Origin of the sequence: Kluyvera genomosp. 1 (assembly GCF_001266615.1) — a bacterium.
GTDB lineage: Bacteria > Pseudomonadota > Gammaproteobacteria > Enterobacterales > Enterobacteriaceae > Kluyvera > Kluyvera cryocrescens_A.
The window spans coordinates 1-51996 of record NZ_LGHZ01000035.1 but is presented as its reverse complement, the minus strand read 5'-3'; the positions used below and the strand labels follow the sequence as shown (position 1 = coordinate 51996).

The following is a 51996-nucleotide window of genomic DNA, read 5'->3' as shown; positions in this document are numbered from 1 at the left end:
AAGCTGAGGGAACCGCGAAGCGGCGATTCTGCCGCCAGAGCCTGGGGGTGCAGGGGGCGGCGGCGATTGGCCGCCCCCTGCGCGCTCCTTGCGCCATTCAAATTAAATGACAGGAAATAAATAAGGAGCGCAATCGGCTGGAAAGCTCAACGGAGTTTGATGCTTAACCGCCCAACATCAAACGTAAACCGCCTAAATCCCGCCAGCCCTCTGCTTTAAACAACAATCTGCTCCATCGCCTGCAGGATACGCTTATCGGAGATTGGATACGGCGTACCGAGCTGCTGTGCGAAGAAGCTGACTCGCAGCTCTTCAATCATCCAACGGATCTCTTTTACGTCTTCATCCTCCCGACGTGCTGGCGGCAGCTTGTTCAGCCACTGCTGCCACGCCTGCTGAACGCTCTCCACTTTCAGCATCTGCGCACGATCGCGGTGCGGGTCAACCGCCATTTTCTCCAGACGTTTTTCAATCGCCTGCAAGTAACGCAGCGTATCGCCCAGACGACGGAAACCGTTGCCGGTGACAAAACCGCGATACACCAGGCCATTCATCTGTGCCTTGATATCCGACAGCCCCAGCGCCATGGTCATGTCCACGCGCCCTTTCAGCCGCTTGTTGACGTTAAACACTGCGGTGAGAATCTGCTCAACCTGCTTGGCTATGCCTACCACCGTTTCGTTGAGATCGGCACGCACTTTGTCATGCAGCGCAGCAAATCCTGCTTCGGTCCATACTGGGCCGCCCGCCTCGTCAATCAGCTTATCGACACCGCAGGAGATGCAGTCGTCAATCAGATCCAGCACTTTACCGTACGGGTTAAAGTAGAGACCCAGCTTGGCTTTGTTCGGCAGCTTCTCGTGCAAATATTTAATCGGCGACGGAATATTGAGCAGCAACAGGCGACGCAGGCCGCGCCACATCATCTGCTGCTGTTCCAGCTCGTTATCGAACAGTTTGATCGCCACGCTGTCACGCTCATCCACCAGCGCCGGCCAGGCTTTCACCTTATAGTTTCCGCGCTTTTGTTCATAGCGTTCTGGCAAGTCGCCAAAGCTCCAGATGTGCAGGCCGTTTTGCTCGATACCGTCATCGGCAACGGAGGAAAGTGTCTCCTGAACTTTGCCTTTCAGCGCGTCTTTCAGATCCTGTAAAACACGCCCTTCCTGCAGCTTCTTGTTTTTGTCGTCAACGACCCGGAAGGTGATTTTAAGGTGATCGGGTACCTGATCCCACTGCCAGGCATCGCGCTCAACGGTGACGCCGGTCATCCGGCGCAGTTCGCGCTCCAGCGAATCCAGCAGCGGCAATTCCAGCGGCGTCACGCGCCCTAAGAAGGCTTCTGCATAGTTTGGCGCGGGCACAAAATTACGCCGAACCGGTTTTGGCAGCGATTTAATCAGCGCGATAATCAGTTCACGACGCAGCCCAGGAATCTGCCACTCAAACCCAGCCTCTTCCACCTGGTTTAACAGCGGCAGCGGGATATGCACCGTGACGCCATCGGCATCGGCGCCCGGTTCAAACTGATAGGTCAAACGCAGCTTCAGGTTGCCCTGATGCCAGAAGTTCGGATAGTCCAGCTTGCTGACCTGCTCCGCGCCTTCTTTAATCAGCATGCTCTTTTCAAAGTTGAGCAGATCCGGCGTTTCACGGCTGGCCTGTTTCCACCACTTATCGAAGTGGCGCGCGGAAATCACGTCATGGCTGATGCGCTGGTCGTAAAATTCAAACATCGTCTCGTCATCCACCAGGATGTCGCGGCGGCGCGATTTATGCTCCAGCTCTTCAATTTCACTGCGCAACTTTAAGTTGTCGCGGAAGAAGGCGTGACGGGTTTGCCAGTCACCTTCCACCAGCGCATGACGAATAAACAGCTCGCGGCACAACGCTGGGTCAATCTGGCTATAGTTGACCTTACGCGCTGCCACAATCGGCAAGCCGTAGACCGTCACTTTTTCGGTCGCCATCACCGCACCCTGCGCGCGCTCCCAGTGCGGTTCACTGTACGAACGTTTGATCAGATGCTGAGCGACCGGCTCAACCCATTCCGGGTCGATGCGCGCGGCGATGCGGCCCCACAGACGGCTGGTTTCCACCAACTCGGCAACCATCGCCCATTTCGGCGGTTTTTTAAACAGACCGGAGCCTGGGAAAATCGAGAAACGGGCGTTACGCGCGCCGGTAAACTCCTGCTTATCCGTATCCTTCATGCCGATATGCGACAGCAGGCCGGTCAGCAGCGCGACATGGATTTCACGGTATTCCGCCGGTTCACTGTTCACCGGAATGCCCAGCTCTTTCACCACCTGGCGCAGCTGGGTGTAGATATCCTGCCATTCGCGCACGCGCAGATAGTTGAGGAAATCCAGCTTACACTGACGGCGGAACTGGTTCGACGACAACGCTTTTTGCTGTTCACCGAGATAGTTCCACAAATTCACAAAGGCCAGGAAGTCAGACTCTTTGTCGTGGAAACGCTGATGTTTCTCATCCGATGCCTGCTTTTTGTCCATCGGACGCTCACGCGGATCCTGGATGGAGAGCGCCGAAGTGATAATCATCGCTTCGCGTACGCAGCCATGTTTTTGTGCTTCCAGCACCATGCGCGCCAGGCGCGGGTCAACCGGCAACTGACTCAACTGGCGGCCTAGCGGCGTCAGTTTATAAGCCGTTTGCTGTTCGTCGGTGGTAATAGCGCTCAGTTCTTCGAGTAGGCGTACACCGTCCTGAAAATTGCGCTTATCCGGCGCTTCAACAAACGGGAACGCGGCAATATCTCCCAGCCCCAGCGCGGTCATCTGCAGGATAACGGAAGCCAGGTTGGTACGCAGAATCTCGGGATCGGTAAATTCCGGGCGCGACAGGAAATCATCTTCTGAATACAGACGAATACAAATCCCTTCCGACACACGGCCGCAGCGGCCCTTACGCTGGTTTGCCGACGCCTGTGAAACCGGCTCAATTGGCAGACGCTGCACCTTGGTGCGATAGCTGTAGCGGCTGATACGCGCGGTACCAGGGTCAATCACGTATTTGATGCCCGGTACGGTGAGCGAGGTTTCCGCGACGTTGGTGGCCAGTACGATACGACGCCCACTGTGCGACTGGAAAACGCGGTTTTGTTCACTGTTCGACAAGCGTGCGTACAGCGGCAAAATTTCGGTATGCCGCAGGTCGCGCTTGCTGAGCGCATCGGCGGTGTCGCGAATTTCGCGCTCACCGCTCATAAAGATCAGAATATCGCCTGCACTTTCACGGCCCAGCTCATCGACAGCGTCAAAAATGGCCTGCAGTTGATCGCGTTCGGTATCGTCAGCCTCTTCGACAATCGGTCGATAGCGAACTTCAACCGGGTAAGTACGACCGGAAACCTCGATAATTGGCGCATTATTAAAGTGGCGCGAGAAGCGTTCCGGATCGATGGTTGCCGAGGTGATGATGATTTTGAGGTCTGGCCGACGCGGCAGCAGCTCGCGCAGGTAACCGAGCAGGAAATCGATGTTCAGGCTGCGTTCGTGCGCTTCATCGATAATAATGGTGTCGTACTGCATCAACAGACGGTCCTGCTGGATTTCGGCCAGCAAAATCCCGTCGGTCATCAGCTTCACCATGGTGTTATCGCTGACGTGATCGCTAAAACGCACTTTATAACCGATGCAGCCGCCCGGCTCGGTTTTCAACTCTTCGGCAATACGGTTGGCAACGGTACGAGCGGCCAGACGACGCGGCTGGGTATGGCCGATAAGACCTTTAATCCCGCGCCCCAGCTCCATACAGATTTTCGGCAGCTGGGTGGTTTTCCCTGAACCGGTTTCCCCCGCCACAATAACCACCTGGTTGTCGCGCACGGCTTCAAGAATGGCCTGTTTTTTCTGGCTGACGGGTAGATTTTCCGGGTAATCAATCACCGGACGCGCGGCTTCACGCAGCACGACTTTACCGGCAGCCTGTTCAATTTCTTGCGCCATCTCCTGAATAATGGCCTGTTGAGCATCAGGATTTTTAACCTTTTTAACGCCGTGTAATCGGCGGGCAAAGCGCAGTTTATCCCGCAGCATCAGCGCATCAAGGCGCTGGTTCAGCATCGCAAAGGTGATTTTTTCTTGTTCTGTCATAGTCTTATCGGGCAGCTTACTGCCAGGAAAAAGCTCTTATAAAGTATGGTCCTAGCGTACCACATTTGTGTATTTCATGCCTTGTTCAAAAAAACTGACAATAGAATTCGATATATTGCGCTATCCCTGTGGCAGGAATGTGAATAGAGTGTCATCAAGCAACAGGGCAACGCCCGTCAATCAAATATAAGGAATTACCTATGAGCAAAGTATTGGTTCTGAAATCCAGCATCCTGGCAGGCTACTCTCAATCAGGTCAGCTGTCCGACTATTTTGTTGAACAGTGGCGCGAAAAGCACTCCGCTGACGAAATCACCGTCCGTGACCTGGCTGCGAACCCAATCCCAGTGCTGGATGGCGAACTGGTCGGCGCGCTGCGCCCAAGCGACTCCCCGCTGACGCCACGCCAGCAGGAAGCACTGACGCTCTCTGACGAGCTGATTGCCGAGCTGAAAGCACACGACGTTATTGTTATCGCAGCACCAATGTATAACTTCAACATCCCAACTCAGCTGAAAAACTACTTCGACCTGATTGCTCGTGCAGGCGTGACTTTCCGCTACACCGAGAAAGGTCCAGAAGGTCTGGTGACCGGCAAACGCGCTATCGTTCTGTCCAGCCGTGGTGGTATCCATAAAGATTCCCCAACTGACCTGATCACCCCATACCTGAACGTGTTCCTGGGCTTCATCGGGATCACCGACGTGAACGTCGTCTTCGCTGAAGGCATCGCTTACGGTCCAGAAGTCGCGACTAAAGCCACTTCCGACGCGAAAGCGGCGATCGACAGCCTGGTGGCGTAATCGTCCCCAGTTAGAAAAAACCCTGCTTAATCGCAGGGTTTTTTGTTTTATTGCTCAGCCGATTTTTTCTCGTAGCGTAGAAAACCGACCACCCCACCACCGCCATCCTTCGGATGATTGACCCCGTCGTGCACTTCCACACAGGGAAAATCAAACGGTGATACGCCCTCAATACACGCCACATTAATGCCGTACTGCTGCGGATTAGAACGCCGCTGATGGAATGGATAAATACCGCACACCGAGCAGAAGTAATGCACCGCCTCGCCGGTATTAAAGCGATATTCTGTCAGCTTGTCCTGCCCGCGTAACAAAGTCATACCCGACAGCGGCGCGGACACGGCCACCGCACCACGCATCCGGCAATAAGAGCAGTTACAGCGCCGTATCGTATTGAATCCGTCGCTAAGCTCAACGGTAAATGCCACGGCACCACAGTGACATTGGGCGGAGAGTTTTTTAGCCATGGCGTCTCCCGTTAGCCCTTAGCAGCAATACCGTCGAGCGCCGCCAGCGTTTCTGCCGACAGTGTCAGCTGCGCCGCTGCCATATTTTCCCTCAGGTGCGCGACCGAAGAGGTCCCAGGGATCAGCAGGATATTCGGCGAGCGGTGTAGCAGCCAGGCCAGAGCCACCTGCATTGGTGTCGCGCCCAACGATGCCGCGATATCATTCAGCGTTGACGATTGTAGCGGTGAGAAGCCCCCCAGCGGGAAGAAAGGTACGTAGGCGATACCGTCACGCGCCAGCGCATCAATCAGCGCATCATCACCGCGATGGGCAATGTTGTATTCGTTTTGCACACAAACAATATTCGCCACCTTGCGCGCCTCGGCCACTTGGGTTGGCGTCACGTTACTGAGTCCGATATGCTTCACCAGCCCCTGCTGCTGCAGTTCGGCCAATACGCTAACCGAGGCCTCAATTGAGCCTTCGCGCGGCGCATGACCGTCGCCAATCATTACCCGCATATTGACCACATCCAGCGCATCGAGACCAAGATTGCGCAGGTTATCATGCACCGCCTGTTTCAGCTCCGCCGGTGAGAAGGCCGGAAGCCAGGACGCATCATCACCGCGTCGTGCGCCGATTTTAGTGACGATCACCAAATCATCGGCGTATGGATGCAGCGCTTCACGAATGATTTGGTTGGTGACATGCGGGCCGTAGAAATCGCTGGTATCAATATGGTTAACGCCCAGCGCCAGTGCTTCACGCAAGACATCAATCGCTGCATGACGGTCCTTTGGTGGGCCAAAGACGCCGGGGCCAGCTAACTGCATCGCCCCGTAGCCGAGGCGATTAACAAAGTGAGAACCAAGGGAAAACGTGCCGTACTGGGTCATAACGTCCTGCCTGTTGCATCATGATGAATGTGACAGACAGTATAGGAACGCTAATGCCGGGATAACTGTGCTTTTTATGCCATAACATTAAAAAATATCATGGCAAATTAATACAAGACCGCCGATTTAAAGCTCAGTGCTTTTCACTTCACCATTTCGCTGTTCTTTTTTCATCAGCCAAAATACCGCCACGCCCGCCAGTACAATTCCCGGGGCCGATGCCGCCATCACACCCACGGTTCCGGTCCCCAGCGCCAGCATTTTCCCCGCCAGCAGCGGGCCGCTCATGGCCCCCAATCGCCCTACCGCCACGGCGGTACCCACGCCGGTAGCGCGGATTTCCGTGCGATAAAACAGCGGTGCCAACGCATAAAGCACGCTCTGTCCGCCGGTCGCGAACATTCCCGCGACAAAGCCGGAAATCAGCATCAGGCTAAATGAGTTTGCCGCCCCCAGCGCGATCAGCGAGGCCAGCATGCCGCTATAAATCAGCAGCGACATTTTCAGCGGGCTGAGTTTGTCCATTAATGCACCCAGCATCAACGTACCCAGTGCCGCACCTATTTGCAGAGCGAACATCACGCCGGAAGCCTGTGAAGCGCTAAAGCCCTGGTCCACCAACAGCATCGGCAGCCAGTTGATCAGCATGTACACCACCAGCAGAGTGAAGAAGTAACACAGCCACAGCAGCAGCGTGGCGGAAGCGGTCTCAGGGGCAAAAATCGCCCGTAGCGGCATTGGTGTGTCCTGCAGCTGGGCGCTGAATGCCTGTGACTCCGGCAGGCGGAACATCAGCAGTGGGACCAATAATAGCGGGACGATACCACCAACCCAGAATATGGTTTGCCACGCCTGCGCCAGGCCACTTGCACCCATCGCCGCCGCCAGCGCGGCGCCAATCGGCACACCGCAGTACATCAGGCTGACCGCCGTACCGCGAAAACGTGGACCGGCGGCTTCGGAGGTCAGCGCAATCAGGTTGGGCAGCGCCGCCCCCAAGCCAACGCCGGTCATCAGGCGAGCAAACACCAGCGTTGGGTAATCCCACGCCAGCGCAGTGGCAATCGAGAACAGGCCGAACAGCGCCACCGAGCCCAGCAGCACCTTCTTGCGGCCATAACGATCCGCCAGCATGCCGCCAAACAGCGCACCGGGTAGCAGTCCAAGGATACCGGCGCTAAAAATCCAGCCCATCTGCATTTTATCCAGCGTAAATGCCTGAGCAATACCGACGGCAGCGATACCGGCGGCCTGTAAATCCAGCCCTTCCATCAGCGCGACTAAAAAGCAAAGCCCGACGGTTTGCATCAGGCGTGAGGTATTAGGAGGAGAGGAAACATGAGAGATATTCGACATAGTGCTACCTTTCGTTGAGTGCAGATGATAAAAGGTGGCCGATACGTTGCCGGCCACATTGTTTTTTCATTTTCGTTCGCCCGGTCAGTACATTGCCGACCGGTTCATTATCAGGCTTGTGCTTTGGCTTTCAGATCTAACGCCACGTCAACGATCATATCTTCCTGGCCGCCCACCATCCGACGTTTCCCCAGTTCCACCAGAATATCCACGGCGCTCAGACCGTAGCGGGCGGCAGCGACTTCACTGTGACGCAGGAAGCTGGAGTAGACACCGGCGTAGCCGAGAGCCAATGTTTCACGGTCGACGCGGACCGGGCGATCCTGCAATGGACGAACCAGATCGTCGGCCGCCGCCATCAGTGCATAGAGATCGGTGCCGTGCTGCCAGCCCTGTTTATCCGCGGCGGCGATAAACACCTCCAGCGGTGCGTTTCCGGCCCCAGCCCCCATACCCGCAAGGCTGGCATCGATACGATCGCAGCCCTCTTCCACCGCCACCAGCGAGTTGGCGACGCCCAGACTCAGGTTGTGGTGGGCGTGCATCCCGGTTTGGGTTTCTGGATTGAGCACATCTTTGAGCGCGCGGAAGCGATCGCGGATGTCGTTCATGTTCATCGCACCGCCGGAGTCCACCACGTAGATACAGGTTGCGCCGTAGCCTTCCATCAATTTGGCCTGCTTCGCCAGATTTTCAGGGGTGGTCATATGGCTCATCATCAGGAAACCGACGGTGTCCATCCCCAGTTCACGGGCATAGGCGATATGCTGGGCGGATACATCCGCTTCGGTACAGTGTGTCGCCACGCGTACCACGCGTGCCCCAGCCTGATAAGCATTCTTCAGGTCATGAAGCGTACCGATACCGGGGATCAACAGCGTGGCGATTTTACTGTGGGTCACGACCTCTGCCGCCGCCGCAATCCACTCAACGTCGCTGTGGGCACCAAAACCGTAGTTAAAGCTGGAACCCTGCAGGCCGTCGCCGTGCGCCACTTCAATTGAATCAACGCGTGCATCGTCCAGCGCTTTGGCTATCTGGCGGACGTTATCTAACGAATATTGATGGCGGATGGCGTGCATACCGTCACGCAAGGTCACATCAGAGATATAGAGTTTTTTACCGTTCATGCGACTTCTCCTGCCACTTTCACCAGCGTTTGCGCCATTTTTTCTGCGGTTGACATCGCCGCTGAGGTCATAATGTCGAGGTTACCGGCGTAGGCAGGCAGATAGTGTGCCGCCCCTTCGACTTCCAGATAGACCGCCGTTTTCAGCCCGGAGAACCGCCCCACGCCAGGAATATTGACCGGCTTATCTTCAGGTATCACTTCAAACTGCACTTTCTGCTTCAGACGATAGCCCGGCACATAGGCCTGAACCGCAGCCGCCATTTCCGCGATGGAGGCTTCGATTTCGGCCTGAGACGCCGCTTCACTCAGCACGTAAACCGTGTCGCGCATCATCACCGGCGGCTCCGCCGGGTTGAGAATAATAATGGCTTTGCCTTTCGCCGCACCGCCCACCACTTCAATCGCCTGCGAGGTGGTTTCTGTAAATTCATCGATGTTGGCACGGGTGCCCGGGCCCGCGGATTTACTCGATATAGAAGCGATAATTTCGGCGTAGTGAACTTTGGCGACACGAGAAACGGCAGCCACCATCGGGATGGTCGCCTGTCCGCCGCAGGTCACCATGTTGACGTTGCCCTGCGAGAGGTTTTTATCCAGGTTCACCACCGGTACGCAGTACGGGCCGATGGCTGCTGGCGTCAGGTCAATCAGGCGGATATTGGGTTTAGCTTTACGCAGCGCCGCGTCATTTTTGATATGCGCTCCGGCGCTGGTGGCATCAAACACGATGTCGATATCGGCGAATTCTTTCATCGCCATCAGCCCGTTAACGCCTTCGTGTGTGGTCGCTACGCCCATACGGCTGGCGCGAGCCAGGCCGTCGGAATTCGGGTCAATCCCCACCATTACCGACATCTCCAGATGCTGACCGTGGCGGAGAATTTTAATCATCAGGTCGGTACCGATATTCCCGGAGCCGATGATGGCGACTTTACATTTACTCATGACTGACTTCCTTCTTGCTCTTTGGCAGAAAACGTTGCGGATACCGAACCAATACCTTCGATCACCGCATCAAAACGATCGCCCGGGTTGACTGCCACCATTGGGCCCAGCGCACCGGTCAGGACAATATCGCCTGCCCGCAGCGGCTCACCGAGGCTGGCCATTTTGCGCGCCAACCAGACAGCGGCGTTGAGCGGATGACCTAAACATTCACTGCCACGTCCGCTAGAGACGTCTTCGTGATTACGCGTCATGGTCATGGCGCAGTTTTTCAGATCCAGCGCTGCTGGGCGCTGTGCCGGGCCGCCAACCACATACACACCACAGGAGGCGTTATCCGCTACCGTATCAACGAATTTAATCGACCAGTCGCGCACACGGCTGCCCACCACTTCCAGCGCCGGAACCACCCATTCGATGGCGTTATACAGCTCGTCAAACGTGGAGTCGGCGTGCGGCAGATCGCGGTTTAGCACCAGCGCAATTTCCGCTTCAATTTTGGGCTGTAGGACGCGGCTAAACGGGATAGTTTCGTTATCGCCGTAGCACATGTCGGCAAACAGCGTGCCAAAGTCCGGCTGATCCACCCCCAGCTGTTGCTGCACTTTCGGATGGGTTAAGCCCACTTTGCGCCCCACGATGCGCCGACCCTGCGCCACGCCGTGCTGAACGTTGATACGCTGGATGGCGTAGGCCGCTTCAGCGTTTTGCAGGCCGATAACATCGCGCAATGGTTCAATCGTTTGGCCGCTCTCTTCGGCGGTGCGTAGCGCCTGGGCCAAAGATTCCAGAGAATAATTCGACATATCGACTCCTTACACGCGGTCGAGGAAGTTAAGTACCAGCTGGTTGAACGCTTCCGCGTGCTCCCACTGCGCCCAGTGCCCGCAATCGCGGTAAATGTGCAGCTCCGAACCGTTGATCCCCGACAGCAGGCGCAGCCCGGCATCCATCGGTACGAAACGGTCGTTACGTCCCCAAACCACCAGGGTTTGCGCTTTGATTTCCGCCAAACGCGGGCCGAAGTCCGGGAACTGTTTCGGGTTGGCCTCCAGGCTTTTGATAAAGTTTTCCAGATGATCGCGACGCGACAGCATGTTGTTAAGACGTGCTTCAAACAGCGCCTCGGTCAAATCGCTGGTGTCATAGACAAAAATGCTCATCATCTTCTTGAGGTTTTCGATGGTCGGTTCGCGATACAGGCCATTGAGCAACTTGATGCCTTCGGTCGGCATTGGCGTAAACAGGCTCATACCGCCGGTGCCGCCGCCCATCAGAACCAGTTTGCCCACGCGTTCAGGCCATGTCAGCGTGAAAGCGACCGCACTATGCCCACCCATCGAGTTACCCAGCAGGTGAACTTTCTCGATATCTAGCTGATCGACCACGCTTTTCAGAATGCGGGCGTTGAGATCAGAGCGGGAACCGGTGTTGACGATCGAGTCGCTTTTGCCCCAGCCCGGGCAGTCCAACAGCAGCACGCGGTAGCCGGCTTCAACTAATGAGTCGATATTGCGGCTGAAGTTTGCCCAGCCCGTTGCTCCTGGGCCGGAACCGTGCAGCAGAACCACGGTTTCGGTACCCTGACCGCAGTCGTTAAAATGGATACGCAGCGTCTGACCGCCTTCTTCGACGTTGAGAAAACGGCTGGTTGCGGCTTCGGTTTGTGGTTGGTAGCTCATCATATTCTCCTGCTTAATCAATTCGTTGTTTTAGCGCTCAGGGAGCCGAACCCGGCAATCCACTCAGGGATCGGGCGGTAATAACGGTTTTCCGTGCGGTAGTGACCCATCGCGTTAATCGTGGCGAAGGCAGCGGCCCAGGTTTTCACTTCATGCGTCGATTTACCGGCAATGGCAGAAAGCTCTTCGTTGCTGATGGCATCCAACTCCGCGAGGCGACCCTGCTCGAGCAGCGTCATAAACTGGTTGTCCCAGATAGGGTTCAGGGGATGCAGGGTTTTCTGGTCTTCGACAAAGCGCTCGGCGGCTTCAATCACCCGACGCTGGCGCAGTTCACGCTCATCGGCCGGAAGCTGCTTACCGCTGCCCAGCAGACGATCGCGCATGTGCGCATCGACCTTAGCCAGCTCCGGTACCGGCGGCTGATGCGATAGCCCACCAGAGCCTAAAATCAGTACCCGCTTGTTCAGCGTTGACAGGAAACGGCCCATCGCTTCCCCCAGCATGCGAGTACGCTGGAAGCCCGGCAGCGGCGTGGCCACACCGTTGATAAACACCGGCAGTACCGGCACGTTGTCCAGCCCGCCAAGCAGCAGTTCCAGCGGCTGTGCAAAGCCGTGATCCACCTGCATGCAGTAAGAAACCGCCAGATCGATGCCGCTTTTCATCACCGAATGAGCGCAGGCTTCTGCCAGCTCGGTCGGTACCGGCAGCTCACCGGCCGCACTGGAAAAATCGCCAATCGAGGTGGCGCCAACACCCAGGCAGAACGGTGGCATCACATCGTAGAAAAAGCCGTTGTAGTGATCCGGGGCGTACAGCACCACCAGTTCTGGCGCAAACGCGGTAATACGGTCGCGAGCGGCGGCAATAACGCCGTTAACTTCGTCCAGCACCGCTTGCTCTGGGTCGACATAGCCCACCAGCGGCGTATGGGAGAGACAGTGAAGATAGGCATTCATCTCAGGCCACCTTTTCAACGTGAAGGTCAGAACCAACGCGGGTTAACGCCATGACGCCAGCCAGCTGGTTAAGTTTATTGCTGAGCGTCTGCGGGATAGCCAGCGCCGCCACAAAGCGGTCCGGGCGCACAACGGCAATCGAGGCATCCTGCGCAGCAAACCAGGTTTTCAGACGGTTTTGGCTATCGCCAATACGGATTACGCCGTCGAAATTGTCCTGCGGCGTGCGGATCTGTACATCCGGTACCACCTGAATAAAGCAGGTGCCCAACTCACGCCATTGCGCAATCTGGCTTTCACTCATGCCCCACAGCGGGTTACAGCCCCAGGCGATCACCGCGAACTTCGCGCCAATCACCTCATCAAGCAGAACAATATCGCCATTTTCCCGCGTCACTTTCGGCTGGATAAACATCTTGCCGACCGGTGATGACCTGGTATTGTTTTCCAGCAACAGCGCGCCTTCCCGGTACTGAGGCATCGGTTTAAAGCGCATTTCGAGGAAATAACGTTTCACCGACGGGAGGTAATTCAACAGCCAGGAAATTCCGTCGCGAACGGTGCCGTGCCAGCGTTTCGGCGGCGCCAGGACGTTGCCAGCAGTAACAGAGAGATCAATCATCGCTTTGGCGTGGTCGCGGCGTTCCTGTTGATAGGTATCCAACAGCGCATCGCCCGCTTTGCCGTTCACCACCAACGCCAGCTTCCACGCCAGGTTGAAGGCATCGCGCATCCCGCTGTTGTAGCCCTGACCTTGCCAGACCGGCATGATATGGGCGGCATCCCCCGCCAGCAGAACACGGTCAATACGGAAGCGTTCTGCCAGACGCGCGTTGTGGGTGTAGACGCGCTGGCGAATTAATTCGACGTCATCGGGATCGGGAAGAACCTGGCTTAACAAGCGGCGCATGTTGTCCGGTTCACTCAACTGAGCTTCGGTTTCGCCCGGCATCACCATAAATTCGAAACGACGAACGCCGTGCGGCAGTGCCGCAGAGACATACGGACGCACCGGATCGCAGCACAGATAGATGTGCGGTGTCGCCAGCGGATCGTTGGCAATATCAATCACGATCCACTGGTTTGGCGCGGTTTTGCCTTCAAACGGTACGTTCAGCGTACGGCGAATGACGCTCGCCCCACCGTCGCAGGCCACTAGCCAGTCGGCTTTGATGGTTTCACGTGCGCCGTCGGCACCTTTAAGATTAATAGTGACACTGTCACCATTTTGGCTAAAGGCCTCCAGCTCGCGGGAGAACAGACAACGAACATTTGGGAAGCGCTTAAGCCCCTGATACATCACCTCATCGACCTGCGGCTGGATAAACGCGTTGCGGCGCGACCAGCCAAACTCATCGGTCATCGGCTGGATATCGGCAAAGCATCGGCCTTTCGGGGTCAGGAATCGCATGGCGTGCCACGGTGTGGTATGCGGCAGCACTTTATCGACGAGATTAACGGATTGCATCGTACGCAGCGCTTCATCATCGATACCAATGGCGCGGGGGTAGTCGATAAGCTTGTCCAGTTTCTCGACTACTAATACTTCAATACCCATCTGCCCCAGGTAGTTAGCCATCATGAGCCCAACCGGGCCGGCGCCTGCGATGGCGACCTGAACATGGTGTTGTACTGCAGGTTGGATATCCGGATTTGATGTTGTCATCTTCAATACCTCACTTCTCGGACCAAGCGATCGTGTGCCGTGAACGGCATCGCCTCACTTGTTAATTTGATGTAAAAATATTTTTATAATGGACGCAGTATATGTCCGGTGATTTGCGCTACAATCAAAACAAGCCAGGTTGTGCACTAGGTGCACAACGTTGTTTTAGATAAATAAATGGCGGGATAAATGAAGAATAACGACGCAACAGACTACAAAACCGTTCGCGGGTTAACGCGTGGATTATTGTTGCTTAATTTGTTAAATAAATTCGACGGAGGCGCATCAACAGCGACCCTGGCGGAGTTTAGCGGCCTGCACCGTACCACCGTGCGACGCCTGCTGGAGACGCTGCAAGAAGAGGGATACGTCCGACGTAGTTTGTCAGACGATAGTTTCCGCTTAACCCTGAAAGTCCGGCAGTTAAGCGAGGGATTTCGTGACGAACATTGGATTTCTGCACTCGCAACACCACTACTTGGCGAATTGTTGCGCGAGGTCATATGGCCAACCGATTTAACGACTTTGGATGTTGATGCGATGGTGGTACGTGAAACCACTCACCGTTTTAGCCGTCTCTCTTTTCACCGCTCAATGGTCGGCCGCCGCCTGCCGCTGCTGCTGACGGCATCAGGGCTGACGTGGCTTGCCTTCTCACCGGACAGCGAGCGTCAACCGATTATCGATATGCTGGCCGGACGACCAGAGGAAGAATATCAACTGGCCCGCGAGCCGGAAAAACTGCATGCCATTCTCGAACGCACGCGTCAAAATGGCTATGGCGCCAACTTCCAGGGCTGGCAACTGGAACAAAAAATTGCTTCCATCGCCGTCCCAGTCCGCAGCCAGGAACGCGTCATTGGCTGCCTTAACCTCGTGTACATCGCCAAAGCGATGACCATTGAACAAGCCGCGGAAAAGCATCTCGCCGCCCTACAGCGAGTGACTCGACACATCGAAGAGAGGATGGAAGAGGAAGAGATTTTTTACGAACGTCTCTGATTTTCTCGATTTGCGTATAACACTTATCGTTAACGGGCTATTTTTCCCCTTGCCGCTTGCTCCTAACATCCGGGTATTGCACAACGCTACCCGGAGAGACCATGAAAGCATTTGCCATTACCCGCGCCGCCACTGAAGGCAGTAACATTCCGTTCATTGACGAAATCGACCTGCCCATTCCAAAGGCAACTGGACACGATATTCTGGTCGAAGTGAAAGCCATTTCCGTCAATCCCGTTGACACCAAAGTCCGTGCCGGATTCGCCTCCGATACCCCACGAGTGCTGGGCTGGGACGCCGTCGGCGTGGTGAAAGCCATTGGCGATGCGGTTACCCTATTTGCCCCAGGTGATGAAGTCTGGTATGCCGGCGCATTGGGCCGCCCGGGCAGTAACAGCGAATTTCAGCGAGTGGATGAGCGCATCGTCGCGTTGAAACCCAAAACGCTGGATAACGCCTCGGCGGCTGCATTGCCGCTCACCGCCATTACCGCCTGGGAATTACTGTTTGACCGCCTTGGCGTCCAGCGTGATGGCAACGCGGGTGATACGCTGCTGATCGTCGGTGCAGCCGGTGGCGTTGGCTCCATTCTGACGCAGCTGGCCACTAAACTAACGAAAATGACGGTAATCGGCACCGCGTCGCGCCCGGAAAGCCAGCAATGGGTCCGCGAAGCGGGCGCACATCATGTTATCGACCACAGCAGGCCTCTGAGCGAAGAACTGGCACGTATCGGCATGAAAGAAGTGACGCACGTTGCCAGCCTCAACAATACAGAGGGGCATTACGCGCAGCTGATTGAAGCTCTGGCTCCGCAGGGAAAACTGGCGCTCATTGACGATCCACAAAGCCTGGACGTGGTGCCGCTGAAGCTCAAAAGTATTTCGCTGCACTGGGAGTTTATGTTTACCCGCTCCATGTTTACGACCCGCGATATTGCCGCTCAGCATCAGCTGTTGACCGAAGTGGCCACACTTATCGATACCCAGGTAATCAAAACCACGCTGGGTGAGCATTACGGCAAAATCAACGCCGAGAATTTGCAAAAAGCCCACACTCAGCTTGAAACCGGCCGAGCGGTGGGAAAAATCGTGCTGGAGGGATTTTGAGATGATTTCGATAATTGCCGTATTGAAGGCGAAAGCGGGTAAAACGGATGAATTGCGCCAGGCGCTAAAGGCTTTGCTACTGCCGACGCGACAGGAACCGGGTAATCTGGATTACGCCTTGTTCCAGCTGCGTGACGAGCCGGATACGTTTTACATGCGAGAATCCTGGGCTGATGAAGCCGCGCTGGAAGAACATATCTCCCTGCCTCATTTTCAGGCGTTTATCGGGCAGATGGAAAGTCTACTGGCGGAACCTTTACGTCTGGATTATTTGACGCCGGTTGAAGCAGAGTCATCCACAGGTAGACGTTAGGTCTGGCGTAACCACTTTTCATAATGAGCCGGCCAGTCAACGGTCGGCGTACCGGGTCGGCCCATCGCGAAACCGTGTCCACCGGTGGGATAACGATACATCGTGACAGCTACCTGTTCACGAATACAGACCGATTGCAGGATTAACGTGTTTTGTGGACTGGAGACCAGATCGTCTTCCGCCTGCACCAGAAACATGGGTGGCGTTTGGTGCGTAACGTAGTTTTGCGCGGACCATGCAGCCTCTTGCGCGTCAGTGGCGTGATTTCCCACCAGCATTTTGTGCGTTGAGGTGTGGGTATACGGTTTCTCCAGCGTGATGATTGGGTAAATCAGCGCCGCACGGTCTGTTTTTGCCGGCAAGTTGTCCAGGGCATCCACACTCGGATAGCTGTGGTAATCACACCGTGTTGCCGCCATTGCCAGCAGATGCCCGCCCGCAGAAAACCCCAACGCGCTCACCTGTTTTTCGCGGCTTCGCAGGATCCGTAACGCTCTCTGCGCATCCTGCAGGGCCACGCAACTCCCATCATTCCAGCCTTCACCGGGTAAACGGTAGCTTAGGATATACGCCGTATATCCTCGCTCAACCAGCCAATATGCCGCAGGCCAGGCTTCCATCGTCATCTCAATGCGTTTGTAACCACCGCCTGCGGCAATCAACACTCCATGCCCGTTGGGCACAGCAGGCTCAATGACCGTCAACGAAGGCGTAGCAATATGGCTTCGCGCACCTTTTAAGCCGATCTGTAACTTTCCCGCAGGCCCACCGCCGCCGGGCGGAATACCGGGCCACAGCGGCAACGAATAGTCCGTATTACCGGTGGCGGCGGCAAAAAGTGTAGTACTCCTCGCCACTAATGCCGTGGCCGCTAACCCCAACAAAAACTGACGACGGTACATAGTGATGCTCATTAAAGGTGGAAGACTTTCAGTTAAGCAGAAAAGATGACGAGAAATATGAAAGTTGTATGGCGAATTGTGACCAAATGGGCGCTGTTTGTTGGCGGCAAAGAGAGAAAAGCGAGTGCAGGCGGCACGAACGAGATCTGGCGCTATTCTGAAAAACGAGATACTGGACGTATAAACAGTATTCAGCAATTGCCGATATTGTCCAGGTTACTATAGGATCGCCCTAATCCCGCTTGTCGGGAGAGGCGCAATGTTGCGGGGGCTTGATCCCTGGCGGCAGCTGTTGCTGGAAAGAGAAAACCCCCGCACGTTGCTTGGTAAACCTGGCAACATTACGGGGGCTAACTTGACCTTCGACAAGTTGAGAATAGCCGCGAACTGTTGCCATTGCAATCAGGATGGCGCTATGACGTTAATGCAATGGGCGTTTATGTTCTGGCACGATTTGGCCGCTCCGGTCATGGTCGGTGTTCTTACCTGTCTGATTCTGGGCTGGTGGCGTAGCCGGAAGTAACTGCCCGGGTGTCATAGCCGCCGCAGTGGCAGCATGCGCCCGAACCGGGCCGCAGGGGCAACTCTGCGGCCTTTTTCGTTTTGGTGCGATTCACGCAGGAAATTTGGGGGTAAATCAGTGAGACGGTTTGCAATTATCTCCGTTATATAATCAAATACACACCGTTTATTCACTCCTTGACTGAGCGACTCATGTCCACACTACACCGTTTCCTCCTGGGCTTCATGCTTGCCTGCGCCAGCCTGATGGCTGTCACCCCTGCTCTCGCCAACCGCACCGTAACCGACCAACTTGGCCGTCAGGTAACCCTCCCTGATACCGTTAACCGCGTCGTCGTTCTACAGCACCAGACGCTAAACCTTCTGGTTCAGCTCAATGCTGCCGATGACATTGTGGGGGTGCTGAACAGCTGGAAAAAACAGTTGGGCCCAGAGTTTGCCCGCTTTATGCCATCGATTGAAAAAATGCCGATGCCGGGTGACCTGACTCAGGTCAATATTGAAAGCCTGTTGGCACTTCATCCGCAGGTAGTATTTGTCGCCAACTACGCGCCTGAGCAGATGATTCAGCAGATTCAAAATGCGGGCATCCCGGTGGTCGCCATTTCGCTGCGTGAAGACGCCGCAGGCGAAAAAAATAAGATGAACCCATCGATGGCCGATGAAGAACATGCCTATAACGAAGGGCTGAAACAAGGTATTCGCCTGATTGGTAAAGTCGTAAACCGTGACGCTGAAGCCAAAAAGCTGATTGATTACACCTTCGCTGCTCGCACAAAATTTAACGCTCCTGTAGCCGATATTCCGCAGGCTGAAAAAGTGCGCGTTTACATGGCAAACCCGGATCTAAATACCTACGGTTCCGGGAAATATACCGGCCTGATGATGCAACATGCGGGTGCAATGAACGTGGCTGCCGCCACCGTGAAAGGTGCGCGCCAGGTTTCGCTTGAGCAAGTATTGCAGTGGAACCCGCAGGTGATCTTCGTTCAGGATCGCTATCCGGATGTGGTGAAACAGATAACCACTGATCCGCAGTGGCAAGCCATTGATGCGGTTAAAAATCATCGAGTATGGTTGATGCCAGAATATGCAAAAGCCTGGGGCTATCCGATGCCGGAAGCGTTAGCCATTGGTGAACTGTGGATGGCGAAAAAACTCTATCCTGAGCGCTATAAAAACGTCGACGTTGATGCCCAGGCGCAGGATTATTATCACCGTTTCTATCGTACTGACTGGCAGGCGAATGCACATCAGTAGCCATCCTAAAACGGTCCAGGGTGGGCTGATGTTGCTCACCTTAGCCGTTGCCGTTGTTTCACTGTGCTTTGGCCAATATGGGTTATCGATTCACGATGTCCTGTTTCAGCTTACACATCCTCACAATACGACGGATATTGCCCACCAGATTGTCTGGTCAGTTCGTCTGCCACGGATCCTGATGGCGCTTCTGGCCGGTGGCGCACTGGGTCTGTGCGGCGCGACGTTACAGGGGGTATTCCAAAACCCGCTTGTTGACCCGCATATTATCGGCGTGACCTCGGGTTCCGCCTTCGGCGGTACGCTGGCCATCCTGCTGGGTCTCAGTATGCCAATGATGATGGGCACGACCTTCTTCTTTGGCCTGCTGGCATTGACGCTGGTCTATCTACTGGCAGCGCTGCAAAAGCGTGAAAGCACGCTGGTATTGATTCTCGCCGGTATTATCCTCAGCGGCTTTTTTGCCGCGCTCGTCAGCCTGATGCAGTACATGGCCGACACCGAAGAAGTGTTGCCGAATATCGTGTTCTGGCTGTTGGGCAGCTTTGCGACCGCGAACTGGACAAAGGTCCTGCTGCTGGCGATCCCCATGACTGTTGCGGCGCTGGTGTTATTTAAACTTCGCTGGCGTATCAATCTGCTGTCGTTGGATGACAAAGACGCCCGCGCGCTGGGTGTACGGGTTACCGCGCTGCGTCGCGGCGTGCTGTTGTGCTGCGCGCTGTTGGTCGCCGCCCAGGTAGCTGTAAGCGGCAGTATTGCCTGGGTCGGACTGGTGATTCCCCATCTGGCGCGTATGCTTGCCGGAGCTGACCACCGCCGTCTTCTGCCCTGCGCATTTTGGTTGGGAGCTAGCTTTATGGTGTTGGTCGACGATCTCGCCCGCACGTTAACCGCCGCTGAAATCCCGATTGGTATTCTCACCGCGCTGGTCGGCGCTCCGTTGTTTACCGTAATGCTGGTTCGCGCAAGCCGCAAAGGAATGCTGAAATGACCCCGTCGCTCACGCTGTCGCAGTTAGAATATGGCCACAAAGCGCCGCTGTTTGCTCCCCTCAATCTGCACTGCCAGCCCGGTGAGGTTTGGGCAGTACTGGGGGCTAACGGCCGCGGGAAGAGTACGCTGCTGGATACGTTGACCGGCGTTCTGCCCGCCCTTGCCGGGGAAGTTACCGTGACGGGCGGCGTCGGCATCGTACCACAGTCGTTTCGCGCCGCCTTTGCCTGGCGGGTGAAAGAGGTCGTGTTGATGGGCCGCGCCCGCCATATTGCCCTTTTCTCCCAGCCGCAGGAAGAAGATGAGCGACAGGTGCTGGAAGCGCTGGCGCTATTGAACATCACTGAACTGGCCGATGCGTTGTTCAGCAACCTGTCCGGTGGTCAGCAGCAACTGGTGATGATCGCCCGCGCGCTGGTTAGCGCCAGTCAGAATATCTTGCTGGATGAACCCTGCTCAGCACTGGATTTAGGTAATCAGCATACGGTGTTGCAGCTAATCTGCGATCTTGCACGAGCGCAGGCGCGTACGGTGATGTTCACCACCCATGACCCCACCCACGCACTGCAGGTTGCCAGCCATACGCTTTTGCTGTTACCCAACGGCCAGTGGCTGGCAGGCACGACTGAAGAAATTGTTCGGGAAGAGACGCTGCAGCAAGCTTACGGCGTTGCGGTGAGGAAAATCCAGCTCGAGGATTATCCCACCGCCGTCGTCACGCCGCTGTTTGCGCTCAAACGCTAGCGGTTAAAAAACCGGCGTCATGCAGGCAGCGCTGTCCATCTTGCGCAAGAATAAACTGGCAGAACTGCCGCGCCGCCGTACTCTCTTCCAGCTGCGCCATGTAATAGTCGCAGCGAATATTATAGGGTGCTGGAATGGTGACACTGCGGATATCCTTATTCCCGGCAAGCGTCGTGGCGTAATGCGCATAGCCGATAAACATATCCGCCAGCCCCTGTTGAATCAACCAACTGCTCGCTATCGCTCCTGCTGGCAAGGTCATTGTGTCTCTCCCGCCAACCAGCTTCATGGCTCGTTGTTTGAGCGATTCGCCGAATCCAGGATGGCTGGTGTCGATCCTGTCAAATAACTGCCAGGTATAGTCACCGGACGGATCGCACAGCGGTGTTGATGTCCCTAACCGTAGCGCGCCGTCGCTGAGCAACTCATGCCAATTCTTCCCTGCGGTTTGCGGGCTATTTTTCACCGTCAGAATAAGCTCATTACGCGCAAAAATGCGTAGACCGTGTGCACGTCCAGCCTCACAAAGTGCCTGCGGATGCTCGCGGTTGGCCGAGGCAAAAACCGAGCACGGCTCGCCCTTTTCAATCCGCTCACGCAGCAGCCCTGCGGGGCCAAAGACGATATCAACCGTGATGCCGGTTTGCGCGGTAAACGCTGCCTGTAGGGGTATAAATGCGCGGCGCAGGCTGCCCGCCGCGAAGAGTGTTAATTGGGGATGCATAAGGAGTTCGTCATAGCCCGAAAATAAGCGTTATGTTACTCGGGCTATTACGCTTCTGACCAGCGCTTTAGTAATGGATTTCTGCCAGCGCTTTTAACTGTTCCGGCGTCGCCACCGGTAAGTGGAAGAAATCCAGGTAGGCGGGGATCATCTCAAACAACATATCGGTCCCGCGCTGAACCGGGCAGCCACGCGCTATTGCCGCCTGCAATAGCGGCGTAAATTCCTGCTTCATCACCACTTCGCCGACAAACGCGCCGGGCTCAAGGCGTTCAACGTCAAATGGCAGCGGATCGCCCGGCGTCATGCCCATCGGCGTGGCGTTAACCACCAGCGAATGCCCTGCCGGATCGTTCGACATCACCGTCAATTTAAGCTGCGGATAATAGGTTTGTAGACGGTCAGCCAACGCGCGTGCCGTGGCCTCTCGCGCGTCGTACAACGTCAGTGCACTAACGCCCGCGGCGGCGAGCGACGCAGCGATGGCCGACCCAACGCCCCCGCTTCCAACCACCAGCGCGCGTGCATCGGCGGTTTGAAATCCCTTGCGCTCAATGCCGCGCACAAAGCCGTCACCATCGAACATATCTCCGGTGAGCGAGCCGTCGGCTTCCCGACGAATGGCGTTGCAGGCTCCGGCAATTTGCGCGGTGGGGCTAAGTCTATCGACCAGCGCACACGTCGCCACTTTATGCGGCATAGTCACCAGCGCACCGGCAATGTTAGTCAACGAAAATAGCGCTGGGATAAACGCCGCGTAATCCTCCGGTTTCACCCCCATTGGCACCACTTTGGCGTCCACCGCCTGGTTTTCAAACCACGGGTTATAGATCATCGGCGCTTTAAAACTGGCCGTTGGATAGCCCAAATGCGCAATTAACCGCGTATGACCACTAATTTGCATGAGTAGCCTCCTGCTCGGGCAGGTCCAGTTCAATGCGCTTAACGTCGCCCAGAATAAACAGATACGCCACCACGCCCAGTAATGCCGCACCGCCGATATAAACCAGCGCGTAGAAGAAGCTCCCGAAGGCCGCAACAATAAAACCGATGATCAGCGGCGTCAGGATCCCCGCGAGATTGGCACAAAAGTTAAACAGCCCGCCGGTCAACCCACCCAGCCCTTTTGGCGCCATATCTGAAATCAAGGTCCAGCCCAGCCCCACCATGCCCTGGCCGAAGAAGGCAAATGACATCACCAGAATCACCGCCATGTCACTATGCAACCAGTTGGCGCTGATGATGCAGCTTGCCATCAGTAATCCCGCAATAATCGGCAGCTTGCGCCCGAGATTGGCATTGCCGGTGGCTTTCAGCAGCTTATCGGAAACCCAGCCGCCAAACATTACGCCGCCCGCCGCCGCAAGGAATGGCAGAATGGCAAAGAAACCGACCTTCAACCACGGCATATGGCGTTCAGTTGCCAGATAAGTTGGGAACCAGGTCAGGAAGAAAACCAGTACAGTATTGCCGGCAAACTGGCCGATGCTGGCACCAATAATCTGTCGTTTGCTGAGCAGTTGACGCACCAGCGGCCAGCTAAACGCTTTACGCTGCTCTGCACCGGTTGTCATGCCATCGCCTGCCGTAATGTATTCGCGTTCCTGATCACTGAGGTATTTATCTTCGTGAGGTTCGCGATAGTGGCGCCACCAGACCAGCGCAAACAGAATGCCCACGACGCCAACGGTGATGAACAACATGCGCCAGCCGAAGCCATCCATAATCCAAAACAGCAGCGGCGCAAAACAGGCCAGACCGAGATACTCACCTACGGTGTAAACCGCCGTGGCTTTCGCACGCTCATGCTGAGGAAACCAGGCGCTTACCACCCGACTGTTGACCGGGAAACACGGTGCTTCGCTCACCCCCAGACCAAAACGGCACAACAACAAGGTTTTCAATCCCACGGCAAAACCATGAAGTAGTGTAAATAGCGACCAGAAGCTCAGCGCCAAAAAGTAGGTCACCTTGTTGCCGAATCGGTCGAGGAACATGCCGCCGGGAATTTGGGCCAGCGCATAGGTCCAGGCAAAGGCTGAAAAGACAATCCCCATCACCGCCGCGCCAATTCCCAATTCCTGAGTGAGCTGAGGTGCTGCAATGCCCAATACGGTGCGGTCGAGATAGTTAATCATGGTGCCAACGGCAAGCAGTGCAAGAATACCGATGCGCCGCCGGGAGCGAGGAACTGCGTTAACCGCCTCAGCGGTAGCCACGCGATTATGGCCGAGTGAGTTCATAGTGTTTACCTGTCGTTGTCGGGTGCAGATGAATGTTTCTAGTTATGGTCTGCCCATCGGCACTTGCGTACCGGCTGGTACATTTTATCTTTTATCGGTACTGCAGTGCCGAAAGTCTTACCGCCGCGTTGACCGCGCCATACTGCGCGTAGCCGTGACGTCTTTCGGTTAATTCAAAGAAGAAGCGCCCTTCGCTAAATGGCCAGGTATAGCGGTGCAGGAACTCGCCGCCGGTGCTGTCCCGGTCATGGAGGATCTGATGACGCTGGAGGCATTCAACCTGCGCCGCAGTGCCAAAGCGCGCCAGTAAATCTTCGTAGTAGTTGGCGGGAACCGGCAACGAGAGCGATGGTGCCAACGGCTGGTTGTCCAAAAGAGCAGGAAGGTCGTGACAGGCAAAGGCCGCGTGCTGCAGGCCCGCGCCCTGATAGCACGCCACCGAACGGGCAATCTGCGTAGCCCTGCTTTGCGAAATATTCAGCGCCAGGCGAATATTTCCCTGCGGGCTTTGTACCGCCAGGCTGCGCACCAGACCGTAGGGATCGGGCATGGTCTGTTCATGTTCCAGAGTAAAGCCCAATACCGCACGGAAAAACATCACCCAGTTGTCGCGGCTGTCCGCCTCCATGCCAAGCGCCAAATGGTCGATACCCAGCAGCGCGCCCTCATTTGCAGAAGGGATCAGATTGAAATCCTGGGCGTAGATGTCCTGGTTTTCATCCACCAGATAAATCAGGCTGCCGTCCGGGGCACACACCGCGGGAATAGCGCTTTCATTTGGCCCAACGTCACCCTGCCAGGTGGCGTAACCGTAGGCCTTGGCGCGGGCAATAATCGGTGCACTGGCGCTGACCCGCAGCGCCATCGCACAAAGTGAAACTCCGTGACGCTGGTAGAAGTGATCGGCCCAGCTGTGCGGCTGATAGTTGATAATCACCCGTGCGCCGCCGTTGCTCCATAGCGCCACCTGTTTTGAACGATGCATCCCCGCGAGCCTGAATCCCATGCCTTCAAGCATGGCACTCAGTTTTTTCGCTTCTGCCGGGCTTGCGGCAAATTCAATAAATTCCGTACCGTTGAAAGTCGGTAACGGCGCGGGATCAAACAACGCAGCGTCCGTTTTTCCGAGCGCTCGTCGAGTTTGCTCCTCCAGCCATAGCAGTGAGCGGTAGCCATCTTTAGCCGTCGCGCCGTTAGGCGAGGCGCGGAAACCGTCGTTGAAAATCTCCAGCGACCACGGTCCGCGGTAGCCCAACCGCGTCAGTTCGCAGGCAAATTCCACCAGCGGCAGCTCACCCTGGCCGGGGAAACTACGGAAATGGCGGCTCCATTCAAGAACATCCATTTTCATCAGCGGGGCATCCGCCAGCTGGAGGAAAGTGATTTTATCCATCGGCACTTCATGCAGACGACGTAAATCGTCGCCCAACGCCAGAATATGGAAGCTGTCGAGCACAATGCCCATTGCCGGACTATCGACTGCTTTCACCCGCTCCCACGCCTGATACCAATGGTTGACGTGCGTTCCCCACGCCAGCGCCTCATAGCCAATCTTGATATTTTCCTGCTCAGCCAGCGTCGCTAGCGCGCGCAGGTCCGCCACCTGCAGGTCAAAGTCGGCGGAACAGTCTGCCTGCACGTTGCTGCACAACAGCATGGTGTCGCAACCCAACTCATGCATCAGGGAAAATTTACGCCCGGCACGAGCCAGGTTGGCGGTAAACTGCGTGCGGCTAGCCCCTTCAAAATCACGAAATGGCTGAAATAACGTAATTTTCAGCCCCAGATCGTCGGCCAGCTTACGGACATCTGCCGGGGTACCGGTATAATAGAGCAAATCATTTTCGAAGATTTCTACCCCCTGATAACCCGCGGCGGCAATCGCGCTTAGTTTTTCAGGCAGGGTTCCGGATATAGACACGGTAGCAATTGAACGCAACATAGTTTCACCTGGCTTATGGGTAGCAGTTGCATCGAATATGAATCATTTGGTTCAACAGCGCCAGATTTGGTTGCTAAATTGTGATCATTGTGTGTATTTTTTGTTCCCTTGGAAAAGTTAACAGGAGTTGTTATGTCGGCCATTGATCACGATGAAGCGCAATCGCTCAAAACCCGTATTTTCGCCGCGGCGATCGCCATTTTTGCTGAACACGGGCTGGCAGGCGCCAGAATGGAGCAGATAGCCGGAGAGGCCCAAACCACTAAGCGTATGGTGGTTTACTACTTCAAAACCAAGGAGCAGTTGTACCAGGCGGTACTGCAATACGTCTACTCTCGGATCCGCGAAACGGAACAGCAGCTGGGGCTTGAGAATCTGCCGCCGGTCGAGGCGCTGGTTCAGCTCGTAAAATGGAGCGTGCGTTATCATGCCGAACACGCGGATTTTATGCGTATCATCTGTATGGAGAACATGCAGCGCGGGAAATGGCTGCTGGCTTCCGGGGATTTGAAACGGTTAAACAAGAGTGCCCTGTCTTTATTAGAGCAGATATTGCATCGTGGGCAGGGGCAAGGGATTTTTCAGCCCGCGCTGGAAGCGCGTGACGTCCACCGCTTAATCAGCAGCTTCAGCTTTTATCAGGTTTCCAACTTTTATAGCTTTAATAGCCTCTATCTGGATGGTCCGCTTCCGGATATCGATGATGAAGCGCTCATCACCCACCATAGCGAACTGGCTGTAAAAGCAATTCTGCGCTTCGTCATCGCCTGATTTCTTCTTCTTCAGCCGGTTATTACTGCCCTGACAGCGCAGTGACCACCTTTTGCATCGCTTCACGCGTGAGTTCTGTGCGCTGGACTTTATTATTTGCCAGCGCGGTACGGAGCACACCGGCAATAACAATGTGCTTGGGTTCCTGGCCTAAATCGCGCATCTCCAGCACCACTTTTCCCACCACGCGGCACATTTCCTGGTACAAAACGTCGTCTTTCGTCAGATTTCCCATCATTTACGCTCGCTAATTTCCATTAATAATCAATTTATTATTGGTTTGTTTCGTTGATAAAGCAAATCAACATCTTATCCGCAAGATGGGCACAAACAGGCTGTTGCGCAACTAACTGTTACATTTTCGCCAATAAATCGTTTTTATTATGTTAACCACTTTGTTTATTTTTTTGAAACGCTGTTTTTATTTTCTTTTTGTCGCATAACATCGTATAATCCGCCGCGTTTCTTTCTTGAATGGTTTCAGCTCATTGGACTGCATTAATAAACGATTAAAACATCGCCTATTTCATTATGCTGAACCTCTAGCACACTTTCCTCTGCACGCTTTTTTTATGTCACCTATCCTTAGTGCGTGGCATAGCAATTTTCGTAACACCGGTTTGACTCCGTGGCAGTGCGCGCATGGAGCGAGAATTCAAAATCCCAATCCTTCTCAATCTCAACTTAAAGACTAAGACTGTCATGAAAAAGACCAAAATTGTTTGCACCATCGGACCAAAAACTGAATCCGAAGAAATGTTAGGCAAAATGCTTGATGCTGGCATGAACGTTATGCGTCTGAACTTCTCCCACGGTGACTATGCTGAACACGGCCAGCGCATCAAAAACCTGCGTAACGTGATGAGCAAAACCGGTAAGAAAGCCGCTATCCTGCTGGATACCAAAGGCCCAGAAATTCGTACCATTAAGCTGGAAGGCGGTAACGACGTTTCCCTGAAAGCTGGCCAGACCTTCACTTTCACCACCGACAAATCTGTCGTAGGTAACAGCGAAATCGTTGCTGTCACCTATGAAGGCTTCACCACTGACCTGACCGTAGGCAATACCGTTCTGGTTGATGATGGTCTGATCGGTATGGAAGTTACCGCTATCGAAGGTAACAAAGTCATCTGTAAAGTACTGAACAACGGTGACCTGGGCGAAAACAAAGGCGTTAACCTGCCAGGCGTTTCCATCGCTCTGCCAGCACTGGCTGAGAAAGACAAACAGGATCTGATCTTCGGTTGCGAGCAAGGCGTTGACTTCGTAGCAGCGTCCTTCATCCGTAAGCGTTCTGACGTGGTTGAGATCCGTGAGCACCTGAAAGCTCACGGCGGCGAAAACATCCAGATCATCTCCAAGATCGAAAACCAGGAAGGCCTGAACAACTTCGACGAAATCCTCGAAGCGTCTGACGGCATCATGGTTGCTCGTGGCGACATGGGTGTTGAAATCCCGGTTGAAGAAGTTATCTTCGCCCAGAAAATGATCATCGAAAAATGTATCCGTGCACGTAAAGTCGTTATCACTGCGACCCAGATGCTGGATTCCATGATCAAAAACCCACGCCCTACCCGCGCTGAAGCAGGCGACGTGGCTAACGCCATCCTCGACGGCACCGATGCAGTGATGCTGTCCGGCGAATCCGCTAAAGGTAAATACCCGCTGGAAGCTGTGACTATCATGGCGACCATCTGTGAGCGTACTGACCGCGTGATGACCAGCCGTCTGGACTTCAACAACGACAGCCGTAAACTGCGCATCACTGAAGCCGTTTGCCGTGGCGCGGTTGAAACTGCAGAAAAACTGGATGCTCCGCTGATTGTTGTTGCAACTCAGGGCGGTAAATCTGCTCGTGCAATCCGTAAATACTTCCCAGACGCAACCATCCTGGCGCTGACCACCAACGAAACCACCGCGCGTCAGCTGGTGCTGAGCAAAGGTGTTGTTGCACAGGTTGTTAAAGAAATCAGCTCTACCGATGATTTCTACCGCATGGGTAAAGAAGTGGCTGTAGAAAGCGGCCTGGCACAGAAAGGCGACGTGGTCGTGATGGTTTCTGGTGCTCTGGTACCAAGCGGCACCACCAACACGGCTTCCGTGCACGTACTGTAATAATCTACATACTTATTATAGTTTGCTTAAAAAAGCGCCCGACGGGCGCTTTTTTTATACATTCAGAAAATGCGCCTCAATAAAAATCAAATAGGAATTCACTATTTAAATTGAGATTATCTAAGATGAATCCGATGGAAGTTACCTGTTTTCACAGACTTTTTCTCTGCAAACCCCTAAAGTCGGTGCTTCTTTGAGCGAACGATCAAAAATAAGGGAAAACGGATAAAAAAATATTCTCAATATAAAAAAGTTTGTGTAATACTTGTAACGCTACATGGAGATTAACTCAATCTAGAGGGTATTTATAATGAATCGTACTAAACTGGTACTGGGCGCGGTAATCCTGGGTTCTACTCTGCTGGCAGGTTGCTCCAGCAATGCTAAAATCGATCAGCTGTCTTCTGACGTTCAGACTCTGAACGCTAAAGTTGACCAGCTGAGCAACGACGTGAACGCAGTGCGTTCCGACGTTCAGGCTGCTAAAGACGACGCAGCACGCGCTAACCAGCGTCTGGACAACCAGGCTCACTCTTACCGTAAGTAAGAGTTCTGGTAATAAAAATGGCGCACATTGTGCGCCATTTTTTTTGCCTTCGATTTATCCCCTTCCTACTGCGTGACCTTCTCTGAAGACAGCTCGCCATTTTGTGCCGAGAGCACGGATGCAGTGGTCGCTCCCTTTTCACCAGACATCATTATCGGATAACCTGCCCGGCGCGACAGGATTTGCTTCACCTGGGTTTCGCTAACGCTTGCCTGTTCGACAAATTGCTTAAAGGCGGGTGACAACGTCATCTTCATGGTTTGCGTATCCTGAGCAGCATCCTGCGACAGCGGACGATGCACTTCCAGGTAGCGAGTTCCGTTAGGCTCCACCGAGTATTTTACCGGCTCGTTAATGACTCTGACCGTTGTGCCGCTGCGCACCTGACCAAACAGCGCTTTGATATCCGGCGCATTCATTCGGATACAGCCAGAGCTCACGCGCAGGCCGACGCTATCGGGGGCGTTGGTTCCGTGGATAAGGTACTCACCATTACCGTACGCCAGACGCAGTGCAAAGAGCCCCAGCGGGTTATTTGGCCCAGCGGGGACAACCGCCGGTAACGTCACGCCGCGCTCCTGAGAGCGCTTACGGATGCCCACCGTTGGCGTCCACGTTGGGTTAGGGATTTTCTGGCCAACACGGGTGGTCATTTCCGGCGTTTCCAGCCCTTGCAGACCTATGCCAATGGGATAGACCTGCACCTGTTGTTCTCCCGGCGGGAAGTAGTACAGACGCAGCTCCGCCAGGTTGACCACAATGCCTTCACGCGGTACATCCGGCAGCAGCATCTGCGATGGGATGGTCACTACGGTGCCCGCTCTAGGGACCGGTGCGATGGTATTATTGGCTTCGAGGATAAGCATCGCCGCCGTATCAAAGCGTCGGGCGATAGCCTGGAGGTTCTTATCCCCTTCCTGAACGGTGTAGGTTTGGTTCTGACCGATTAAACGGCTGTTGGCAGGGGGTAACGGGTAGTCGACGGCCCAAGCGCTAGAAATCGCGCTGAGGGCGCTTAAAATGCTGAGTGTTAAAAGGGACGCGCGCTTCATATCTGGATTCCTTATTCATATTCACTGACAACGTGCCAGAAAGCTGAACGACCAGTAGGGCGGGCAACCCGCCCGCCTTTCTTCATAACAGAATCGAAGCTGTCTTTTCTATATTAGCTAAAACTCGCCGCACGCGTGCGGATTGCGCGGATCATCGCCTCCAGTCCCTGAGAACGTGATGGCGTTAAATGCTGAGCCAGCGCCATCTGCTCAAACCAGGGACGAACATCAAAGGCTTGTACATCAGCGGCGGTCATTCCATCGTAGAGGATAAACACAACCGCAATCAAGCCCTTAACAATGGCCGCGTCGCTATCGCCGACTAATGTGATACATCCCTGCTCATCGCGGTCCATCACGATCCACACCTGGCTTTGACAACCCTGGATGATGTTTTTTGCCGTGTGCTGCTCCGGGCTGAGCGGCGGCAGTCGCTGTCCTAATTCAATGATATAAAGATATTTTTCTTCCCAGTTAGCGCAACGATTAAAATTGCGTAACAGTTTCTCTTTATCCGGTAAAACCGCCATCGTGGGCTCCCTGTTATCCCAGTAAACGTTGAATGCGCTGTAGCCCCGCCACCAGCCGGTCTACCTCTTCAACGGTGTTGTACATGGCCAGCGATGCCCGACACATGGCAGGAACCTGATAGAATTCCATCAACGGCATCGCGCAGTGGTGCCCGGTTCGAACGGCAATACCGTAGTTATCAAGGAAACTCCCCACATCATAGGCGTGGTGTTTTCCAAGATTAAACGCAATCACCCCCAGCCGGTTAGCCGGACCATACAGATGAAGCTCAGGAATGGTGGCGAGCGCATCAAGCGCATAGCGCATCAGCGTTTGCTCATATTCACCGATAGCCGTCAGCCCCAAGCCATTCACGTAATCCAGCGCGGCGCCCAGGCCAATGATGCCCCCCGTATTGGGGGTACCGGCTTCAAACCGCCACGGCGCTTTCGCCCAGGTAGTGCCTTCCGTCAAGCTTACCGTGGCGATCATCGAGCCGCCGCCTTCCCACGGTGGCATTGCCTGAAGAATATCCTCTTTGACGTACAGAGCGCCGATGCCCGTTGGCCCGTACAGCTTATGGCCAGAGAAGGCGTAAAAGTCACAGTCGAGAGCCTGCACATCAACCGGGTGATGCATCACCGCCTGAGCCCCATCCACCAACACTTTCGCACCGTGTTGGTGAGCCAGCGTAATCAGTTCCGCCAGCGGGTTCTCGGTACCCAACACGTTGGATACCTGCGTGACGGCCAGCAGGCGCGTGCGCTCATCAAACAGCTTTGTGGCAGCCTCCAGCTGTAGCGTACCGTCGGCGTTTAACGGAATGACGCGCAGCTCGGCCCCGCTACGCGTGCAAAGCATTTGCCACGGCACAATATTAGCGTGATGTTCCATGGCGGTAATGACGATGTTGTCACCCGCCTTGACGTTGCTGGTGCCCCAGCTATTAGCCACCAGATTAATGGCTTCGGTCGTGCCGCGGACGAAGACAATTTCTTCTGCACTTGCGGCGTTGAGGAATCGCGCCACCTTCTGGCGCACCTCCTCCATCCGCTGCGTCGCCTCAGCGCTTAAAGTATGGATCCCGCGATGAACAGCTGCGTAGCCATGACGATAAAAAGTGGCTTCCGCGTGGATCACCTGTTCAGGTTTCTGCGCGCTGGCGGCGGAATCAAGGTAGGCCAGCGGTTGCCCGTTGACCTCACGCGCCAGAACGGGAAAATCGCTACGCACCTGTTGTACGGAAAAGGTCATCGTTCACCTCCAGACAGACGTTGCCCAATCCGCGCCAGTACGTACTGTTTGAGCGGTTCGAGGGTAATGGCGTCCGTTAAGCCCGCAGCAAACGCATAGAGGATGATTTTTTTTGCCTCCTCCAGCGCGACGCCGCGCGAGCGTAGATAAAAGAGTTGTTCATCATCGATGCGGCCCACGGTGGCGCCGTGGCTGCACTTCACGTCATCAGCGTAGATTTCCAGCTGCGGTTTGGTATCCACCTCGGCCAGACGCCCCAGCAACAGATTGTTATTGGTCATCTGTCCGTCGGTTTTAATCGCATGCGGAGCAACGGTTATCACGCCGTTAAACACGGCGCGCCCCTTGTCACTGACGATGGTCTTATGCAACTGGCGACTGTTGCAGTAGCCCTTATTGTGCTCAAGCCAGGTGCGGGTGTCGCACACTTCAGTGTTCACCGGCATCGACAGGCTGTTGACCCTCAGCGTGCTGTTTTCACCGTTTAGCTGCGTGCTGGTGTGATGGCGAGTGACCGCTGCGCCCAGCAGAAAACTGTGGCTGAAGGCCGAAGCGTCGCGTCCTAAGCGCAGATCGTTATGGGCAAAGTGGTAGCTGCTCGCATTTTCAAACCCCAGCTTGAGGTGTTGAAGCTGAGCGTTATCTGCCACGTCGGCAGTCAACCGGGAGCCGGTAAAGTGCCGCGTTTCATTCAGGCTCACGTACTGCTCAATCACCGTGGCTTGCGCCCCGCTCTCTATCTGCAGATGATGGCGATAATGCGCCGTGTTCATCTCGTCGCTCGCCAGGCCGCGAGTGATGTGCAATAACAGTAGCGGCTTCGCCGGGTGCTGATGACGGCGCACCTGAATATGCGTTACGCTGGTGGCCAAACTTTCGGTCAGATGCAAGAAGATTTCGCCATGCACGGCTTCCGGCAGCGATTGACGCTGGTTATTCACCACCACCTCAAAACCGCTGTCGGTGAGATCGTCGCTCAACCGGGCATCGAACTGCCCGTCGACAAACACCAACCGCCAGGCATCTAATGCCAGCGCATGCGTATCGCGCTCTGCCACCGTCAATGCCGGTAATGCCGGTGCGACAAACGTGCTGGTCAGCAGTTTATCCAGCGAAGTGTATTTCCAGTCCTCGTCTTTACGCGATGGCAGCCCAAGCTGTTTAACCTGCTTAAGATGCGCCTGCGCCTGTGGTGAGGCCTGCCCGCCGCGCGCCTGAAACAGCGCATGCCACTGCTGCAGCGCGCTACTGTTGTTCGCTAAGCCAGCCATAGCCCTGCTCCTCCAGTTGTTTCACCAGCGTGAAGTCCCCGGATTTCACGATGCGTCCCTGATACAGCACGTGCACTACATCCGGCTTGATGTAATCGAGGATCCGCTGATAGTGGGTAACGATGATAAAAGCACGCTTACCATCGCGCAGGGAATTGACCCCCTCGGAGACGATTTTTAAGGCATCGATGTCTAACCCGGAATCCGTCTCATCCAGAATACACAATGACGGCTCCAGCACCGCCATCTGTAGGATGTCATTACGTTTTTTTTCACCGCCGGAGAAACCAACGTTCACTGAACGGGTTAACAGATCGGCCGGCATTTTCAGCAGATCGATTTTCTCTTCCATCAGATCCTGAAAATCAAAACGATCCAGCGGTTCCTGTCCGCGATGCGCACGCACCGCGTTCAGCGCGGTTTGCAGGAAGAACTGGTTGCTAACGCCGGGGATTTCGACCGGATACTGAAAGGCCATAAAGATACCTTCGCCGGCACGTTCCTCCGGCGACATCTCCAGCAGATCGTGGCCTTTGAACGTCACTTCACCGCCGGTCACGGTATAATCTTCACGCCCCGCCAGGGTAGCAGAGAGCGTACTTTTCCCTGAGCCATTTGGCCCCATAATGGCGTGGACTTCGCCTGGACGCACGTTCAGGCTTACGCCGCGCAGGATCGCTTTATCGTCAACGGATACCTGTAAATCTTTGATACTCAACATATCGCTTCCCTTAATACTTAACCGACGCTGTGTTCGAGGCTGATAGCCAGCAGTTTTTGTGCTTCCACGGCAAACTCCAGCGGCAGTTCCGAGAAAACATCCTTACAAAAACCGTTCACGATCATCGAGATCGCATCATCTTCACTAATTCCGCGCTGCAGACAGTAAAACAGCTGATCCTCACCAATGCGCGAGGTCGTCGCCTCGTGTTCCAGCTGCGCGCTGTTATTGCGACATTCCACATAAGGGAACGTATGCGCGCCGCAGTCCGGGCCGATAAGCATGGAGTCGCATTGGGTATAGTTACGCGCGTTGGTGGCGGTAGGCATGATTTTCACTAAGCCACGGTAGCTGTTCTGGCTATGTCCGGCGGAGATCCCCTTCGAGATAATGGTCGATTTGGTATTCTTGCCGATGTGGATCATCTTGGTGCCGGTGTCGGCCTGCTGGTGGCCGCTGGTTAATGCCACTGAGAAGAATTCACCAACGGAATTATCGCCGCGCAGAATGCAGCTCGGGTATTTCCAGGTAATTGCCGAGCCGGTTTCCGACTGCGTCCAGGACATTTTGCTGTTTTCACCTTCGCACAATGCGCGCTTGGTGACGAAGTTAAGGATCCCGCCGCTGTTGTTATCGCCGGGGAACCAGTTCTGCACGGTGGAGTATTTGACCTCTGCATCTTTATGGATGATCACCTCAACCACCGCCGCATGCAGCTGGTAGCTTTCGCGAACCGGTGCGGAGCAGCCTTCAATGTAGCTGACGTAGCTTCCTTCATCGGCAATCAAAATCGTTCGTTCAAACTGACCGGTTTTTTCGGCGTTAATGCGAAAATAGGTAGACAGCTCCATCGGGCAACGTACGCCTTTCGGGATATAGATAAAAGTGCCGTCAGACGCTACCGCGGCGTTGAGCGCGGCAAAAAAGTTATCGTTTGCCGGGACGACCGTACCAAGGTAGCTTTTCACTAAATCGGCGTGATCGTGTATCGCCTCACCGAAGGAGCAAAAAATGATCCCCTGCTCCGCCAGTTTTTCACGATACGTGGTCGCCACCGATACGGAGTCAAAAATAGCGTCAACCGCCACTTCTTTGCCTTCACGTACCGGCACGCCCAGTTGATTAAAGGCCGCTTCTACTTCGTCCGTCAAAAAGCTGCTGGTCCCCGGCTGCTGCTGAGCACCCGGTTCAGAAGCGCAGGTATCGTCGCAGTTGCCGCACGACGGTGCCGAGTAGTAGCTGTAATCCTGATAGTTTAAGCCGTCATATTTTGCTTTGAGCCAGTGTGGTTCTTCCATCTCCAGCCACGCATGGTAGGCCTTGAGACGAAACTCCAGCATCCACTCCGGTTCATTGCGGCGCGCGGAAATCGCCCGCACGACCTCTTCGTTGATGCCCTTTGCCAGCTCATCGGTTTGCAGCTGAGTAAAGAAGCCTTCTTTATAATTTAGCGGGCCACCGGCCCAGGTCTGGACATCGTCAGTTGCGTCAGTATTACGCGTCATTATATACCGCCTATACCCCGAAGCTTTCGCCGCAGCCGCACTCGTTCTGCGCCTTCGGGTTATGGAATTTGAATATCTGGTTTAAGCCTTCGCGGACGTAGTCCACCTCGGTACCATCGATAAACGGCATCGCCTGCAGCGGCACCCACAGCTTGGCGCCGTCGGACTCAAACAGCAGGTCGTCTTTTTTAGGTTCAGTCACGGTATCCAGCACATAAGCAAAACCGGCACAGCCGGACGTTTTCACGCCCAGACGTATCCCCTGCACGTGCTGTTTTTCCGCCAGTTCGCAGACATGAGCCGCCGCAGCCGGCGTCATACTGACGCCTCGCCAGGTAAAATCGGCTGGATTGAAGGTTTCTGATTGCAAATCCATAGGTCCACCTTATGAGTTAAAGCCCCCAGGGCATCCCCCTATGGTAGTGATAATGATAATCACTTCAACCCCTTGGCAGCAGGGGCTTTCAGAGATACGGGGGCATTTTGGCTGCTTTTACTAAGCATAGACCCTAAGTGCAGGGTTAACAGGTGGGTGAGAAAATGTTCAATGCATTGAAAAATAATGACTATATGATTTATAACCAGCAAACAAGGTCATAAATAAAAGATGTATAGTTAATACCTATTTATAGGATAGGCAATCAACCGCGGATACGGCCAACGTCACCTACTGATAGACAAATGTCGCCGTCACCACCGCCTCAATGGTGCCAGAACTCGCATTACCCTGTGGCGTATAAACCCTGGCATGCAAATTATAGGTATAGGCATTGTTGACGATATTCCCGGTAATCGATTTCCCATCGCCCAATTTGTCACCCTCCAGACTTTGCACCTGGACTGCCACATTCTTTGCACTGCCGCTGTTTCGATACATATCGTCTGGATTAGACTCATCCTCATCGCCATGAAAAGTCATCACCGCCTTGGTGGTCGCCGACGGACAATCGACAAGTTTGATATGGAAATCGACCCAGTCAGTCGCGGTGCCTGCGGTTTTTAATTTTAGGTTTGAGATCTCATCGCCCAAATTAACCTGCTGGTAAACACTTTCATCACTAATATTGCAGGCGGACGCAATCACATTGCCATAAACATTAACCGGTACCGGATCGTCAGCCAGCGCTGGGGTCGCCGCCAATAGCAGCACGCTTAAAATACAACTCGTTTTCATCCCTGTCTGCCCTATTGGTAGGTGATACTTAAGGTCGCTGATGTATTGGCCGAACCTTCAACAACCGTTGTCCGGGTTTGGTAATAACGGGCAACGAACGGGAATGTTTCCTGGCCCCCCGCCGACTGTTTGAGCAAAAGTTTACTGCCCAGCACCAGCGGCGTTCCGTTATACAGAATCTGTACCCCAACGCCCTGAGCCACACCAGCCCCTCCTTGCCCGGTCAACTCAAGAACGGTATTGGTGCCAACATCAGGATTTTGCGATCCCTGCAGGGTGACATTGACATTCGCCCCAGCATCGCAATCCAGCGCCAGGCTTTGCGTATCCTGATTTGAGCTTGGGGAATACCCGACCGCGTCACTGAAATTGCTCAACGGTATATCGCCCAAATTAAACGTTAGCGCCTTGGTGGCCCCCAGTGAACAAGCCACCTTGGTAATCGTACCCGACGTTAATTTCACATCACCGGTATCTTCAAAACCGCTAATTGATGCAACCGCAAGCTTGCCTAACGTAAGATTTCCACCGGATACGGCACCGTCTATTTTGACCAGCTCTGTCTGGATACCAGAACCTATTCTTGCATATTGGTTAGCCGCCATACTCATGGTGTAGGGCAAGGTTTTACCGGCAGAAACATCCGTCAGCCGGATCCCAACGCCGGTAATATTGGTTTTATAAACATCGGCTAATTCAGAACGTACACTGAAAAGGCGCATCGACCAGATATAGGTCCAGCTCGTTGTGCACCCCCAAAGATCTTGCCCCATTTCCCAGGGTGCACCAGCAACAGTGGTTAATACCGTGCCACTTGTTGCATCCCGAGGGACCGTAACGGAACCAATATTCACGTTTCGTGTTTCATATCCGTAAGGCGATAGCGAACAGCTAGCCCAAACCTGACCGGTGCCGATAAGTGCTACCAGCAGACAAAACCCATATCGTAAAACGTTACGCATGATTCATTTAGCCTTATTGGATTTCTCAGTTAGTGGGTACAGCGAGCCGAAAGCATCACGATCCCGGCCGTCACTTCGGCCCCAGTGGTATCGTAATTAACACGGCATCGGCGTTTCGCATCATTGCCCCAATCCACGCTCAAACTCCCGGTTGGCTCCATACCGGTTAAATACACTTGCCCCTGCTCGCCCACGATAAAGCTTTTATCCTGGTGCTCTGCGTTAACCACCGTGGCCCCAAAGGGAACGGCATTTCCATCGGCATTCACGAGCGTGAGCAGTATTTTGAGCCCTCTGTTGGTGTTATATCGCGCTCTGACGATGGCGCCACGCGTAGGGACAACGGTTTGGCTGGTCAGCTCCAGGTCAACATCATCCGGCATTGACAGCGGGTTCAGGGTCAATGTGTTCTCTCGATACGGCGTTACATTCCCTGCGACGGTATAGCCACGAAAATCAGTCTTCACTCCGGTCTGATTCTGCACGCTGACGCCATGAGCGCCGGGAGCCTGAATCAGCACGTTGGTTTCATTCAGCGGTTGTGACAATGTAATTCCATTCGCGTGAGCAATAATTCCGCCCTGCAGGCCGTAATTAAGTCTTTCGGTATTATCGTCATAAGAATAACCACCGCTCACTTCCCCATAAGTTCCCTTATAGTCAGCGTTGGTGCTGCCCGAATAGCCCATATTATTGGTGCCGTAACCCTGCTGAACGCCCCAGCTCAGAGCATTATTTTCCAGGGCAACGCCGTTGAGGCTGACATTGTGCGTAGTACCGTTATTCTTGCTGCTATTCATGCTATAGCCCGCCCATGTACCGGGTAAAAACCGTTCCAGCGGGATCCCTATATTGAGAGCTAGCTGCTGATCGTGGTCATAGGTCGCTGTGTTGCCATAATATTCGCCGCCACCATTCTTACTGTAGGTGTAGGTAACGCCGTAAGTTATCCCTTTCCAGTTGTTGTTGTACCCCACGCTGAGCGACTCCATGCTTTGATCGGAATTCCAGTAATCCTCCCGCACGCCGCTTATCGACAGCGACCCCAGGTCATCACCCAGCGTCTGGCTCAACGTCAATTCCATTCTGTTGCGGCGACGATCTTGTAATGCACTGCTGTCGCCATAAGAATCAAGCACCTCCTGCATACCGTAGTAACCGCTGGTCGAATAGCGGTAGCCGGCAATCGCAAAATTGGTCCCTGTCTCCACAAAGTTTTTGCTGTAACGAATACGCCACGACTGGCCGCTTGAGGAGTCCTGCTGATATGGCGAGGATTTCGCCATGGTAACGTCAGTAGAAAACGCCCCCAGCGCGCCCATGTTGATACCGCTACCCAGTGCCGCCGATTGATATTTATCCGACTGCTGGACGCCGCCATAAATCGTAAATCCTCGAGGCAAACCATAAATTGCCGTGATTTGTCCGTAGGATGTTTTATCGACGCTACTGTTGTAGGAACGGTACTGGCCGCCGGTAATGGCATACTTAAATCGCCCTTCACGCTGTAAAACGGGCAACGATGCAAATGGCACCGTGAATTTTTGTTCGCTGCCGTCGGCTTCTTTCACCGTGACGTTTAAATCGCCAGCGCTCCCCGTCGGATACATATCGGTGATTTCAAAAGCCCCCGGGGCAACGTAGCTTTGGTAGATGACGTAGCCGTTCTGGCGAATAACCACCTGCGCGTTTGTACGCGCAATACCGCGAATCACGGGCGCATAACCTTTTTGAGAGTCGGGGATCATGTCATCATCCGAGGCAATCTGTGCGCCGCGAAAGGGTAAACTATCGAAAATATCCCCCGGCGATGAGCTATCACCGACCGTAAGCTGCGCTTTGAGCGGAATGATGGCGCGCTGCAAATAGGTATATACGGTATCCCAGTTATCCTGCCCGTTGCTGTCGCGATTCCAGGTCGTGTAATTCCGTAGGCGCCATGGTCCGATATTCACTCCGGGGCGAAGGTTCATGTACTGGCTGTTACTGCCCCCGTCAGAACCATTACGTGCCCAGTTATTATCGCCGCTCAGCGAATAATTCAGCATCGCCGCCGTGATCCCTTCATCCCACTGCGCTGGCGGTACATAGCCGCGGGCCTGCTGCGAAAGCGCGGCTTGCGGAATGCTAATAAGCAGCCGCTGTGCACTAAACTGGAACTCTGTTGTTGCCTGGGGTATCGCGCTCAAATCGGCACAATCACCCGTTTTTGACAGCCCTGGAAACAGTTCCGTTTTAACACCCCAGCTCTTAAGCAAATCAACACTGATGCAGGGTTGCAGGCTACCTTCCCCATCAGGATCGTTGTTTGCCGTAAAGGTAATGTCTCGGGTATCGATATCTTGCTGATCGAGGAGAACGTCAACCCGGTAGGTCCCAGGAATTTGTGAACCATTCTCAAAAGCGGAAAGATCGACGTCTCTCTTTCCTGTGCTATCACGTTCAAGTAATTCAGGGTTAAAATAATCGCGGGCAGAGGCCGTTTGCGTGAATCCTGAAATAGCAAAGGCAATCAAATATGCCAGTCGTGCATATTTGAAAGCAGTAGACTCTGATATTCGGCACATAAACGAACACTCCATTCAAGCAATCCTTGCTTATTTACTTTGGTGTTTAAAAATGAGCGCTATGCGCCGCACTCACGCCGCCAAAATCACCGATCGTCTTAAATGAAATATTGCCACCGGACGCCCCAGCAGGAAGGTCAAAACGCTCGCTGGACTCTGGCATGACAAAAGTAACGTTCTCGATTTTTTTGCCGCCGACACTAATTTCATTGAAATTAAAAATATACTTACTGGAGTTATTAACCTGTAACTGGTTACCAACGCGCTGCCATGTTAATTTATTGGCTAACTCATAGAGTTCATCCTGACTGATATCAGCCAATGTCGCAGGGCGATAAATAAGTTTCATTCTTGATTTAATAGCAATCTGCAAGGTATTTGATTTGCGTTCTGACGCAGGTATAGACTTAATATTCAACCAGTACAGAGATTCCTTATCCTGAGGCAAACCACCGGCCATCACGATACGCTCAACGTTCTGCTGGCCTTTATCAAGGCGATATAACGGTGGTGTCACAATAAAAGGGGCTTTCTTAGTGCCTCCTGGCATATCAACCCATGACTGAATCAAATAGGGTGTTGAGTCTGGGTTCGTTACGCTAATAGAGGTTTCTTTCTTGCTTCCGTCATAGATAACCCGCGTGCCGCCAATAACAATACCAGCCTGCGCGGTCATAAGCCCTGATAAAACGGTGACACCAGCAATAAGGGATTTACTCAGAAAGTTCATTTTATTTCTCTTAAAACGGGGCCGTGTCCAGCCCCGGATAATTTCAGCGAGGGAAATTAGTTGTAGTTGACGATGAAGTCAGCCGTACCGTTAGCATCACCCGCACCGACGCTAGCAGCCGTTGATTGGTACTGAGCAGAGAACGCCAGGCTATTTTCAGCCGGTGTCGCCGCTAAGGTATAGCGATAGTCGTTGGTGCCGTTAATAGGTAACTGAGTGTCATCAGCGGTCATGATGTTGATACCAACGCCAGTCGCACCACCCGTGACGGCTAAGAGCGCTGGGTTTGTTGCATCTTCATTACCTGAAAATTGAACATGCGCAGAGGTCACTTCTTCTGGGCAAGCGGTGAGCTTAATCGTAAACGCGGTAGCGGCTGTGGTCTGATCTGCTGCGGTAAACTGATCTTTTGGCCACTCCCCAAGTTTTACCGTTTGGTTGCTGGTGGTCACATCCACTTTGCAACCAGCATCAAGAATTTTCCCTTCGAATTTCACCGTGCCGCTTGCCAGTGGTGCAGAGTTCGCAGCCACAGAGGCGAAGATACCGGTTGCGGCAAAAACGATGGCGAGTGCTTTCAATTTCATTTCTATTTCCTTAAGAGCAGAATTTTTATATCTGGAGAGTGACAAAAACCACGTCAGATTCCATATATTGACAGGATGAATTATCACATTGAAATATATTAAAAACGAATGAAGCGATTAACATTCATCATCGATATAGAACTCCATCCTTCACCTGATAAATATTACCGCGCCACTCGAACAGGAATATATAAGAACGCTTTCTCACTAACAATTTCAATTGAGACCAATTGTAGACTCATTTCTTAACATAAAACCAACATCACCAGGTTTGTGTGCCGTCGTGTGAATGCACAAAATACAAACTAAAAAGTCTAAAATGAGAGTGATTTTTTATTTAAAGCCCGTATTCTTCTGGCTATGATAGCCATCGACTTCATCGTATAAAAATAACCATACACAACACCATATTCCTTCAGAGGAAATAGATAAAAATGAAACCCACGCCGGAAATAAATCATCTTATCGGCTGGTTCTCACCTTACGGTGAAAGCATTGAGATTTCTCGCGGAAGTATACTTCGTTACCATTACAATGGTGTCCGGTACTGCTATTTATTGCAGGAGGGTGAGCTTACGCTTAATCGCCATGGCGATGGCATGGTATTAAGTACCGAGCACGCGCCTTTTATTCTTGGCGTGTGTAATCAATTTTACCATGGCGATGGGTTATATATTCGGGCCATGACGCCGTCTACAGTATGCCGCTTACCCCTTGAACGATTTAATCTTTTGGTTGAGAAATATGCTCTATGGCAAGACATGTGCCGTCTGCTGGTTTACACCGCGTCCAGCGTCTATGAGCAATATAGTATTACGTCACACATGTCTTCGTATGAAATAATTAAATACCAACTGTATCAATTGGACCAGGAACCGTCTCAGGTAAAGCGTCGCTTTACCGCAGCAAACTACATTCTGGACAGAACATGTCTTTCACGCAGCGGAATTATGCGTATTCTTGGGCAATTACGTGATGCGGGTTACATCAGACTGGAGCGCGGTATACTCATTGAGCTAACACCATTACCGGATAAACATTCAGAAGTGGCTAAGCCCTAACTTATTCACATAAAGTACATAAAACATGCTGGTAGATAACTATACTAAGAAAAATCCATAGTTGATGCAGAGTTATCTATGCCCAGGGTGCCCCAATCCACGATCACCCCACCTTCACCTTACTCTAGAGAGTTGGTTGAGAAACTCCTCCCTTACGCCGAATTAAAACGCGTGGTGGCACGCAAACGCCTCTTTTTACGAAGCGGGCAGAATCACTACTGTTATCTTATTGTCAATGGCCATGTCATTGTGCACCGCGACGATGACGACCTTGCGATGGCATCGATCAGCTCACCGTCGCTAATCGGTATTGGCAACCTGGCAACCCATTCGATGAACGGCTACATCAAAATGCTGAGCGCATCCGATATTGGCATTATGTCACTCGACAAGGCACAGGAGATTATCCGCGAGCAAAACCTCTGGGAGCTTCTGGCGATGCATATGATGATTATCACCAGCAAGTTATACGCTTCTAATAAAATTCTCACTGCCCCCACATCTTACGACATGATCAAGGCCCAGCTCTTTGAGCTCATGAGTGAAGATCCTGGATTTCGCTTGAGGATCACTGCAGAAAGCTACATTCGAGACAAAACCAACCTGTCGCGCAGCGGGATTATGCGCATATTGTCGCAACTCAAGGAAGGGGGTTACATTGAGATCCAGCGTGGGATTCTGATGCAGGTCAACCCCCTACCCGATAAGTTTTAATGCAAACGACGAGATCGTAGAGATAAAAAAACAATGCTGGGCAGACGCGAGTGTAAAGGGTTATGCCACACAAATGCCCTGTCTGATTAATGGCGAATACGTTCCTCGCATATAATGATAAATGACATTCACGCAGATTTTATATGAGATATATAATTTTGGATGATAGAATACACTCTGTCATTGTAAACGGATTTGCGTTAAGGTCTTACTGTTGTGTTACAAAAAAAATACCTCTTTGCAATAATCATTATCATTACGCTCACAACTTCTATATTTGTTTCCATCTTTGCTAAAGAAACGGAACGACTGCATAACTACCTGGGTTATGTTGTAGAAAATGGAAAGTCGGCATTATTTTTTGAAGAGTTTATTAACCAAAAAATCGCATTCCAGCTATCAAAAGATTTCGCCGCTCCGCGAGCGCAGCACAGTAGCATCACCGCGAAAAATATTTGTGATAAAATTGAAAGAATTGGTGACATTACAGGCCTTAATTTAACAAAAAAGACCACCACGGAAATCGACGGTACACTGCAGACGCGGAACACGGATTGTAAGACCTGGAGTCAAGACCTGCCAGCACTTGCCGACATAAACAAAACTATTTTCAGAAATGAAGGAAAGTATAGTTTCTCAAACTATAACGGCTACCTTTTCGATGACATTCGGTATTATATAGATCTGTCTAATAATTATATTTACATCAATAAACTTGTTGATACCAATAACTATACCTTTAACAACTGGTTAGTTGCCGATGGCAATTCAATCAACATTTCAAAAAGTGCACAAACAATAGAAATAGATGATGCCGCACTTGCCGATCTGTATAGCGGAGAGAGCATTACTTCTCGCGTTTACGAGGATGGGTACACCCAACAAAACATTATCAGCATGCTGACCCCTGTTTTTGATAGAGAAAAGATGAAAGGCATCTTCATCACCGATATTAGCATTGAGAGTTTGGCCACCTCATTCTTCACTATCGACAGACCATTTCTGTGGAATTTCCTGAATCTCTACGTAACAGATGACATAACCGGTTCAGAAATTTTATTCCATAAACCTAAATACCCGACGCTGTCTACTCTCGATTATGAAGAGGAAATCACCAAAAATTATACCCTACATGTAAAACTGGGTTATATCTATATCCTGCTCAACAATGCCTGGCTAATTGTTTTATATATTACCAGCACAATAATAATCTGTAAGTATACCAAAACGCAGTTTGCCAAAAATGAATTTTTATCCAGAGACAACGTTACCGACTCAATGACGGGACTGTACAATAGAAAAATATTAACACCATCCCTGCACGAAAAAATACAAATGCTCATTGAGCGAAATATCGCCATAACGGTTATTGCCATCGATAGTGACGGGCTAAAAAGCATTAATGATACGCTGGGTCATCATATTGGCGATAAGGTGATTCAAAATCTCGGCATGGCGCTGTCATTATCTATCCGTAAAAGTGATTACGGGATCCGTCTTGGCGGGGATGAGTTCAACCTGATTCTTATTGATAACACATTGCAGAGTTCTCACGTGATTATCTCGCGAATTCACGAAAAACTAGCCATTATTGATAGAGATAATTTGGTTAATTTCTCATATGGCTGTTACCAGTTAGATAAAGATGACACGCTGGAATCGGCGTTTCTTAGAGCAGATAGCCTCTTATATCAGCACAAGCGCGATAAATACGATTATCGCAACGCAAAAAAATAGTATCCCATCGCTTGAGTGAAAACCCAGGGAGCTTTCCCTGGGTGGCTCAATGAGCAACGGCGAGCAGATATCACGGACATCCGTGACGGACAGCCCTGCAGCGGCTTCTTAATGCTTATCTGAAATTTCAATCACCACATGGCGATCCGGTGCGAGACAGTGAATCAGCTGCTGGCCAGACTGCCCATCACAACTTGTCCCCGTCACGGAATCATTTGCGCCATGCCCTTCAGCCGTAATATTGGCGGCTGGCATACCTAATGCGACCAGTTCATCTGCCACGGCTTGCGCACGTTGCGCCGACAGCTGTTGGTTGTAGTTGGCAGCGCCAGTTCGGTCACTGTAGCCAATCACTACCGTGGCTTTGTCTTTTGCCGGCTGCATGCCAGGACTCTGATACAACTGTGAAACGGCTGCTTTACCTTCCGGTGTGAGTGTCGCGGAGTCATAACCAAACATCACATCCGATTTTAAATTAAAGCGCTGAGGTTCGGCGACGGGAGCAGTGACAACCGCTGGCGCGGCAACGACAGGTGCATCATCATGCTGGCCAAATCGGTATGACAGACCTGCGGTCACCGAACTCACATCGCTCGATACGCCAATCTGGTTTTCATTACCCACATTGCTCACCCACTGATATTCCAGTCGCCCTGCCCAGTTCTTATTAAAGGCATATTCAGTCCCCACCGCAACCACCGGACGTACGCCGGTTTCAAAGCGGTTATGGCCTTTAATATCAGATTCCGCACGGTATCCCATCGCACCGGCACGGCCATAAAGGTCCCAGTTATCCGTCAGCCCATAGCTTGCTTTCAACGAGAGTTGTAAGCCCTGGCTTTTCATCTGGGATCCCGATGCGCCATTTTTGCCATTAAACTGCATATTGCCTAAGTAATCATAACCACCTTCCACGGCCAGCCATGGCGTGATTTGGTAGCCTGTAAATACACCACCGCCGACATTATCGCTGTCAAAACTGACATCGCCATATTGATGTCCATCCGCGCCCGTTTGCTGACTGGCACTGGTGTCAAAATAGTGTGACCAACCAAATTTGCCACCTGCATACCAGGTTCCAGCATCCGCGGCCGCAAATGCCGTTGTTGCCGTCAATGCGTTCGCAATGATGAGAGTAATAAGCGCCTTCTTCATAATTTTCCTATTATCGATTTGCCATTAGTCAGGGAGTTACCTGTAAAGTGGCGCTACAATAAAATGTTTATTCGACGCTGATAATCGCTTTTTAATTTATTTCTGGACTTCCCTGTAGAGTATTTTCATGGCGGTACAGGCTAGTAACCTCAAGTACTGAATCATTTATATATAAATATTCCTAATAAAAAAGCTGCCCGTAGGCAGCTTGTTCAACGTGGCCAGTATTACGGCGTGACAATATTGAACCAGAATTCAAATTTGTCCATATAACCCAGCATCTCTTCAAGCTTCGCACCATTCCCTGCGACCTTCACTTCCCCTTTATCTTCAGCCTGTTTGAGCGTTTCCTCTTTCAGGATGATTTTATTCAAGGTTGCACGGTCCAGCGTAATGGTTGCGTCAGCATCTTTCGCTTCTGCATCGGCGGTATGGTTCAGCACACCGTTTTCCAGCTCCAGTTTGTATTTACCACCGTCGTTACCGAGGTCAATGTTAAATACGGCTTTCGCATTGCCGGCTTTCTGTCCGTTGATATGTACCGCCAGATAATCAAAGAACATTTCTGGTGTCATTGCCCGTACGGTATCCGGGCTCGCAGTATTCGGCGTTGGCCCTTTCAGCACGCCATTACGCAGCTCCTGCGCACCGGTCAGGTAGAAGTTACGCCATGGGCCCGATTCAGCCTGATAGCCCAACTGCTCCAGCGCGTCTGCTTCCAGATTTCGAGCTTCCTGGTTTTTCGGATCGGCAAAGACAATTTTGCTGACCACCTGCGCAACCCAGCGATAGTTACCCTGAGCAAAGTCTTCTTTGGCTTTGGTCATAATGGCATCTGCGCCACCCATATAATCAACGAATTTCTTCGCAGCTTCCTCTGGTGGCAACTCATCCAGCGTTGCCGGGTTGCCATCAAACCAGCCGAGGTACAGCACATAGGTGGCCTTCACGTCATGACTGACCGAACCATAGTAGCCACGGTTAGCCCAGGTATGGGCCAGACTGTCCGGCAGCTTGAAGTCGGCGGCGATTTCATCGCGTGTCAGGCCCTGGTTCGCCATACGTAGCGTCTGGTCGTTAATGTAACGATAGAGGTCACGCTGACTTTTCAGCAGATTAACGACGTTTTCATTGCCCCAGGTTGGCCAGTGGTGCTGAGCCATAATGATCTCAGCTTTATCACCCCAGCGGACAATCGCTTCGTTGATATATTTAGACCACGGCAGTGGCTCACGGATCTTCGCACCACGCAGTGAGTAAGTATTATGCAGGGTATGGGTCACATCTTCTGCCGATTCGATGAGTTTTTTCTCTTCGATATACCACAGCATTTCAGACGGTGCCTCAGAACCCGGCGCTAACATGAAGTCGTATGTCAGGCCATCAATCACCTCTTTCTGACCATCTTTTTCAATGATGTTCGTTGGGGCGATAAGCGTGACGGTACCGGCGGAGGTTGTTGTCCCAAGCCCGGCGCCGACCTGACCTTTCGCATCAGGCTTCAACAAGTTACCGTACATATAGCTCGCACGGCGGCTCATCACGTTACCGGCCATGATGTTTTCCGCAACGGCGGCTTCCATAAATCCAGAGGGGGCGTAAACCTTCACTTTGCCAGATTTCACATCGGCTTCATCAACGACGCCGCGAACGCCGCCGTAGTGGTCAACGTGGCTGTGGGTATAAATAATGGCAACAACTGGTTTTTTACCGCGATTTTTATAATAGAGTTCCATCCCCACTTTCGCGGTTTCAGCAGAAACCAGTGGGTCCACCACCGTGATCCCCTCTTTCCCCTCAATGATGGTCATGTTGGAAAGATCAAGGTTACGGATTTGATATACACCGTCAGTGACTTCAAACAGGCCGCTGATGTTAATCAGCTGCGATTGACGCCACAGGCTTGGGTTAACGGTATCCGGTGACTTTTCACCTTCTTTAATAAACGCGTACTGCTGCGGATCCCAAATGACATTACCCTGCTCGCCTTTGATAACATCAGTCGGCAGCGCGGCGATAAAACCTTTATGGGCATTGGTAAAATCAGTGTTGTCAGAAAAAGGTAATTGGTTGTAAAGCGCATCGTTGGCTTTTTTAGTGGCGTCAGTTGCGTCTTTCGCCGATACATCGGCATAAGCTGGCAGAATTGCCGTTGACATCAGCCCAGCGAGAGCCAGACTTTTGACAATAAGCTTCAGTTTCATTGTGCCTCTCTTTTACTTGCATTGGCCTGGTAAAAAGTTAACTTCAGTAAGTCCTTAATAACGTCTGCAAATTCACCACACACATTGATTAATAAACAATAACCGCTTTGTTACATTCCGCCACACCAAAACAACAAATACCCACCTTAAATTGACATTAATTTTATTTTTATGAATTTAATTTAAGACATAAAAATATAACGCAATGAAAAATAAAGACTTTTTCACATTGATGTTTTATTTAACATTTGACGAAATGACATTGATAAACTAGCGAGACGTATTGAAGTTAAACTGTAATGTGTGAAACGATTCACCTAGCCGTATACCGAAAGATAATAACAGCCGAACACTTAAACACTCCTAATGCATTTCATCTGCAAACAAAAAAGTGGCCAATTCCCTATAATACTTTCAGCAAGGTCGTACTATGAACCTCACGAATATGAGTGAATCGTTAGATAAAATACGGGCTATTAAGATAATTATCTGAAATGAATTTTGGATTGGACAATGAATATTAAGCAGCGTTTGAACGCTACAAATATCATCAATGGTTGAAGGGAAACGCTCGCGTTACTGATTATTTCCGTTTCTTACATCAGGTTTATGTTAGATTTGTCGTTATGAACGATGTGCTGCTAGCAAAAACGAAAAGCGGCGTAGAGGCAGACAAAAGCCCAGACAACGATTTCGGTCGCAGCTCGGCCACGCTGGCCCCCTTATATCGTCATATCACAATCTTAAAACTGGCCCGTAGATTACTTTCTGAACAGAACATCTGACATATGGAGTTCACTTGAAAAACCAGCATATTGGCGACATCATCCTCGACGAAGAGGCGATTGCAGCAGGCGTCCGGCACGTCGCAGCGCGATTAAATCAGGATTTTACGGATGCGGTGGTCATCACTGTCGTTCCAGGCGGGATCCTGTACACCGCAGACTTGACCCGGCAACTGACTTTTGACGTTAACATGGACTATATCTCGTGCCCTCATACTCCGGGCGACCGTAACAACAGCTCCACGATTGTTTATCATCATAATATTGAGATACAAGGCCGCCACGTCATCATCATCGATGATGCCATTGAGTCTGGCGGCACCATGAAACGCCTTGTAGAATTTGTTGCGGAGAACTACCAGCCGGCTTCGATATCCATTGCCGTCTTGTTTGTCAAACCCGGTCGCGTCGACATCCCTGTTAAACAATATTATGCCTATGAAATGGAGAATGATGATCTCCTGATTGGTTACGGGATGCCATGGGATAATAAATATCGCAACCGGCCGAATGTGGCGAAGCTTATCAAGTAGCCGCATACTTCCCTGGTCCGCACGGCTTAATACGCGCTATTGCCGTATTAAGCCCGTCATCTCAAGTCCTACTCCCGGCGGTAGAAATATGGCCGCACAGGTCAATGGCTATTATTTAACCCACTCGATACCGCCTCGAAATTATCACCTTGAAATTTTCTCGATAATCCTCATTTAAAAAACACCAATTTGACGAAGCTCAAAACATCACGTTTTCGACAGCGCTATTAATTCACACCGCAAATATTGCCCGTCTAACAAGTGAAAGGAGGAGACGATGAAAACCTACGATCGTAACCGTAACGCTATCACTATCGGTAGCCTTGTCATGATTGCCAATAATGGCGCAACCGGCGTGATCCGCACAATTCACGGTGAAGGTAAAACGGCTGAGCAGTTACGCCGTGCTGACTGTGTCGAGATTGAGGGGTGTGAAGGTATGTATTGCCCGCTTGAACTGGTTCGCCTGGGCTTCCACTAATCGCGTCGTATCGTTTAGAGCAGGCCAATGATAGGCCTGCTCTTATCAAAACTATCTTACCTGCAGCAGATCGCTATATCGCGTTGTATAACGTGGCGAGAGCATGCCACGTTTCATTTGCCATGATGGTTCAATACCCTGCCCGGCAAAATAGAGTGTTCCACGCCCTTCTTTTTTATTCAGGCGATCCAGCGTCTCCATCAACTGAGCACTATTATGATGCGGGACATAATGATCAAAGAGATCAAACTGAGCAACGCCCCGGCTATAGAAATCCCCTAGCATTACGCCTGCTTTCTGATAGCGATGGCCTTCTCGCCAAATAATGTCCAGGCTACGGGTAGCCGCGTTGATAATGTCGCGAGAATCCTGAGTCGGCGTCAATAATCGAATCGCCGCATTATTGCCGTAATACACTTCATTCGCTGAAAAGGGTGAAGTCTTAATAAAGGTAGCGATAAAACGGCAAAACTGACGCTCATGACGCAGTTTTTCCGCCGCACGCGCCGCATAGCTGCAAATAGCCTGACGCATAGATTCATAGTCACGAATACGATCGCCAAACGATCGCGAGCAAATAATCTCCTGTTTAGCCGGCGAAAACTCCTCAAATGCCAGACAGGATTCACCGCACAGCTCGCGGATCGTCCGTTCCAGCACCACGCTAAAGTGCCGACGGATAACCCATGTTGATTGTTGCGCTAAGTCGAGCGCCGTCATAATGCCCATGGCGTTGAGTTTTTTACTGATACGGCGCCCAACCCCCCATACCTCTTCCACGGGTACCAACGCCAGGAGCCGACGCTGGCGCTCAGGACTGGATAAATCCACCACGCCATCCGTCTGAGGCCATTTTTTTGCCGCGTAGTTAGCCAGCTTGGCAAGCGTCTTGGTGGGCGCGATCCCGACACCAACGGTAAGACGCGTTCTCTGTCGAATGGTTTCCTGAATATCCTGGCCAAACTCGGTCAGCTTTCGGCAGGCGCTGACGCCCGTCACATCACAGAACGCCTCATCGATGCTGTAAATCTCAACTTTCGGCGTCATCTCTTCAAGAATCGCCATCACGCGCTCGGAGAGATCGGCATAAAGCTCGTAATTACTGCTAAAGCAGACGACCCCATGATGCCGCAGTTTTTCCTTTTGTTTAAAATAGGGCACGCCCATTTCGACAAACGGCTTTGCGGCCGCATTTCGCGCAATCACACAGCCATCGTTGTTGCTCAGCACAATCACCGGACGCTCTTTCAAATCAGGACGAAAGGCTATCTCACAGGAAGCATAGAAACTATTGACGTCCACTAAGGCAAACATATTTAGCGTCTGATTTTCACAATACCGGTGACGACGCCAAAGATATCGAGGATACCTTCACTCCCAATCACAATCGGGCTATAGGCTTCATTCATCGGATTCAGTTGAACGACCGGGTGCAGCTGTAGCTGTTTGACGGTGAACTCCCCGTCCACCGCGGCAATCACAATATCACCCTGTTTTGCCTTCAGCGAACTATCAACAACCAGCAGATCCCCCGAGCTGATCCCACCGTTAATCATGCTGTCCCCCGCGGCTTTCACGAAATAGGTCGCCGACGGATGCTGCACAAGCAGCTCGTTGAGATCAATGCGTTGCTCAACGTAGTCCTGTGCCGGGCTGGGGAAACCGCACGATACGGTCGTGCTAAATAACGGCAACGCGATAACGTCGCGTTGTTCAGACAATGTGAAAAACCGCATAATGATCACCTAATGCATATACTGCTGTCTCTTATACACATCTCCGAGCCCACGAGAC

At 52.6% G+C, this 51996-nt stretch carries 49 protein-coding genes; 17 read left to right on the top strand and 32 right to left on the bottom strand.

Annotated features, from left to right (window positions below; translation table 11 throughout):
* Positions 1-215 precede the first annotated feature (215 nt).
* Complete coding sequence (hrpA, locus tag KP80_RS17865) at positions 216-4118, bottom strand: ATP-dependent RNA helicase HrpA (protein ID WP_052284974.1); 3903 nt, start codon at positions 4116-4118, stop codon at positions 216-218.
* A gap of 200 nt (positions 4119-4318) precedes the next feature.
* On the opposite strand from hrpA, the gene azoR reads away from it, so the two are divergent.
* On the top strand, positions 4319-4921 hold the full coding sequence (gene azoR / locus KP80_RS17860) for an FMN-dependent NADH-azoreductase (RefSeq protein WP_052284973.1): 603 nt from the start codon (positions 4319-4321) through the stop codon (positions 4919-4921).
* A 47-nt stretch (positions 4922-4968) separates the two neighbouring features.
* On the opposite strand, the gene KP80_RS17855 is transcribed toward azoR, so the two are convergent.
* From KP80_RS17855 to KP80_RS17815, 9 genes are all read right to left on the bottom strand, one after another.
* Complete coding sequence (locus KP80_RS17855) at positions 4969-5388, bottom strand: GFA family protein (RefSeq protein ID WP_052284972.1); 420 nt, start codon at positions 5386-5388, stop codon at positions 4969-4971.
* An 11-nt stretch (positions 5389-5399) separates the two neighbouring features.
* On the bottom strand, positions 5400-6266 hold the full coding sequence (locus KP80_RS17850) for an aldo/keto reductase family oxidoreductase (protein WP_052284971.1): 867 nt from the start codon (positions 6264-6266) through the stop codon (positions 5400-5402).
* 126 nt (positions 6267-6392) lie between these two features.
* Positions 6393-7622 carry a 3-(3-hydroxy-phenyl)propionate transporter MhpT gene (gene mhpT / locus KP80_RS17845; RefSeq protein WP_052284970.1) on the bottom strand — a complete coding sequence of 410 codons (1230 nt, stop codon included), beginning with the start codon at positions 7620-7622 and terminating at the stop codon, positions 6393-6395.
* Between the two features lie 110 nt (positions 7623-7732).
* The gene (gene mhpE / locus KP80_RS17840) at positions 7733-8752 is read right to left on the bottom strand and encodes a 4-hydroxy-2-oxovalerate aldolase (protein ID WP_052284969.1); all 1020 of its coding nucleotides are present in this window, start codon (positions 8750-8752) and stop codon (positions 7733-7735) included.
* Positions 8749-9699: an acetaldehyde dehydrogenase gene (mhpF, locus tag KP80_RS17835; protein ID WP_052284968.1), complete on the bottom strand. Its 951-nt coding sequence runs from the start codon at positions 9697-9699 to the stop codon at positions 8749-8751. The genes mhpE and mhpF overlap by 4 nt, the downstream gene beginning before the upstream one ends.
* Positions 9696-10505 (bottom strand): 2-keto-4-pentenoate hydratase, encoded by an 810-nt coding sequence (gene mhpD, locus KP80_RS17830; RefSeq protein ID WP_052284967.1) that lies wholly within the window; start codon positions 10503-10505, stop codon positions 9696-9698. Before mhpD ends, mhpF begins: the two co-directional genes overlap by 4 nt.
* 9 nt (positions 10506-10514) lie before the next feature.
* Positions 10515-11381, bottom strand: coding sequence for a 2-hydroxy-6-oxonona-2,4-dienedioate hydrolase (mhpC, locus tag KP80_RS17825; protein ID WP_052284966.1), 867 nt, complete (start codon positions 11379-11381; stop codon positions 10515-10517).
* A 17-nt stretch (positions 11382-11398) separates the two neighbouring features.
* A complete protein-coding gene (gene mhpB, locus KP80_RS17820; RefSeq protein ID WP_052284965.1) occupies positions 11399-12343 on the bottom strand; it encodes a 2,3-dihydroxyphenylpropionate/2,3-dihydroxicinnamic acid 1,2-dioxygenase in 945 nt (314 codons plus the stop codon).
* A 1-nt stretch (position 12344) separates the two neighbouring features.
* Positions 12345-14009 (bottom strand): bifunctional 3-(3-hydroxy-phenyl)propionate/3-hydroxycinnamic acid hydroxylase, encoded by a 1665-nt coding sequence (locus KP80_RS17815; protein ID WP_052284964.1) that lies wholly within the window; start codon positions 14007-14009, stop codon positions 12345-12347.
* A gap of 189 nt (positions 14010-14198) precedes the next feature.
* Here KP80_RS17815 and KP80_RS17810 point away from each other — a divergent pair, with 189 nt between their 5' ends.
* The 3 genes from KP80_RS17810 (at position 14199) to KP80_RS17800 (ending at position 16433) form a co-directional block, all read left to right on the top strand.
* Positions 14199-15011 carry a DNA-binding transcriptional regulator gene (locus KP80_RS17810; protein ID WP_052284963.1) on the top strand — a complete coding sequence of 271 codons (813 nt, stop codon included), beginning with the start codon at positions 14199-14201 and terminating at the stop codon, positions 15009-15011.
* 101 nt (positions 15012-15112) lie between these two features.
* A complete protein-coding gene (locus KP80_RS17805; protein ID WP_052284962.1) occupies positions 15113-16120 on the top strand; it encodes a zinc-binding alcohol dehydrogenase family protein in 1008 nt (335 codons plus the stop codon).
* Between the two features lies 1 nt (position 16121).
* On the top strand, positions 16122-16433 hold the full coding sequence (locus KP80_RS17800; RefSeq protein ID WP_052284961.1) for a putative quinol monooxygenase: 312 nt from the start codon (positions 16122-16124) through the stop codon (positions 16431-16433).
* Here KP80_RS17800 and KP80_RS17795 read toward each other — a convergent pair.
* Positions 16430-17335, bottom strand: coding sequence for an alpha/beta hydrolase (locus tag KP80_RS17795; protein ID WP_052284960.1), 906 nt, complete (start codon positions 17333-17335; stop codon positions 16430-16432). The genes KP80_RS17800 and KP80_RS17795 overlap by 4 nt on opposite strands.
* Before the next feature lie 415 nt (positions 17336-17750).
* On the opposite strand from KP80_RS17795, the gene KP80_RS22670 reads away from it, so the two are divergent.
* The 4 genes from KP80_RS22670 to KP80_RS17775 all read left to right on the top strand — a co-directional run bounded on the left by KP80_RS22670 (position 17751) and on the right by KP80_RS17775 (position 20857).
* Entirely contained in the window at positions 17751-17858 is a 108-nt protein-coding gene (locus tag KP80_RS22670) for a type I toxin-antitoxin system toxin Ldr family protein (protein ID WP_052284977.1), read from the top strand.
* 191 nt (positions 17859-18049) lie between these two features.
* Positions 18050-19117, top strand: coding sequence for an ABC transporter substrate-binding protein (locus KP80_RS17785; protein WP_052284959.1), 1068 nt, complete (start codon positions 18050-18052; stop codon positions 19115-19117).
* Positions 19104-20111: a FecCD family ABC transporter permease gene (locus tag KP80_RS17780; protein ID WP_052284958.1), complete on the top strand. Its 1008-nt coding sequence runs from the start codon at positions 19104-19106 to the stop codon at positions 20109-20111. The genes KP80_RS17785 and KP80_RS17780 overlap by 14 nt, the downstream gene beginning before the upstream one ends.
* On the top strand, positions 20108-20857 hold the full coding sequence (locus KP80_RS17775; RefSeq protein WP_052284957.1) for an ABC transporter ATP-binding protein: 750 nt from the start codon (positions 20108-20110) through the stop codon (positions 20855-20857). Before KP80_RS17780 ends, KP80_RS17775 begins: the two co-directional genes overlap by 4 nt.
* Here KP80_RS17775 and KP80_RS17770 read toward each other — a convergent pair.
* From KP80_RS17770 to KP80_RS17755, 4 genes are all read right to left on the bottom strand, one after another.
* Positions 20847-21581: a substrate-binding domain-containing protein gene (locus KP80_RS17770; protein WP_052284956.1), complete on the bottom strand. Its 735-nt coding sequence runs from the start codon at positions 21579-21581 to the stop codon at positions 20847-20849. The two genes, KP80_RS17775 and KP80_RS17770, sit on opposite strands and share 11 nt — an antisense overlap.
* 67 nt (positions 21582-21648) lie before the next feature.
* The gene (locus tag KP80_RS17765; protein WP_052284955.1) at positions 21649-22485 is read right to left on the bottom strand and encodes a shikimate dehydrogenase family protein; all 837 of its coding nucleotides are present in this window, start codon (positions 22483-22485) and stop codon (positions 21649-21651) included.
* On the bottom strand, positions 22475-23824 hold the full coding sequence (locus KP80_RS17760) for an MFS transporter (protein ID WP_052284954.1): 1350 nt from the start codon (positions 23822-23824) through the stop codon (positions 22475-22477). The genes KP80_RS17765 and KP80_RS17760 overlap by 11 nt, the downstream gene beginning before the upstream one ends.
* Before the next feature lie 91 nt (positions 23825-23915).
* Positions 23916-25766 (bottom strand): bifunctional sugar phosphate isomerase/epimerase/4-hydroxyphenylpyruvate dioxygenase family protein, encoded by a 1851-nt coding sequence (locus KP80_RS17755; protein WP_052284953.1) that lies wholly within the window; start codon positions 25764-25766, stop codon positions 23916-23918.
* 132 nt (positions 25767-25898) lie between these two features.
* On the opposite strand from KP80_RS17755, the gene KP80_RS17750 reads away from it, so the two are divergent.
* Entirely contained in the window at positions 25899-26537 is a 639-nt protein-coding gene (locus tag KP80_RS17750) for a TetR family transcriptional regulator (protein WP_052284952.1), read from the top strand.
* A gap of 22 nt (positions 26538-26559) precedes the next feature.
* Here the strand turns inward: KP80_RS17750 and fumD are convergent, their stop codons facing one another.
* The gene (fumD, locus tag KP80_RS17745; RefSeq protein ID WP_052284976.1) at positions 26560-26772 is read right to left on the bottom strand and encodes a fumarate hydratase FumD; all 213 of its coding nucleotides are present in this window, start codon (positions 26770-26772) and stop codon (positions 26560-26562) included.
* A 235-nt stretch (positions 26773-27007) separates the two neighbouring features.
* Between fumD and KP80_RS23460 the strand changes: the two genes are divergently transcribed.
* From KP80_RS23460 to KP80_RS17735, 3 genes are all read left to right on the top strand, one after another.
* Positions 27008-27232, top strand: coding sequence for a hypothetical protein (locus KP80_RS23460; protein ID WP_419772962.1), 225 nt, complete (start codon positions 27008-27010; stop codon positions 27230-27232).
* Positions 27233-27239: 7 nt separating this feature from the next.
* Positions 27240-28652 (top strand): pyruvate kinase PykF, encoded by a 1413-nt coding sequence (pykF, locus tag KP80_RS17740; RefSeq protein WP_052284951.1) that lies wholly within the window; start codon positions 27240-27242, stop codon positions 28650-28652.
* 310 nt (positions 28653-28962) lie between these two features.
* On the top strand, positions 28963-29199 hold the full coding sequence (locus KP80_RS17735; protein WP_006118977.1) for a major outer membrane lipoprotein: 237 nt from the start codon (positions 28963-28965) through the stop codon (positions 29197-29199).
* A gap of 65 nt (positions 29200-29264) precedes the next feature.
* Here KP80_RS17735 and ldtE read toward each other — a convergent pair whose 3' ends face one another.
* The 12 genes from ldtE to KP80_RS17675 all read right to left on the bottom strand — a co-directional run bounded on the left by ldtE (position 29265) and on the right by KP80_RS17675 (position 41532).
* Positions 29265-30251 (bottom strand): L,D-transpeptidase LdtE, encoded by a 987-nt coding sequence (gene ldtE, locus KP80_RS17730; RefSeq protein ID WP_052284950.1) that lies wholly within the window; start codon positions 30249-30251, stop codon positions 29265-29267.
* Between the two features lie 113 nt (positions 30252-30364).
* On the bottom strand, positions 30365-30781 hold the full coding sequence (sufE, locus tag KP80_RS17725) for a cysteine desulfuration protein SufE (RefSeq protein WP_052284949.1): 417 nt from the start codon (positions 30779-30781) through the stop codon (positions 30365-30367).
* A 13-nt stretch (positions 30782-30794) separates the two neighbouring features.
* A complete protein-coding gene (gene sufS, locus KP80_RS17720) occupies positions 30795-32015 on the bottom strand; it encodes a cysteine desulfurase SufS (RefSeq protein WP_052284948.1) in 1221 nt (406 codons plus the stop codon).
* The gene (gene sufD / locus KP80_RS17715) at positions 32012-33286 is read right to left on the bottom strand and encodes a Fe-S cluster assembly protein SufD (RefSeq protein ID WP_052284947.1); all 1275 of its coding nucleotides are present in this window, start codon (positions 33284-33286) and stop codon (positions 32012-32014) included. The genes sufS and sufD overlap by 4 nt, the downstream gene beginning before the upstream one ends.
* Positions 33261-34007, bottom strand: coding sequence for a Fe-S cluster assembly ATPase SufC (sufC, locus tag KP80_RS17710; RefSeq protein ID WP_052284946.1), 747 nt, complete (start codon positions 34005-34007; stop codon positions 33261-33263). The genes sufD and sufC overlap by 26 nt, the downstream gene beginning before the upstream one ends.
* A gap of 17 nt (positions 34008-34024) precedes the next feature.
* A complete protein-coding gene (gene sufB / locus KP80_RS17705; protein WP_052284945.1) occupies positions 34025-35512 on the bottom strand; it encodes a Fe-S cluster assembly protein SufB in 1488 nt (495 codons plus the stop codon).
* Between the two features lie 10 nt (positions 35513-35522).
* The gene (gene sufA / locus KP80_RS17700) at positions 35523-35888 is read right to left on the bottom strand and encodes a Fe-S cluster assembly scaffold SufA (RefSeq protein ID WP_052284944.1); all 366 of its coding nucleotides are present in this window, start codon (positions 35886-35888) and stop codon (positions 35523-35525) included.
* A gap of 291 nt (positions 35889-36179) precedes the next feature.
* Positions 36180-36686 carry a fimbrial protein gene (locus KP80_RS17695; RefSeq protein ID WP_052284943.1) on the bottom strand — a complete coding sequence of 169 codons (507 nt, stop codon included), beginning with the start codon at positions 36684-36686 and terminating at the stop codon, positions 36180-36182.
* A gap of 11 nt (positions 36687-36697) precedes the next feature.
* Positions 36698-37648: a fimbrial protein gene (locus tag KP80_RS17690; protein WP_072129159.1), complete on the bottom strand. Its 951-nt coding sequence runs from the start codon at positions 37646-37648 to the stop codon at positions 36698-36700.
* A 29-nt stretch (positions 37649-37677) separates the two neighbouring features.
* Complete coding sequence (locus KP80_RS17685) at positions 37678-40215, bottom strand: fimbria/pilus outer membrane usher protein (RefSeq protein WP_052284975.1); 2538 nt, start codon at positions 40213-40215, stop codon at positions 37678-37680.
* 46 nt (positions 40216-40261) lie between these two features.
* Entirely contained in the window at positions 40262-40945 is a 684-nt protein-coding gene (locus tag KP80_RS17680) for a molecular chaperone (protein WP_052284941.1), read from the bottom strand.
* A gap of 56 nt (positions 40946-41001) precedes the next feature.
* Positions 41002-41532 (bottom strand): fimbrial protein, encoded by a 531-nt coding sequence (locus KP80_RS17675; protein WP_052284940.1) that lies wholly within the window; start codon positions 41530-41532, stop codon positions 41002-41004.
* A 434-nt stretch (positions 41533-41966) separates the two neighbouring features.
* Between KP80_RS17675 and KP80_RS17670 the strand changes: the two genes are divergently transcribed.
* From KP80_RS17670 to dgcJ, 3 genes are all read left to right on the top strand, one after another.
* Positions 41967-42593 (top strand): helix-turn-helix domain-containing protein, encoded by a 627-nt coding sequence (locus KP80_RS17670; protein ID WP_052284939.1) that lies wholly within the window; start codon positions 41967-41969, stop codon positions 42591-42593.
* A gap of 132 nt (positions 42594-42725) precedes the next feature.
* Positions 42726-43307, top strand: coding sequence for a helix-turn-helix domain-containing protein (locus KP80_RS17665; protein WP_197276170.1), 582 nt, complete (start codon positions 42726-42728; stop codon positions 43305-43307).
* Between the two features lie 216 nt (positions 43308-43523).
* Positions 43524-45044 (top strand): diguanylate cyclase DgcJ, encoded by a 1521-nt coding sequence (gene dgcJ, locus KP80_RS17660; RefSeq protein WP_052284937.1) that lies wholly within the window; start codon positions 43524-43526, stop codon positions 45042-45044.
* 108 nt (positions 45045-45152) lie between these two features.
* Here dgcJ and ompA read toward each other — a convergent pair whose 3' ends face one another.
* Together ompA and KP80_RS17650 are read right to left on the bottom strand one after the other, a co-directional pair.
* Positions 45153-46199 carry a porin OmpA gene (gene ompA, locus KP80_RS17655; RefSeq protein WP_052284936.1) on the bottom strand — a complete coding sequence of 349 codons (1047 nt, stop codon included), beginning with the start codon at positions 46197-46199 and terminating at the stop codon, positions 45153-45155.
* Positions 46200-46426: 227 nt separating this feature from the next.
* Positions 46427-48403, bottom strand: coding sequence for an alkyl/aryl-sulfatase (locus KP80_RS17650; RefSeq protein WP_052284935.1), 1977 nt, complete (start codon positions 48401-48403; stop codon positions 46427-46429).
* A gap of 799 nt (positions 48404-49202) precedes the next feature.
* Here KP80_RS17650 and KP80_RS17645 point away from each other — a divergent pair.
* Together KP80_RS17645 and ydfZ are read left to right on the top strand one after the other, a co-directional pair.
* The gene (locus KP80_RS17645; RefSeq protein WP_052284934.1) at positions 49203-49721 is read left to right on the top strand and encodes a phosphoribosyltransferase; all 519 of its coding nucleotides are present in this window, start codon (positions 49203-49205) and stop codon (positions 49719-49721) included.
* A 277-nt stretch (positions 49722-49998) separates the two neighbouring features.
* On the top strand, positions 49999-50202 hold the full coding sequence (ydfZ, locus tag KP80_RS17640; protein WP_052284933.1) for a putative selenium delivery protein YdfZ: 204 nt from the start codon (positions 49999-50001) through the stop codon (positions 50200-50202).
* Positions 50203-50253: 51 nt separating this feature from the next.
* On the opposite strand, the gene umuC is transcribed toward ydfZ, so the two are convergent.
* Positions 50254-51516 carry a translesion error-prone DNA polymerase V subunit UmuC gene (gene umuC / locus KP80_RS17635; protein ID WP_052284932.1) on the bottom strand — a complete coding sequence of 421 codons (1263 nt, stop codon included), beginning with the start codon at positions 51514-51516 and terminating at the stop codon, positions 50254-50256.
* Positions 51517-51518: 2 nt separating this feature from the next.
* Positions 51519-51938 (bottom strand): translesion error-prone DNA polymerase V autoproteolytic subunit, encoded by a 420-nt coding sequence (locus KP80_RS17630; protein ID WP_052284931.1) that lies wholly within the window; start codon positions 51936-51938, stop codon positions 51519-51521.
* Positions 51939-51996: the final 58 nt, after the last annotated feature.

Bases quoted from the DNA above. Each gene is read 5' to 3' on its own strand.
- ompA (WP_052284936.1), bottom strand. From the start codon at position 46,199: ATGAAGAAGGCGCTTATTACTCTCATCATTGCGAACGCATTGACGGCA.
- KP80_RS17670 (WP_052284939.1), top strand. From the start codon at position 41,967: ATGAAACCCACGCCGGAAATAAATCATCTTATCGGCTGGTTCTCACCT.
- KP80_RS17775 (WP_052284957.1), top strand. From the start codon at position 20,108: ATGACCCCGTCGCTCACGCTGTCGCAGTTAGAATATGGCCACAAAGCG.
- KP80_RS17810 (WP_052284963.1), top strand. From the start codon at position 14,199: ATGAAGAATAACGACGCAACAGACTACAAAACCGTTCGCGGGTTAACG.
- sufS (WP_052284948.1), bottom strand. From the start codon at position 32,015: ATGACCTTTTCCGTACAACAGGTGCGTAGCGATTTTCCCGTTCTGGCG.
- KP80_RS17750 (WP_052284952.1), top strand. From the start codon at position 25,899: ATGTCGGCCATTGATCACGATGAAGCGCAATCGCTCAAAACCCGTATT.
- KP80_RS22670 (WP_052284977.1), top strand. From the start codon at position 17,751: ATGACGTTAATGCAATGGGCGTTTATGTTCTGGCACGATTTGGCCGCT.
- KP80_RS17785 (WP_052284959.1), top strand. From the start codon at position 18,050: ATGTCCACACTACACCGTTTCCTCCTGGGCTTCATGCTTGCCTGCGCC.
- KP80_RS17630 (WP_052284931.1), bottom strand. From the start codon at position 51,938: ATGCGGTTTTTCACATTGTCTGAACAACGCGACGTTATCGCGTTGCCG.
- KP80_RS17765 (WP_052284955.1), bottom strand. From the start codon at position 22,485: ATGCAAATTAGTGGTCATACGCGGTTAATTGCGCATTTGGGCTATCCA.
- mhpD (WP_052284967.1), bottom strand. From the start codon at position 10,505: ATGTCGAATTATTCTCTGGAATCTTTGGCCCAGGCGCTACGCACCGCC.
- KP80_RS17770 (WP_052284956.1), bottom strand. From the start codon at position 21,581: ATGCATCCCCAATTAACACTCTTCGCGGCGGGCAGCCTGCGCCGCGCA.
- KP80_RS17675 (WP_052284940.1), bottom strand. From the start codon at position 41,532: ATGAAATTGAAAGCACTCGCCATCGTTTTTGCCGCAACCGGTATCTTC.
- pykF (WP_052284951.1), top strand. From the start codon at position 27,240: ATGAAAAAGACCAAAATTGTTTGCACCATCGGACCAAAAACTGAATCC.
- KP80_RS17795 (WP_052284960.1), bottom strand. From the start codon at position 17,335: ATGTACCGTCGTCAGTTTTTGTTGGGGTTAGCGGCCACGGCATTAGTG.
- fumD (WP_052284976.1), bottom strand. From the start codon at position 26,772: ATGGGAAATCTGACGAAAGACGACGTTTTGTACCAGGAAATGTGCCGC.
- mhpB (WP_052284965.1), bottom strand. From the start codon at position 12,343: ATGAATGCCTATCTTCACTGTCTCTCCCATACGCCGCTGGTGGGCTAT.
- KP80_RS17695 (WP_052284943.1), bottom strand. From the start codon at position 36,686: ATGAAAACGAGTTGTATTTTAAGCGTGCTGCTATTGGCGGCGACCCCA.
- hrpA (WP_052284974.1), bottom strand. From the start codon at position 4,118: ATGACAGAACAAGAAAAAATCACCTTTGCGATGCTGAACCAGCGCCTT.
- KP80_RS17855 (WP_052284972.1), bottom strand. From the start codon at position 5,388: ATGGCTAAAAAACTCTCCGCCCAATGTCACTGTGGTGCCGTGGCATTT.
- azoR (WP_052284973.1), top strand. From the start codon at position 4,319: ATGAGCAAAGTATTGGTTCTGAAATCCAGCATCCTGGCAGGCTACTCT.
- mhpT (WP_052284970.1), bottom strand. From the start codon at position 7,622: ATGTCGAATATCTCTCATGTTTCCTCTCCTCCTAATACCTCACGCCTG.
- sufC (WP_052284946.1), bottom strand. From the start codon at position 34,007: ATGTTGAGTATCAAAGATTTACAGGTATCCGTTGACGATAAAGCGATC.
- ldtE (WP_052284950.1), bottom strand. From the start codon at position 30,251: ATGAAGCGCGCGTCCCTTTTAACACTCAGCATTTTAAGCGCCCTCAGC.
- umuC (WP_052284932.1), bottom strand. From the start codon at position 51,516: ATGTTTGCCTTAGTGGACGTCAATAGTTTCTATGCTTCCTGTGAGATA.
- sufD (WP_052284947.1), bottom strand. From the start codon at position 33,286: ATGGCTGGCTTAGCGAACAACAGTAGCGCGCTGCAGCAGTGGCATGCG.
- mhpC (WP_052284966.1), bottom strand. From the start codon at position 11,381: ATGAGCTACCAACCACAAACCGAAGCCGCAACCAGCCGTTTTCTCAAC.
- KP80_RS17735 (WP_006118977.1), top strand. From the start codon at position 28,963: ATGAATCGTACTAAACTGGTACTGGGCGCGGTAATCCTGGGTTCTACT.
- KP80_RS17815 (WP_052284964.1), bottom strand. From the start codon at position 14,009: ATGACAACATCAAATCCGGATATCCAACCTGCAGTACAACACCATGTT.
- KP80_RS17800 (WP_052284961.1), top strand. From the start codon at position 16,122: ATGATTTCGATAATTGCCGTATTGAAGGCGAAAGCGGGTAAAACGGAT.
- sufB (WP_052284945.1), bottom strand. From the start codon at position 35,512: ATGACGCGTAATACTGACGCAACTGACGATGTCCAGACCTGGGCCGGT.
- KP80_RS17850 (WP_052284971.1), bottom strand. From the start codon at position 6,266: ATGACCCAGTACGGCACGTTTTCCCTTGGTTCTCACTTTGTTAATCGC.
- mhpF (WP_052284968.1), bottom strand. From the start codon at position 9,699: ATGAGTAAATGTAAAGTCGCCATCATCGGCTCCGGGAATATCGGTACC.
- KP80_RS17650 (WP_052284935.1), bottom strand. From the start codon at position 48,403: ATGAAACTGAAGCTTATTGTCAAAAGTCTGGCTCTCGCTGGGCTGATG.
- KP80_RS17760 (WP_052284954.1), bottom strand. From the start codon at position 23,824: ATGAACTCACTCGGCCATAATCGCGTGGCTACCGCTGAGGCGGTTAAC.
- KP80_RS17685 (WP_052284975.1), bottom strand. From the start codon at position 40,215: ATGTGCCGAATATCAGAGTCTACTGCTTTCAAATATGCACGACTGGCA.
- ydfZ (WP_052284933.1), top strand. From the start codon at position 49,999: ATGAAAACCTACGATCGTAACCGTAACGCTATCACTATCGGTAGCCTT.
- KP80_RS17690 (WP_072129159.1), bottom strand. From the start codon at position 37,648: ATGCGTAACGTTTTACGATATGGGTTTTGTCTGCTGGTAGCACTTATC.
- mhpE (WP_052284969.1), bottom strand. From the start codon at position 8,752: ATGAACGGTAAAAAACTCTATATCTCTGATGTGACCTTGCGTGACGGT.
- sufA (WP_052284944.1), bottom strand. From the start codon at position 35,888: ATGGATTTGCAATCAGAAACCTTCAATCCAGCCGATTTTACCTGGCGA.
- sufE (WP_052284949.1), bottom strand. From the start codon at position 30,781: ATGGCGGTTTTACCGGATAAAGAGAAACTGTTACGCAATTTTAATCGT.
- KP80_RS17780 (WP_052284958.1), top strand. From the start codon at position 19,104: ATGCACATCAGTAGCCATCCTAAAACGGTCCAGGGTGGGCTGATGTTG.
- KP80_RS17755 (WP_052284953.1), bottom strand. From the start codon at position 25,766: ATGTTGCGTTCAATTGCTACCGTGTCTATATCCGGAACCCTGCCTGAA.
- KP80_RS17680 (WP_052284941.1), bottom strand. From the start codon at position 40,945: ATGAACTTTCTGAGTAAATCCCTTATTGCTGGTGTCACCGTTTTATCA.
- KP80_RS17805 (WP_052284962.1), top strand. From the start codon at position 15,113: ATGAAAGCATTTGCCATTACCCGCGCCGCCACTGAAGGCAGTAACATT.